The organism is Gammaproteobacteria bacterium (assembly GCA_040183005.1).
In the GTDB taxonomy this organism is placed as follows: Bacteria; Pseudomonadota; Gammaproteobacteria.
Window position 1 is genome coordinate 57,672 of sequence record JAMPIW010000005.1, and the last position, 57,671, is coordinate 115,342.

Here is a 57,671-nt window from a genome sequence, read left to right on the forward strand (position 1 = left end):
CGCCAGGGAAACCCAGATCAGGGCGGGATTCATCTGGTCTCAACCCCAGCACACCTTCATAAAACCGCCGCGCACGTTCAAGGTTAGAGACTATCCAAGTGATGTGCAAAATACCCTGAAATTTCGTCACAAAAAATCTTTCCACAAAAAAATCGGATAGTACACCGGCCTGACCTTGTTTTCTACATATCAAAATCCGTGTCGAAATCTGCGATTAAAGTCACAGAATCACGCGCCGATAACATATACGCAAGAGTTGCATGGACTTACCGACTATGAAGGAGACCAACCCATGAATCAATTTATCGCCATCATTCTAGCTTCTGCCTTAACCCTATTTTCATGGGGAAATCTTGCTCGTGCTGCAGATAATAGCATTGAACTCAAGATGGTTGCTGAAAAGGAAGTAGAGACCGTCAACTCATCTGGAAAGAAGGAACTTAAACGTGTCGAGCCAGCGCTTGTCACGCCAGGTGAGGAAATAATTTACACCCTGTCTTACTCAAATACAGGCAAGGAAATCGCAAAAAATATTTTCATCACCAATCCCGTTCCACAACACATGGCATATAAGCCGAATAGCGCGGCGGGCGAAAGCACCGCCATTGTGTACTCCCTGGACGGTGGAAAAACCTTCGACAAACCTGAAAACCTGAAGGTGCGCACATCCGACGGTAAAGAAAGAGTTGCCATGGCGGCAAACTACAGCCACATACGCTGGATTATTCAAAAACCGCTGCCACCCGGAACAAAGGGTGACGTGAGTTTTCGCGCGCTATTGCAATAATAATTCGCTCAAGAGGATCCCCCCTCATGTACTTAATAAAAACCAACAAACATCTGCCTGGCCGCTCCCGGCATCCTGCCTCCCGCGACACTAGTACATCCCGGTACGTCGGACTGCTTTTATTCATCCTTTCGCTATTCGGCGTATCGCACTCGGCATTGGCAGCGGGTACTGTAGCGGGCACCAGTGTCAGCAATTCCGCCACAATTAATTACCAGGTCGGCGCGATCAGTCAGCCTGCGATAACAAGCAACGCCGTTGCCTTCGTAGTTGACAAGAAGGTAAACATGACCGTTGTGACAACCGACGCCGCAGCAGTTTCAGTGACGCCCGGATCGAGCAACAATATTGTCACCTTTACCGTGACCAACACCAGCAATGATACGATGGATTTTTCCTTAACCAGCCAGGCGCTGGTGGGTGGCACGGCGAAGTTTACCGGCACGGACAACATTAACGCATCGGCCGTTTCCGTGTTCGTTGAAAGCGGGGCCACGCCGGGATACCAATCCGCCCAAGATACTGCAACCTTTATCGACGAACTGGCTGCCGATAGCAGTAAAACCGTTTACATCGTTGGCACTTTTCCCACCGGACTGAGCAATGGCGACATTGCGACCTATGGGATGATTGCCGAAGCACGGGCCGCTGGTGGTGCAAGCAGCTTGGGCGCGGCACTTACCCAGGACACCGGGGCCGATAATCCGAGCACAGTACAAATCGTGTTTGGGGACGGCACAGGCACGGATGACGCCAGCCGCGATGCCAAACATTCGGATCGCAGCGATTTCAAGGTGGTCACCGCAACACTGGCTGTCACAAAATCGTCCTCGGTAATCAGTGATCCATTCAATAACACCACCAATCCCAAGGCGATACCCGGCGCGGTCATTGAATACACCATCACCATCACCAATGCAGCGAGTGCGGCAACAGCATCGAGCATCTCCGTTGCTGACAGCCTGAATTCAGAAATCACCGGTGGCAGACTGGCATTCAACACGACCACGTACGGCGCTACGCAGGGAATCCAGGTCACCGCGCCAAACATCAACGCAGGCGTCGCGACAGCGCTGACCAATGGCTCGGATGCGGATCAGGGCGATTTCAATGTTACGGCAGGCAATACGGTCACCGTCACTGGAATTTCACTCACAGGAGGTCAATCGGCCACCGTTAAGTTCAGGGTAACGGTTCAGTAAGAGCCGGGCGGGCATCGGTATAAGATTGGCGGCACACGGCGTGCCGCCAAACCGAGCCCCATCTGCATTTCCGCCACCACATTCTAATGCTGGCTCACGGCCATGAAATTTTCCAGCGCATTAGACATTGCAAGATATTGCGCACAGGTCTTTCTGCGCCTGATCGTTGGCGTATTTCAGGTGCTCTTTACACTGACATTCAGCTTCCTTCTGTTGCCCTCCGTAGCATGGACAGCGACACCCGCTGGCACCGTGATCAATAACAGAGCACAAGTAATCTATACGCTCGGGGGTATAGGCAGCGTCAGCACATCCTCCAATGTTGATCAATTCACTATCTCCGCATTAAACACGGGCGTTAACGCGACTCTTGGCATCGCCACACCATCAGGCGCATTTTCAGCTGGGAATTCGACCATTCTCAACATCACAATTACCAACCCGTCCAGCAATCCACTGACAGGTGGACATCTGACATTTGCCACACCCGCGGGGTCCACCCTGCAATTATTATCCGGTGCAGGTGTTGTTTCATCAGGAAATGGATATTCCATCCCTGACATTATCGCCAACGGTTCGCTGGTACTATCCATCCGCTTGACTGTTCCCCTGACGCAACCTCCCGGAAACCTTGCGGTTCCGATCAGCTATCAGGCAACAGGTCTATCACCTGTGAGCAGCAATACATCATTAGCCATCAAGGCAAGAACCCGCTCAAAAATTGAATTTCTGCAATATGATGCCACCGGAAATGCGCCGCCCACCCCTGTTGGAATCACGCAATTTGCAAACAGTAGCGGCGCCATCGAAGACATTCCCGCGCCCACGCTGCCAGGCGGTGGAAATATCCACGTTACAGATCAGGCCGTGTCGCTTATGCCAGCTAGTGGCTACCACAAGGGGCAGACAATTTTTATCAGGGTGAGCGACCCTGACCGCAACGCCGATTCAAACACGGTGGAAACCATTGATGTGAATGTGACGGACATACAAATGGGGGACTCAGAAACCCTGAGGCTCAAAGAAACCGGGCCGGATACTGGAATATTTACGGGTTATGTCGCGTCCACAACCGCACAGACCATCATGAATAATGGATCGCTGAGCGTCACAACAAATGACAAAATAACTATCCGCTATGCCGACAACATTGACAACACCGATGCCGCGACGGTCTCTGTGCTGGTTGATCCCTATGGCGTGGTTTTTAACAGCAGCACCGGGCAACCGGTCAACGGCGTCGAAGTGCGCTTTATCAACAGTGATACCGGCCTGCCCGCCGTTGTATTTGGCGATGATGGCGTGAGTAGCTATCCTGCCACAGTGATTACCGGTGGGCAGGTTGCAGACAGCAGCGGCGCCGTCTATCAATTTCCGGCGGGAAGCTACCGGTTTCCACTTTCAACACCTGGGAATTACCGCCTGGAAGTAAAACTTCCCAATAGCTCCGGCTATACCTGGCCATCCAGCGCAGCAACCTCAGCCATCCAGTCATTGCCTGGTGCGCCATTTGCAATTGACATCGGTTCACGCAGCGAAGTCTTTTCTCTACAAGCCGGTCCGCCGTTACGCCTCGACCTGCCCATTGATCCTCTTCAAACACCGCTGTTTGTTCGCAAAGCGGCGAATAAAAGTCTGGTGGCAAACGGAGATTTTCTACAATACGGCATCGACATTGAAAACACCACCAGCCTTGTTTCGGTTCCCTCCGTAGAACTCGTCGATCTATTGCCGCATGGATTCCGCTATCAGAGCGGTTCCACCAAAATAAATAACATCGCTGCTGCCGATCCTCTCATTCTTCCGGATGGACGGACACTCAAATTCATGCTCGGCGATCTGGCCCCGGGTACACGGGCAAATCTCAGTTATGTGGTTGAGGTGGCGGTTGCACCGCTTGGAAAATCCACGAACCAGGCCACCGCCCAGAGCAATGGCGTCAGCCGTTCAAATCTCGCCGAGGCGGCAGTGGACGTGCGTGAAGATCTGATGCGCAGCCGCAGCATACTCATGGGGCGCGTCATCGTTACCGAGCCGGGCGTCACTGTCACGGATGATGTAAAAAATAACAACGGCCTCGCTGGTGTGCGCATCTATCTGGAAGATGGCAGCTTTGCCGTCTCCGACAAACGCGGCATGTTCCATTTTGAAGGCATCAGGCCGGGCACGCATGTCGTGCAGCTGGATCTCGACACCGTTCCAGAAAAATACGAAGTCATTCCGTTTGAGGAGAACACCCGCTCTGCCGGGCGTGCCTGGTCAAAGTTTATTGATGTGCAAGGAGGAACGATGTGGCGTGTCGACTTTCATGTCGCCCTTAAACCGCGCCAAGAAGGCAATGTCACCCTCAAGATGGACAGCACGCCGCATGAAGGCGAGCACATCCAGAGTTATAAATTAGAGGTAACTACTCACCCCCGATTAAGTTGACCTCACCCGCGAGAGCCATTTGAATCGCAATAAGAGGATTATGTCCCTTGTTGGCCATAGTTTGCAGATAGCTTGATATTCGGCAATAAGCCTGAGCATAAATCTCTGAGCGGAAACAGCCTGAGACCTTTTGCTTCACCTTGGACATTCTCAAATCACGCTCGGCCCGATTATTGGTGAAGGAGACATGCGGGTTTTTGGCGAACAGCAGGACGGATGCCTCATGTTTTTGCAATCGCTCCAGCAGATTGTGCGCATCTGACTTGGCGAGTTTGCCGCGTTTGCCGCTGGGCTTTTGGGGAATAGGTGGAAGCTCTTTTTCGCCACGGGTGAGAATCGTGCGGTAGCGCTTTTGCAACCGCGCCAGCGCTTCATCGGTCAATCTCTTTTCCGTGCTTCTGGAGACGGTGGCGCAGCTCTCCTGTAAAAGGCGTTTCATGTGGCGCGCCCAGGCGTAGTCATTGGCGTCAACAATGAACGTCAATTCGCGCAGCAGATGCGAGCCGCACAGGCCGTGAGAGCAGTGATCATAGGACAAGTAGGATGACCAACAGTCATGGATAATGGCGCCACCGTAGCGCGGAATAATATCAATCGACGAAATCGCTGCCGTGCCCCGTTTTCGATGTAAAAACTTGAGGGTGATCTCCCCTGCGGAGTACACGTGTATCCAGTGGTTTTGCTTATCCACCCGCAAGGAGGTCTCATCCACATGCATAGAGGGTGCTTTCAGCAGCTGTGCGGTGGCGTGCTGCTCCCACCGCTCCAAGGCACGATGAAGCCGCAGCACAAAAGCCAGAAGAGTGGCTTCAGAGATCACAACACCGATCATGGAGGTCAGCAGCGTTTGCGCGCGATTGATCGCGACCATCTGAGACACCAGTAAATTGATGACAAAGGCCTTTAAGCCATCGCCGTATTGCAACGGGCCGTGCATATCCGCCGGGAACTTCCCTTTGACCGTCGCATCGCAGACCGGGCACTGCTTGACCTCGGCATCCACATGCTCAACGACTTTCTCAAAAACAATATCGATCTTCGTCCGTCTTTCATGGTGACTACAGGGCGTATTATCCAGATCTTCGCCACATACATCGCAGAGGCGGACTCTAGAAAGAGTCACACTCTCTTTGACGCGCGTGTTTTTCAGCAGGGCGCCGTTTTCGTTTTTCCCCTTACCCTGGCTCCCCGGATGACTCAACGAGGAGTCGTCCTTTTCCGTTTGGGAGGAGGGCTTGCTGGAGTTGCGGCTGTCTTTCTTGGTTATTCTTTCCAGAAAAATGGAGAGCATCAGCTCCATCATCATGAACATGCTATTCATAAGCACCTGAGTTTCGCGAGGCACTTTACCGTCGCAACTGAGCTGCTCAAAATCCGCTTTCAACCGGCTGACTTCGTTTCTGACCGAGGTTTTGTCTAGGCTTGCCATTAATAAGGGGGGCTATACGTTTGGAATAGCCAAAGGATAACATGGCATTTTTCGACCCCCTGATAACGGTCAGATCAGGCTGAAATGGTTTTTTCGACTTGAAATGGCAAGGCGGCTCATTGAAGAGATCAAAGCCCCTGCCAGCGGCAATAGAGAATAGATTTTACACCGAGATAAGGAAGTGGTTTTTTCGATAGAAAAAACCTGTCAAGAGATTTTTAAGTTATTTTTCGTGTGAAGGGAGTGAGTAGTTACAATTAGAGTTTAAAAACAATGCGGTACCGCTGCGCAATGCACGTTTGATGATTATGCTGCCGGAGGGTGCGACTTATGTGGATGGAAGCAGCTCACTGGATAACCGCTCCTTGCCTGACCCGGAAATAATCAATGGCGCGCTGACCTATGCCCTGGATAACATTCCAGTGGACTGGCAGGCAACGATAGCCTTCAAGGCCGTGCTTGGCACCAGCACTGGCAACGCCGACACGCTGACCAGCAAGGCTATGCTTATTTTCGATACGCCAACCAAAAACAATCAGCGCACACCCATAGCGGAAAACACTATTCTAAAAAAAGTATCGGAAACATCGCGCAGTGCCAATGAGTTCACTTTGCAACCGACATTTTCTCCACTTGATGTCTCGTTGCACGAAACAGACAAGGGCCTGTTAAACGCGCTGGTAGAACAAATAAAATCACTGGAAAACATCCGTGTCACCGTAACCGGGCATACCGACAATTCACAGGTTCTCCAACGCAGCCGCGACAGATTTTCAGACAACCACGCCTTGTCGATAGGCCGCGCCACCAGCGTGGCACGTTATTTGATGAAAATTCTGCATCTTACTCCCGAACAGATCACCACCATCGGCAAGGGGAAGGATGAGCCGGTAGCGAGCAATAAAACGGGTCGGGGGCGCGCCTTGAACCGGCGCGTGGAGATTCGCGTCACAGCCGACAAGGTGATACGCAATACCGTATTTCAACCATCAGAAATCGCCGGGGAGGCACAAGCCATCAAGACAGAAGGATTGCTTCCTGGAGAAACATGGCAGCAACCCCAAACCAGTCCACCCAGCGAGAGTACTGTAAAACCCAGCTATGACGCTTCCTGGCTTGAAACTGCGCCGCCAGGAGTGGAATGGCTGGCGCCGGATGTTGGTGATTTGCCGTCCATCCCCAGCCTCAACATCACCCTAAAACATGCGCCCGACGACAAAGTAACCTTGCTGAAAGACGGCATCGCAGTAAGCAACCTTAACTTCGACCGGACGATAAAAAGCACTGCCGGAACAACAGCGATCAGTTACTGGCGCGGCATCCCCTTGACAGAGGGAGACAACCGCTTCGAGTTTGTCGCAGTCAACGCCCTCGGCGAAGAAATCGCACGTATAACGCGGAGCATCCATTACTCCAGCCCGCCGGTGCGTGCCGAGTTAATCAAAGACAAATCTTCCTTGCTCGCCGATGGCCTGACCACACCGGTCATTGCAGTGCGCCTTCTGGACCGTGACGGCCACCCGGCGCGCGAGGGCATCAGCGGTGAATTCATGATCAACCCGCCTTACCGTGCGGCAGTTAAATCTGGATATAAAACATCCGTCATGCCTGGCGCACCGGAAGAGCGAAATTATTACAAAGTCGGTAAAGATGGCGTTGCATTGATCAATCTCGACCCCACAACCGAAGTGGGCGAAGTCAGGTTACGCCTGCCATTTTATCAAGGTGCTGGTGAAATAAATGCACGGCTGATTCCAAAAAAGCGCGACTGGATCCTGGTGGGCTTCGCGGAGGGAACAGCGGGATTTAACGTATTAAGTGGCAATACCCAGCCGCTGCGCGGCAATGCCGCCGAGGAACATCTCTATCAGGACGGCCGTGTCGCCCTGTATGCCAAAGGGCGAATTGATAGCAAATGGCTAATGACCATGGCATATGACAGTAGCAAACAGGCGCAAGGTTCCCAACCCAACCTGTTCGGAACCATTAACCCCGGCACATACTATACGCTGTATGGCGACAACAGCACGCAGCGCTTCGATGCCGCGAGTAAGAAAAAGATTTACCTCAAAATCGAGCGCGATGAATTTTATGCCTTGTTCGGCGATTTCAACACCAACCTGACCTCGATTGAACTATCACGTTATAGCCGCAGCATCACCGGGTTAAAATCCGAGTATAACGATGAAAAATATAAGGTGACAATGTTTGCAAGCCAGTCTGGTCAGGTTTTCAAAAAAGATGAGATTCGCGGCGAAGGGACATCCGGACTGTACCGTTTATCAAGCAGAAATATAGTCATTAATTCCGAAAAAATCAGGATAGAAACCCGCGACCGCTTTCGCAGCGAAGTCATACTTTCTTCCAGGGCATTATCCCGCAACAGTCACTACACCATCAATTATGACAACGGCACGCTGTTTTTCAGGGAGCCGGTATTCAGTACCGACGAGAATCTCAATCATGTATTTATCGTCGTCGATTTTGAATCGAATGACGGGAGCACACAGGCCCAGGTATATGGAGGGCGGGCAGAAGCAAAGATCAACCCCGATCTTACGCTGGGAGTAACGCATATCAATGAAGGCAAGGCCAATGCCAATACGGGCACCGATGCGAGTCTGAGCGGCGTTGATATGAAATACCAGTTCACTCCAGAAACAGGCGCCAGACTGGAATATGCCCACTCAACTAAAGCCTCGGCAGAAGACGCCTATCTGGCACAGATAGAACACCGCTCAAAAAATATCGACGGCAAGGCCTATCTGCGTCAAGTCGACTCCGGATTTGGCCTGGGACAGATCAACAACTCGGAGAATGGCACACGCAAGATGGGGGTGGAAGGTATCTACCGCCTCTTTGACAACACCAGCTTGCGCGGCAATATTTATCGCCAAAGCAATCTGGCCACTGGCACGATGCGTGATTTTGTCGAATCGCAAGGTAACGTTACCCTCGGAGACACCAGTCTGCGCGCCGGTTTACGTTCCGTAACGGACACCTTGGGCACGGGCGAAAAGAAAAACTCTGAGCTAATCACCGCAGGCATCACACAAAAAGTGATAAAAGACACCCTCAGTGTTCGCGCGGATCGGGAACAGCCCATCGGCGCTGCCGCCAGCACCGACTTCCCGGCACGCACCCGCCTCGGCGTGGACTACAAGATATCCGCCGATACCTCGCTGTTCGCGGAACAGGAATGGGCTAATGGTGCGTTGCGCGACACGCAAAATACCCGTGTTGGCTTGAAAACCACGCCATGGACAGGGAGTGATGTTTTTACGTCCGTAACCCAATCGCAGATGGACAATACGGCGCGGACACTGGCCAATATGGGATTGCGTCAGCGCTGGAAAATCAATCCCGAGTGGAGCGCCGACGCCGGGCTGGAACGCGGTAAAACCTTGAGCGGACAGGATGTCGCACCGCTCAATACCAACGTGCCCTTTTCCAGCGGCACCGCAGCCAGCGGCGACTTTACCGCCGCCTCGGTTGGCACAAGTTGGCAACCGGAGAAGTGGTTATGGAATATGCGGCTTGAATACCGTGATTCCGCAACCGATAACCGCTGGAACATGCTCTCGTCTTTGCAAACTGAACTTGGCAGCGATCTGGGTCTGCTGGCCGGGTTACAGGTACTCGACACCAGGAGCGTGGCAGGATTGCACACCCTGAGCAGCAATCTGCGCCTTGGAGCCGCCTGGCGCCCTATGCATAGCAAATGGATCATTCTCGACAGACTAGACTTCATCCGGGAAATCAAAACAGGATCACCGCAAGGGCTTGGCAGCATACGCATTATTAATAACATGAATGCCAATTATATAATCGCCCACAAATTTCAGATCTCGATTCAGTATGGCGCAAAACATGTGCGCGAAAAAATTGATGAACGAGATTACAGCGGCTATACCGATTTAACTGGCCTGGAAGGGCGTTACGACTTGAACAAAAGCTGGGATGTCGGCGTCCGCGCCAGCGTTCTACATTCATGGAACGCCAACCAGTATGACTCATCCTACGGCGCATCCATCGGCCACAACCTGATGGAAAACATGTGGCTTTCGGCTGGCTACAATTTTGCAGGGTTTATCGACCAGGATTTCTCGAAGAACCGTTACACCAGCGCCGGACCGTTTGTTCAGATGCGTATGAAATTTGATCAACAATCGATTCGTGACGTGGTGCGGTGGGGAAATAATTAGGGATTTATATTTAAAATGAACCAGACGCATCTATCGTGATCATGTCCTTCTCACAACGTTTCACCTTAACTCGGTCACTGGCGGGGCGAATGATTCAGCTCGTCCTTCTCTGTGTCCTATTACTGTCCGCTTCCGGCACCGTACAGGCCGCGATCACATATGTTAAAACGGTGGGTACTGTCAATGCCAAGGGGGCATCATCCACCACAACCACTTTCACTGTCGGCGCAAGCGGCGCCAGCGCGGGCAATAACATCATTATTGCTATCGTCGTGGGCTTCTCCGCTGGCGAGGATGCGGTTGTTCCGGCCTGTACCGATACGAAGGGAAATACCTACACCACGGATGTTGATTTCTTCAATCAAGCAACAGCGGCGACTCGAACGGCTATTTGCTCATCAAGACTCACAACATCGCTTACTACCGGCGATATTATCACCGTGACGCATGCCAGCCAGCCAGCCAGGGCATTAAGCGTCGACGAATTTTCCGGCTTGGCTGCGACAAACCCGCTTGATAAAACGGCGGGCGGTTTTGGAAGTTCTCTAAACGCACTATCCGCGCTGACCGCAACCACGACGCAGGCCGACGAGCTTGTCTTTGGCGCAGTTGGGGTGAGAGGTCCCGTGACTGAGGCCTACACCAAAGGCGCAAGCTACACCGCCCTTACTCGGGACGGGACAACAGGGTCATCCGCCACTGGCAATCGCACTATCAATCCGGAATATAAAATCGTTTCCTCGACGGGCACCTATGCCGCCGATGGGACATTGGAAACAAGCACTGGTTGGATAGCCGTGGTGGCCACCTATAAGGCGGCGGCTGTCACCACCACCCTCGGTAACGGTACCGACCCGGGTAACAGCAGCCTCGCCCCCGGCGGCGCGGCCACCAACGCAGGAGCCTTCTCGTTCCAGACCAGCAGCGGCACCGACATCATCACCGCCGCTACGGTGACCCTGGCCGCCGGCACCTCAGGCGGATTGAGCCTGGTGGAAATCACCAACAGCGCCGGCACCACTGTCTATGGCTCTGTGACCAACCCTGCCAGCAACACCCCGGCGATCACACTCTCGACCAACACCCTGACCGCCACCACCACGCTCACTGAATACCGCATCCGCGTAACACCCAAGACCCACGCCAATATGCCCGCGCCCGCCGGTTCCAGCTATGCGGTGACGGCGCGCATCAGTGCCTGGAGCAGTTCCTATATTCAGGCCGGCTCCGACACGGCAGGCACCACCGTGACCATCGACAACCTCTCACCAGGCAATGTCACTGCATCCACAGCAACGGCGGGAAATGCGCAGGTAGCTTTGAGCTGGACCAATCCCGCCGATGCCGACCTGAACAGCATCATCGTGCTACGCCGCGCCACCTCGGCGGTGGCTGACGTGCCAGTGGAAGGCGCTACCTACACGGTCGGCAACACCATCGGCACTGCAACCGTGGCCTGTGTGGTCGCCAGTCCTGGCACTTCATGCTCCGACACGGGATTGACCAACGGCACGGCCTACAACTACAAGATCTTTGCCAAGGACAGCAATGGCAACTACTCCGCCACCGGCGTGGTGCCCACCGGTTCGCCGGTAACGCCCTCTCTCTGCCCAGGGAATGTAGTTACCACTACAGCCGACACCGGCACCAATTCATTGCGCGAATGTATAAACACTGCAAATCTCAACCCCGGCACCACTATCAGCTTCAACATACCCGGCCCGGGCAATCAGTCAGCAGGTGCCGATTCGTGGTGGCGGATCACGCCGCTCACCTGGCTACCCGGCATCATCGCCTCCAATACCATTATCGACGGCACGACCCAAACCGCCAATCAGGGCAACACCAACAGCCTCGGCCCTGAGATCGAAATCAACGGCGCCACAGTCGGCGGCGTCGGGCTTGATGGCTTCGGTGTCAGTTCACCGGCGAGTAATGTCACCATCAAAGGATTCATCATTAACCAATGGTCGGGGGCGGGGATTTCGCTCTGGACTGGCACAGGAACGGTTACCGGCAATTACATAGGCACTAATTACGCGGGCACTGCCGCGCTGGCGAATACCGGTTACGGCATCTACGTGAATTCCAATGGCAATACCATTGGCGGCACCACGGCGGCGGCGCGTAATGTCATCGCGGGCAATGGTGGCCCCGGTATCCGCATCGTCGGTAACAGCAATACTGTTCAAGGCAATTACATCGGGGTGAATGCCACTGCTGGCGGTACGCTCGCCAATGCTTCCGACGGTATCCAGATAACAGCCACCGCCACCGGCAACACCATCGGCGGCACAGTGGCCGGTGCGGGTAACGTTATCTCGGGCAATACGGGTGGGGGAATCAGTAATATTTCTTCTGGTTCAAACTCGGTGCAGGGCAATTATATCGGTACCAACACGAGTAGTGCGTCACTCCCCAATGGGGGCGATGGCCTCTATACCTCCGCCGGGACCGTGAATCTCGGCAATGCCTCGGAGGCGCAATCCAATATCATCGGCCCCAATACTGGCGTCGGCATCAATCTGGCGGGTGGCACTGTCAACCTGGCTGGCACCGTCACCGTGAATGATGATGTCACGCTCTCCACCGGCACACTGGCCATGGGCAACGCAACCTTGAATGTCTCGGGCAATTGGACGCGCACCAGCGCTACGGTCACGCCGGGTACGTCGACCGTTAATCTCAACGGCACCACCAACCAGACTATCACCAGCGGCGGGGCCTCGTTCTTTAATCTGACGCTCAATAACACCGGCGCGGCTGGCAGTGACAAAGCGATCATTTCCGGCACCCTAACCACCAGCGGCGCATTGACCGTGACCGATGGCACACTCGACATCGGCACCAACAACCCCGCCGTCAACACGGCGGGAAATGTCACTATTTCAACCGCCGGAAGTATTAATGTCACAGGGCGTACGGGTACTGCTTGGATATTCAATGGAACCTCTACATTCACGGACAGCTCCAGCACCGGACCTCAGCAGCTTGGAAGCATCACCGTCGGTGGCAGCAGTTCGACATTGAATCTGGCCAGCTCCATGAAAGTGTGGTCGATGAGCATCAATGCGGGTAACACCGCCAATCTTGGATCGGGAGGGTACACACTTGAAATCACCATAGGCGGAACGCCTTTGTGGAACGCGGGTACATTCACGGCGGGAATATCCACAGTCAGGTATACGGGGTATTTGGCAGGGGTAACGGTGGCGCCGAATGCGACCTTCAACAGCTTGGAGTTGGCCCCTGGCGGCGCCGCCACATATTCATTAGGCAACGCCACCACGGTTACAGGAAACCTCACGATCGGCGCCAACACCTCCTTTACCACCACCGCCAGCAACTACGCCCTGAACGTAGCGGGCAACTGGAGCAACAGCGGGACATTTACCGCCAATAGCGGCACGGTGACTTTGAATGGGACTAATCAAACCATCACCGGCAACACCACCTTCAACAATTTCACCAAGAGCGTTTCAAGCGCCGCAACCCTTACCTTCGTCGCGGGCAGCACAACCACCATCAACGGTCTGGCGACGATCAATGGCGCTTCCGGGCAATTATTGAGCCTGCGCTCCTCTGTGAATGGAACGCGCTGGAACATCAGATTCGCTGGAACAAAATCCATCTCATTTGTGGATGTAAGGGACTCCGATGCATCAGGCTCGGCCGTGGCCAACAAACCCGTGTCGCCCGCAAGCTCCAGCGATGGCGGCAATAACATCTCCTGGTTTGGGAGCGCCATCAACGGCACAGTTTACATCGATGAAGGTGTGACCAACATCGGTGCCGGCAAGACGGTCAGACTGATCAAAAATGGCGTCGACGCCGGCAGCACCACCACTGATGCCAGCGGCGTGTATTCGATCACGCCGGCAGCGCTCGTCGCCGGTGATGCTTTGCTGGTCTATATCGACGGCGATGCCACTTATAAAGGCACCACGGTCACGGTTTCCAACGGAGCGACGCTCTCAGGCCTCAACATCTATGCCAGTTACGTCATCACCCGCCACGACAACGCAGGTAGCCTCAGTAATGCCAATATGGGCACTGCGAAGGGGGCATATGTTGATACGGACATCTACTACTCGGTAACGGGCGGCGCGCTCACGGTCAGCGGCACGGGTACGGTGCTGTATATCCCCGCCACCCATAGCTATGCGCCGGGCGGCAACATCACCACACCGAACATGACCAGCGTCGGTACTTTCAATGGCGGCAGCGGCAGCATTACCGTCAATGGCATCTTCACGCTTGCTGGAGGAACCTTCACCAGCACCAGCGGCACCTTTACCGTGGGACGCGTCGCGTCGTCTAGCGAGACCATTTTCACCGTGTCCGGCGGCACATTCAATCACAACAACGGCACCGTGCAATTCAGCCCCGCCACCAGCAATGCTTGTGCAACGCAAACTTATACCGTTAGCGTGGTGGCGCCGTTGACCCTCTATAACATCGATGCCAAAGCGATCACCCCAGCCAGCTGCGGGAATATTCAAAATTTGACGACCAGCGGCGGCGCCATTATCGCCGCCAATAATTTCACCCACACTGACGGTGGATTGCAAGGCGCCTGGGAGGTATGGGGTAACCTGACCGTGGCCAGTAAGGCCGGAGGCGGGGCGGGAACGCTGACCATGAATGGCAACGGTGCCCAGACCTATGCCTACACCGCTGGGGGCACTACCGCAAACCTGGTGATCAACACCAGCGGCACCGTCGCCCCCGCCGGTGGAACCACCGCCCTGAAAACCGCATTATTTACCTTAACCAGCGGTACGTTTACCGCCCCCAGCGGTACCTTTACCGTGGGACGCGTCGCGTCGGCCAGCGAGACCATTTTCACCGTGTCCGGCGGCACATTCAATCACAACAACGGCACCGTGCAATTCAGCCCCGCCACCAGCAATGCTTGTGCAACGCAAACTTATACCGTTAGCGTGGTGGCGCCGTTGACCCTCTATAACATCGATGCCAAAGCGATCACCCCAGCCAGCTGCGGGAATATTCAAAATTTGACGACCAGCGGCGGCGCCATTATCGCCGCCAATAATTTCACCCACACTGACGGCGGATTGCAAGGCGCCTGGGAGGCCCAAGGAAATATAAGCGTTGCCGCCACTGCGCGTGGCGGCAACGCCACGATCGGTTTCACCGGCGCAGGCAATCAGACCTTTACCAACAGTGGTGGTAACGAACCGGATGGCAACTACACGGTAAACAAAACCGCCGGTACGGTCACGCTGGCCTCGGCCCTTAACCTCAACGCCGCCAGTCAGGCACTCACCATTACAGCGGGTACGCTGGACATTGCCAGTTATAACCTGACGGTGACCAGCACCTTGACGGTCGGTGCTTCCGGCACGCTGCAACTGCAAGGCGGCGAGACTGTCACCGCCACCACCAAGACCTTCAATGCTGGCAGCACCGTGATATATAACGGCGGCGGCACCTATGCCTCGCTGGCTGCGGGCAACACCTATTCCAATCTCACCTTCAATAACGCTGCGGGTTCGTGGACACACACCACCGCCTTGACCGCCAGCAACCTTACCATCACTGCGGGTACGCTCAACAGCAGCGGGCAAAACGTCAACGTCTCGGGTAACTGGAGCAACAGCGGTACATACACCCCCGGCGCCAACACTGTCACGTTCAACGGCACCGCGCAATCCATCACCGGCAACACCACCTTCAACAATTTCACCAAGTCGGTGGCAGCGGCCCAGACACTCACCTTCGCCGCCGGAAGCACCCAGACCTTTGGCGGCACCATCAGCCTGCAAGGGGCCAGTGGTCAGCTCCTGTCGCTGCGCTCATCCACCCCCGGCACACGCTGGAATTTTATAGCCAACGCCAGTGCCACCAAGGCTATTTCGTACGTCAGCGTCGCGGATTCAGATGCCTCGGGCTCGGCGGCCAGTCAAAAACCAATCGGCCCCAGCAATTCCACCGATATGGGCAACAACATCGCCTGGTTTGCCATCCCCACTGTCGTGAAGAGCATGACCGTCATCAGCGACCCACTGAACAACACTACCAATCCAAAGGCGATTCCAGGGGCCATCGTTGAATACACTATCACTATCGCAAATGGCGCGGGCGCATCGACGGCAACGAATATTGTGGTAACCGACAGCCTAAATGCCAACATTACGGCGGGCAGTCTCGCATTCAACCCCAACACCTACGCCGCTGGACAAGGCGTTCAGGTCACCGCCCCCAACATCAACGGGGGTGCAGCACAGAACCTTACCAATGTAGCGGATGCCGATGCGGGCGATTTCAACGTGACAGGGGCGAATACGGTTACGGTATCCGGCATCACTCTGGCGGCAGGGCAGTCGGCCACAGTTAAATTTCGGGTGACCGTGCAGTAGGTCAGCGATCTACTTTGCTTTGCTCAAGGTGCTGCTTACTGCAGAAGTAATGATCGTTATCGCGCACCGCTTCGATTTTGGGGATATGCAGGCCACATTGCTCGCAGCGCACCATATCGCCAGGTTCAGGTGGAATGCGGGATGACGTTTTGGAAGGACGGTTGAGATAGCGTTTGACTATGCGAAAAATCAGCCAAATCGCCACCGCCAGTAGGATGACGCGGAGAAGGTTCATACGGTTCCGACGTTAGTGGTCGGGGTGAGAGGATTCGAACCTCCGGCCCCTAGCTCCCGAAGCTAGTGCTCTACCAGGCTGAGCTACACCCCGTCGTCAACGTTAATGACTGCGGTTCACAGAAAATTCTGCCAAGGCGTACAACGCATCCCGGTAAGGAGAATCGGGAATCACCGAGAGCGCCTCGGTGGCCTTGCGGGCCTCCGCTTGCGCAGAGCGCGCAGTGTACGCGATAGCGCCGGTAGATTCAATGGCCTGCGTGACCGCAACGATATTTTCCCGCCCGCCGTTTTCGATAGCATGGCGAATGATAGCCGCCTCCTCCGGCGTGCCGGTGCGCATGGCATGGATCAGCGGCAGGGTGGGCTTGCCTTCGGCGAGGTCATCGCCGACATTTTTGCCCATTTCTTGCGATGAAGCACTGTAATCCAGCACGTCATCGATGAGCTGAAAAGCCGTGCCCAGATGCATCCCATAGGCGGCCATGGCGCACTCCTCCTCCTCCGGGCGCCCGCTGATCACTGCGCCAAGCCGTGCGGAAGCCTCGAACAGCTTGGCCGTTTTGCAATGGATCACGTTGAGATAACGCTCTTCAGTAGTATCGGCATCGTGGCAGTTGAGCAATTGCATCACCTCGCCTTCGGCAATGGTATTGGTGACGTGGGCCAGAATCTCCATGACCCGCATGCTGCGCACGTCCACCATCATCTCGAAAGACCGGGAATACAGGAAATCGCCCACCAGCACGCTGGCTTCGTTACCCCAGATGGCATTGGCAGTATCCCTGCCCCTGCGCAGCTCCGAACCGTCCACCACGTCGTCATGCAGCAGCGTGGCGGTGTGGATGAATTCAATGACTGCGGCAAGATCGACATGATGCGCCCCGCCGTAATCAAAGGCGCGCGCGCTCAATAACACCAGTTTCGGGCGCAGGCGCTTGCCACCGCTGTTGATGATGTAATGCCCAAGCTGATTAATAAGTACAACATCAGAGTGCAGCCGTTTGCGGATCAATGCGTCAACGGCGCGCAGGTCATCCTCAATCAGAGCGCTTACGGTTTCGAGGCTCATCATTGCCTTGTTATAACGATAATGGATACTGTTTTTGGCGAGTTCTGGCATGCTGCCATTGTAGAAGTTATAAACGACGCCTTACAAGGGCTAGTTCATACTGAAATCCAAGTTTGTTTCAAGATTATCGTTTGACCTTTTTCCCGTCGGACGTTAGAATTGACGTTTTACCAAAGCCTGAAGGCGAAAAACCGTTTGCGCCGGGGCTTGGTTACGCACAAGAATTTGGGGAGATAAAGAATTTATGTACGCGGTGATTATGAGCGGCGGAAAGCAGTACCGGGTTACCGAAGGCGACGTGCTGAAGGTTGAGACACTGGCGGTTGAAGAAGGCGCCTCGCTCGACTTTGATCAGGTGTTGATGGTCGCCAATGGTGACGATATCAAAATCGGCGCCCCTTATGTTGCTGGCGGCAAAGTAACAGCCACCGTCAAATCGCACGGGCGCGGCGAGAAAATCAAAATCGTCAAGATGCGTCGCCGCAAGCATTACCGAAACATAACCGGGCACCGCCAGAATTACACGGAATTGCAGATCACCGGCATCAGCGCTGGTTAAGCCCCTAAAGTTATCAACACGTTACTGAGGTCATACACAAATGGCACATAAAAAAGCAGGCGGCTCTACTCGCAACGGCCGTGATTCAGAATCAAAACGTCTTGGCGTCAAATGCTTTGGCAGCGAGCGCGTACTGGCCGGCAACATCATTGTCAGGCAACGCGGCACGCACTTTAACCCCGGCGTAAATGTTGGCTGCGGCCGCGATCATACCCTGTTTGCCAAAGCTGCGGGCACCGTGGTATTCGCAACCAAGGGACCTCACAGCCGCAGGGTTGTAAGCGTCATCCCTGATTAAAGAGCGGTTTAGTACTGCGTCCCGCAAAAAGCCCCGTCCTAGCACGGGGTTTTTTGTTGCGCAGATTGATATCCTCGCGATTTGCCACCACTATAAGCAAAATCCCTGAAACACCTGCCACTACGCGCCCATCCACCGCATTCAAGGGCGAAACCCCGGGAAACATCCCTTTCAGCCTAGGCAAACGAACCAGATAACACCCAGAGATACCAGAATATGAAATTTATCGATGAAGCAACTATCCAGGTTTTGGGCGGTGATGGCGGCAGCGGCTGCGTCGGCTTCCGCCGCGAGAAATTTATCCCTTTCGGTGGCCCGGATGGCGGCGACGGTGGTGATGGCGGCAGCGTCTACCTGATCGTAAATTCCGGGCTGAACACCTTGGCGGATTTCCGTTTCACTCGCCAATTTCGCGCCGAATCCGGCCAAAGGGGCATGGGCAGCGACTGTAGAGGCAAAGGTGGCGATGATTTATATGTCCCGGTACCCCTGGGCACGGTAGTGATTGACGCCGACACCGACGAGGTGATGGGCGATCTCACAGTGGACGGGCAAACTTTGCTGGTGGCGAAGGGCGGCTGGCACGGCTTGGGCAACGCCCGCTTCAAGAGCAGCACTAACCGCACTCCGCGGCAATTCACCCCAGGCACACCGGGTGACGAGCGCAACTTGCGCCTGGAGCTGAAACTGCTTGCCGATGTGGGCCTGCTGGGTATGCCCAACGCCGGCAAATCGACCTTGATCCGCGCCATATCGGCGGCGCGCCCCAAGGTGGCGGATTATCCGTTTACCACGCTCCACCCCAATCTTGGCGTTGTCAGCGTTGAGCCACACCGCAGTTTTGTGGTGGCTGACATCCCAGGGCTGATCGAAGGAGCGGCGGAAGGTGCGGGGCTAGGCATTCAGTTTCTCAAACACCTGTCGCGCACGTCCCTGCTGCTGCATCTGGTGGATGTCGCCCCCTTCGGCGACACCTCCGACCCCGTGGAGGATGTGCGCAAACTGGAAGGCGAGCTGCAAAAATTCAGCTCTGAACTCGCCACGCGCGAGCGCTGGCTGGTGCTGAACAAGGTCGACCTTCTGCCCCCGGAAGAGCGTGAAGAGCGCTGCCAGAAAATCATTCAAGGACTAGACTGGACCGGACCGGTGTTCCGTATCTCCGCCATCAAGGGCGAAGGGACAAAAGAACTGGCATACCGACTCATGGAGCATCTGGAGCAGAAGCAGGAGGCCAGTGAGTCACCTTTAACCCCATCAGCCACTGACACCTCCCCCTCTAGCTGACAACCGGAACCCAGAAAGCACTGCGATAGCTCACTGAACATAGGGGGCGATTTGGGCCGTTTTTAGGTTGAATCGCCAAACAAAATGGGCGTATTGTTAGCATATGGGGATAACCGGGTAAATATCAGCTACATTAGCAATCATGCAACTAACCTTATATACCGATTACTCGCTTCGGGTACTGCTTTATCTCGGCATACACAAAGACGAGAAGGCGACCATCAGCGAGATCGCGGATTATTTCAAAATCTCGCGCAACCACCTGGTTAAGGTAGTGCATAACCTCGCCAACTGCGATTACATCCATACCATGCGTGGCAAGGGCGGAGGAATGTACTTGGCGCGCGCCCCTGAAGAGATCAATGTCGGCGACGTCATCCGGCATACTGAACCGAATTTCCACGTTGTCGAGTGCTACAACACCCAAGCCAGCCATTGCCCGGTCGTCAAAACGTGCAGCCTGATTGGCGTGCTAAATAACGCCATGACCAGTTTCTTCTCCGTTCTGGACCAATATACCCTGGCAGATCTTCTTAAAAAGCAAGATGTCATTAGCGCGCCGCTTCAGTTCATCCCCTCTCTCTCCAGGGCGCATCAAACCATCGAAATAAAACGGGCAAAGAGCACCCAGAAAAATTGATTGCTTATGGTAGGGTGCGTCCCGCGACCCCTACGCCACGCAAAACATCATCTTTGGATTTTTTTTCGCAACCCCTCAATCACCGGCACAGTCTGCGGGCGCACCCCTCGCCACAGAAAAAACGCTTCAGCAGCCTGCTCCACCAGCATCCCCAGGCCATCCAGCGCCTTTCGCGCACCGTGTTGCATTGCCCAAAGCATGAAGGGCGTCGGCTCTGCACCGTACATCATGTCATAGCAGCAGCAACCTTCTCTCAGCGCGGTGGCGGGCAGCGGCGGCACCTCCCCCTTCAGGCTGGCTGCCGTGCCGTTAATGATGAGATCAAACCGTTGTGCGTCAATATCTTGATAGCCACATCCGTAAACCGGCCCGAAATCCGTCAATTCTTTGGCTAATGCGATTGCCTTGTCCGCGGTGCGATTGGCGATGACCAGTTGAGCGGGATGCTCTTCCAGCAACGGGGCGAGCACACCACGCACCGCGCCGCCAGCCCCAAGCAGCAATACGCGCCGGTCGGCAATCTCTACACCATGGTTGATACGCAGGTCACGCACCAGGCCAACACCATCGGTATTGTCGCCGTAACTCGTACCGTCCGCTCGAAATAGCAGAGTATTCACGGCCCCCGCCCGTTCCGCGCGCGCACTACGCTCATCGGCCAGCTCCCACGCCTCCCGTTTGAAGGGCACAGTGATATTAAGCCCCTTGCCGCCGCCTTCCACAAAAGCGGATACGGCTTCAGCGAAACGGCCCTGCTCCACCAGCATGGCGGTGTACACTAAATTCTGACCGGTCTGACGCGCGAACAGGGTATGAATCTGCGGTGACTTGCTATGAGCGATGGGGTTACCCATCACGGCGTAGTGATCGGTTTTTACGTGTATCATCCAACAATCCTTGAATGGCACCTTGCGTTGCGTTTGTGTGATAAGCAAGAAAAATGATACCGTAGCATATGTTTGGGTACGAATGTTGCTTAGTTAATACCTTCAAGGAAAAGTTACAATTCAATTTCAGGTGTCGACGCAGTGGATTGCAACATGGCCCTAAGAGCGTGGCGGAAATTGATCAGCCTCTGTTGCCTAGGGCTGCTGTTCATGATTATTAACCATGCCTCTGCGGACCAGGCACGGCATATGGTGCTGGTTGCTGGCGCCAACGCCTACATCCCTCCTCTCACCTCTGCCGAAGTGCGAAAACTGTTTCTGGGCGTGGTCATAATCAAGGATGGGCAGCGCATTGAGCCATTACTCAACCTGACCAATCCTTTGCTGCATGAGGTGTTCCTGCAGAAGGTCATATTCATGTTCATCTGAAAATTACGAGCGCCAGCTATTTGCGCGGATCAGCCATTTAGGCGATCCGCGCCCACAAGAGTATTCTGATCACTGGCAGTTAATCAGCGCTCTGCGCAGCCGGCCCGGCGCAGTCAGTTATATGTGGGCGCAAGACGCTCGTCCCCGGCTGGGCCTGAAGATAGTACAAGAGCTATGGCAAAGCCGACAGGAATAGCGCGCCTTTCCAACGGATTGATCGGCCGTCTGATGATGGTCGTGGTGGCCATTCACGCCATCCTGGTACCTTTGCTGTTTGTCGGCGTGCTGTATATCGTGAAGCAGGGCTATGAATCACTGTTTATCAACCAGGCGCGCTCCGAATCCCACATGCTCGCAGTACTGGCCGGACGGGATCTGCGCCCCACCCGGCTGCAGACGCTTTTCGAAGAGGTGGCGCTGAGCGGCAGCGTGGTTTTTTGGGCGATCGTTGATACATCGGGGCAGACCATCGCCAGCGTTCACAGACCAGATGTGCATGCGACTTTCCAGGAAGATTTTTTCTTTAGCGAACATGGGGATACGGTCTATCACGTCTCTGTCCCTGTCAACGATGACGCTGGCATACTGCGCGGTGTACTCCGGCTGGGTTACGATGAAACGCCAACCCAGGAGCAGATCGACAACACCTACCACCGTGGTTTCTATCTGGCGATTGGATACATTTCGCTTACCCTGTTCCTGGCGATTTCCGGAGGCAGAATCCTCAACCTGATGCGCAAGGAACTGGTGACACAGGCCAACGCGCTCGAACACCAGGCACTGCATGATACCTTGACCGGCCTGCCCAACCGCGCATTGCTGCATGACCGGTTAAAGCAATCCATTCTCGCCAGTCAGCGCGAACACGTACCATTCGCACTGTTCCTTATGGATCTGGACCGTTTCAAGGAAGTAAATGACACCTTGGGGCACCAGGCGGGTGATGTGATATTGCAACAGACCGCCGCACGCCTGCGTGAAGCGGTGCGGGAATCCGACACCGTCGCGCGACTGGGGGGGGATGAGTTCGCAGTGGTGTTGCCCAAGGTTGATGTGGATGGTGCGATTCTGATTGCGGAGAAGATACTCAGAACGCTACAGGAACCTTTCGTGGTGGAGAGCAGGGCTCTACCGATTGGTGCCAGCATCGGCATTGCGCTATTTCCCGGCCATGGCGAAGATGCCGCCAGCCTGTTGAGCCGCGCCGATGTGGCGATGTATGCCGCCAAACATGCGGGCGGCGGCCTGACCGTATATGAACCCGACCTGGACCGGCACAGCATGGATCGGTTCACCCTGACGGCGGAATTGCGCCAGGGCATCGAACGCGATGAGATTGAGGTGTATTACCAGCCCAAGGCCGACCTCCATACCGGAGAGGTTTGCGGTGTTGAAGCCTTGGCACGCTGGCGGCATCCACGGCTGGGGATTATCCTGCCCGAGGAATTCATTCCGCTAGCGGAACGGGCAGGAGTCATCAACACGCTGACATTGCGCGTCATCGAAGCAAGCGCTCACCAGTGTGCGCACTGGTCCAGCGGCGGCACACCAATAAGCGTTGCGGTAAACCTCTCACCTTTGAGCCTGCTAGACGCAAAATTTGCGGAAAAGGTTGCGGAGATCCTGCGCAACTGCGACATGTCCGCCTGCATGCTGATCCTGGAGGTCACCGAAGGCGCGATTATGGCCGATACGCCACAGGTACAGGAACTGTTTGCATGCCTCGACACCATGGGTGTGCGGATTTCCATCGACGATTTTGGCACAGGCTATTCCTCACTTGCCCGGCTGAAGAAACTGCCGGTGTCAGAGGTGAAGATCGACAAATCCTTTGTGATCGACATGCTTACCGATGACAACGACGCCGCCATCGTGCGCGCCACCATTGATTTGGCGCACAACCTCGGCCTTAAAGTAGTGGCGGAAGGCGTCGAGACACAGGGACACCTGGAGATACTGGCCGCCTTTGGCTGCGATATGGCGCAAGGCTATCACATCAGCCGACCGTTACCGACGCTTGAAGTTCGGCACCTTTTGGCCACCAACAAAAAGGTAATCACGATCGCGGGGAATGAGGACAGGCCACTGTTCAGTGGGCTGTAATACCACTTCCATCAGGCATTAATATTCCCCTCTCCGCTTGCGGGGAGAGGGAAGCGAGGGGCTAGGCTAGGGAGAGGGAAGCCTCAATCTTTCAGCCACCCCGCCGCACGCTTGGCGAAATAGGTGAGGATGCCGTCGGCCCCCGCACGCTTGATGGACAGCAGGGACTCCAGCACAACGGCGCGCTCGTTCAGCCAGCCGTTCTGGCTTGCCGCCATGAGCATGGCATATTCACCGCTCACCTGATAGACAAAGGTGGGCACACCGAACTCCTGTTTGACACGATAAACGATATCCAGATAAGGCATGCCTGGCTTGACCATCACCATGTCGGCGCCCTCCTCCAAATCGAGCGCGACTTCGTGCAGCGCTTCATCCGTGTTGCCCGGGTCCATCTGATAAGTATATTTATTACCGCCGCCGAGATTGGCTGCAGACCCCACGGCATCGCGGAACGGGCCGTAAAAACTGGAGGCGTACTTCGCGGAATAGGCAAGAATGCGGGTATGGATATAACCGGCAGCCTCCAGCGCATCGCGGATCGCCCCGATACGCCCGTCCATCATATCCGATGGCGCCACGATATCGGCCCCCGCTTCAGCGTGAGAGAGTGCCTGCTTTACCAGCACCGCCACCGTCTCATCATTCATTACGTAGCCAGCGCCATCAATCAGCCCATCCTGACCGTGAGTGGTAAAGGGATCCAGCGCCACATCGGTGATAACACCCAACTGTGGAAACTCCCGTTTGAGCGCACGCACTGCGCGCTGCGCCAGCCCATCGGGATTATAAGCCTCGCGTGCGTCTTCGGTTTTTTTGTCTTGCGACGTGACGGGAAAAAGCGCCACTGCGGGCACGCCCAGAGCCACCAGGTCCGCCGCCTCTTTCAGTAGTTCGTCGAGACTAACCCGCTCAACACCAGGCATGGAGGCTACCGCCTCCCGCTTACTGTTGCCTTCCAGTACGAATACGGGGTAAATCAAATCATCCGCCGTGAGTACCGTCTCACGCATCAAGCGGCGTGAAAAATCATCCCGCCGCATACGGCGCATACGCCGCCGCGGGAAAGCGCCCTCGCGGGTGCTCGTGTTACTCATTCAAAATCACCTCAACTGCTTGCCTCACCTGGCAAGCCGCCGGGGAGGCGGCCTACCAGGAAGACCATAGTAATACGCCTATTTTTTCTTGGCGGCTTTCTTTGCTACACCCTTTTTCTTGGGGACAGCTTTTGTCGGCGCGGCCTTCTTGGGTGCAGTTTTCTTCGGGGCCGCTTTCTTCATCACACCTTTTTTGGGTGCCACCTTTTTAGCCACAGCTTTCTTAGGTGCGGCCTTTTTTACTATGGCTTTTTTCTTTGGAACCACCTTCTTGGCGGGCGCCTTTTTCACAGGTGCTTTCTTGGCGGGCGCTTTTTTAACCGGCGCTTTCTTGGCTGGCGCCTTCTTTACCGGAGCCTTTTTGGCAGGCGCTTTTTTAGCCGGGGCGGCTTTCTTGGCGGGCGTTTTTTTCACGGCGGCCTTCTTCGTTACGGCCTTCTTGACGCTGGCAACAGCTTTTTTCGTAGCCTTTACTACTTTCTTCTCGGCACCCTTCACCGTCTTCGCAATTACCTTCGCCTCTTTCTTGACACCGGCAATCGCTTTTTTGGTGGCTGTGACTACTTTCTTCTCAGCCTTTATCACGGCCTTCTTGGCAATCGCGACATCCTTCTTTGCAGTGGCAACGGCCTTGGTTGCAGCCTTGGTTGCCGCCTTGGCGACTTTCTTCTCAACGTCTTCGACAGTTTTCACGATGGCTTTTACCTCTTTCTTGATGGTGGCAACAGTTTTTTTCGCGGCGGGCGCCACTTTCTCTTCGGCTTTTTTCTCAACCACTTTGGCGGCTTTCTCAACTGCCTTGGCGACAGGCTCCGCCTTTGGCGCAACAACCGGTTTTTTCACGGCGGCAGGTTTAGCGGCTGGGGCAGGCTTTACCACTGGGGCCGGTGCAGGCTCGCTGATAGCCTTTTGGATTGCCGCGAAAATATCGGAAATCTCACCCACGCCCTGCACGGTGCGCAGCTTGCCCTGGTTGCGGTAATACGCTGCCACGGGCGCGGTCTGCGCCTCATAGACCCGCAGCCGATTGCCAATGGTTTCTTCGTTGTCATCGGCACGATGACGCAAGTTGCCGCCGCATTTGTCGCAACGGTCATCGAGCTTGGAGGGCGAGGTATAGACGTTATATGTCTGGCCGCATGACTCGCAGGTGCGTCTACCCGTCAGACGCTGCAAGAGAATCTCGAAATCGAGATCGATCAGCAGGGCAATCTCCAGAGATTGCTGGAGTTTACCCAGCATTGCGTCCAATGCCTCTGCCTGGGGAATATTGCGCGGGAAACCATCCAGGATAAATCCCTCGCGGGCATCCGGCTTGGATAAGCGTTCCGCGATCATGCCCAGAACAATGTCATCAGACACCAGTTGCCCGGATTCCATCACCGCCTTGGCCTGAAGACCCAGTGGCGTTCCCGCAGCCACCGCGGCGCGCAGCAGATCGCCCGTGGAGATTTGCGGAATGTGGAATTTCTCGACGAGCAGCTTGGCTTGCGTGCCTTTACCCGAGCCAGGCGCACCTAACAGTACAATTCTCATAGCGGCGTTTACACTCCCTTCACTGGGTTTATTGGTTATTGACAACTCGATTTATCATCAGCATTCAGCCCTCACCGTTGTCGGCAAACGCCATTCAACTGGAGGCTAATAAGGGCTCACCCTCACTGCTTTAACACACCCGAAGCTTCATGCTTTGAGCGTACATCGTGTACGTTGCCTAAACTACCCCGAGTCACATGCCTAAGTCAATGAACCTCATGATAATAAAATATCATTACATGATTTTTTTACGCAACGTGTTCCAGAAATGTCGCAACCCATCAACTTACGGGCTGCGCAACGCGCAAAAAAATGGAATGCAAGCGTTGGTATTCCACATGGTCATGTCGTTATAATGCGTTTCCGGCTTCAACAAATCATTTCAACATGAAGGATATTTTCCATGAGCTTCCACAACGTTACTCCCGGACGCGACGTCCCCAACGACATCAATGTCATCATCGAAATCCCCGCGCAAAGTGATCCGGTGAAATACGAGGTCGACAAAGAAAGCGGCGCGCTGTTTGTGGACAGGTTCATGGCCACCGCCATGTTTTATCCCTGCAACTATGGTTACGTCCCCAGCACCTTATCGGAAGATGGCGACCCGGTTGACGTGCTGGTTGTCACACCAGTGCCATTGATCAGCGGCTCGGTGATCCGCTGCCGTCCGATTGGCATGCTCAAAATGACCGATGAATCGGGCGTTGATGCCAAAATCCTCGCCGTCCCTGTTGACAAGCTTTCCTCCCTATACACAAAAGTCCAGTCGCCGGAAGACATGCCTTCCCTGCTGCTGGCGCAAATCTCCCACTTCTTCGAGCATTACAAGGATCTTGAACCCGGCAAATGGGTCAAGGTTGATGGCTGGGTAGGTACTACCGAAGCCAAGGCTGAGATCCTGGCCAGTGTCGCTCGTTACAACAACGCCTCCGCTTAACATTCTCCTCGACGAGGGGCAGGCTTCAAACCTGCCCCTACGGTCGGCATTAGACCATTCCCAATGAGCGCGCATCACCACGCAGATCATCATCACGCTCATCACGCCAGCAATCATCTGCTAGGTGCGCTGGCATTTACCCTGGCATTCGCCGTTGTTGAGGCACTTGCAGGGTGGTGGTCGGGCTCGCTGGCCCTGCTGGGCGATGCGGGACACATGGTATCGGACGCCACCTCACTGGGACTGGCGGCCTTTGCGGCATGGATCGCCAAGCGTCCCCCGTCGGCACGACACTCGTATGGTCTGGGGCGCGCCGAGGTGATCGCCGCACTGGTCAACTCGATATTCATGCTGGCGGTGGTAGCCGCCATCGTGGTCGCCGCCATTCAGCGCCTGCAAGCGCCACACCCTGTCGCTGGCGGTGTGGTGATGGGGGTCGCCGCACTGGGATTGATGGTGAACATCATCGTCGCCTGGATGCTCAGCCACGGCGAGAAGACACTCAACACCCGCGCGGCGCTACTGCATGTGCTGGGTGATCTGCTGGGTTCAGTGGCAGCGTTGATCGCCGGCGTGGTGATCTATTTCACCGGCTGGACGGCCATTGACCCGATCCTGTCGCTGGTGATCTGCGCATTGATCCTATTTTCCGGTTTCAACCTGCTGCGCGAAGCATTGCATGTGTTAATGGAAGGCGTGCCTGCCTCGCTGGATCTGCCCGAAGTCGGGCTGGCTATGGCAGGAGCGCCAGGGGTGGCATCGGTACATGACCTGCACATCTGGACTTTATCCTCCGGCACGGTCATGCTCTCCGCCCACATCGTCATCAAGGATATGGCGCGCTGGCAGGAGGTTCTCGGCGCACTAAAGGAATTGCTGCATGACCGCTACGACATCGAGCACATCACCTTGCAACCCGAGCCTCCGATAACACAAATTATCAGCCCGATGCTGCCGAAACCAACCAAATGACCCCTGCCGCTTCCACAATCTTCCGTGATAAACTGCCCTGTTACTGGTAAAGCCTGGATCACGACATGCTAATCAACTTCACCAAAATGCACGGGCTAGGCAACGACTTTGTTGTGATCGATGCCACGTCCCAGCCCATTGTGCTGACCCCGGAGCAGATCCGCCAGATCGCTGACCGGCATTTTGGTGTAGGCTGCGACCAGGTGCTGTTGGTGGAAACGGCGCGCAACCCAAGCGCTGATTTCCGCTACCGCATCTATAACGCCGATGGCGGAGAAGTCGAACAGTGCGGTAATGGCGCGCGTTGCTTTGCCCGTTTTGTGCTGGACCATCACCTGACTTCAAAGCACGAGATTGCCGTGGAAACAGCGGGCGGCATCATCCACCCGCGCATCGAGGCTGACGGTCAGGTAACCGTCAACATGGGCGTGCCGCGCTTTGTTCCCGCAGACATCCCCTTCGTGGCCGAGGCAACGTCCGATACGTATGCGCTGGAAGTGGCGGGACAACGGTTGACGATAGGTGCGGTCTCGATGGGCAACCCGCATGCGGTTTTGCTGGTCGATAATGTCGACACCGCACCGGTCGCCGAACTGGGGCCGCTGATCGAGAAACATGAACGCTTCCCCAACCGGGTCAATGCGGGATTCATGCAGATCATCGCCAGCAACCACATCCGGCTGCGCGTCTACGAACGCGGCACCGGAGAAACGCTGGCGTGCGGCACGGGCGCCTGCGCAGCGGTGGCGGTGGGCCGGAAGCTGGGCAGGCTGGATCAAAAAGTAACTGTGGATTTGCCGGGCGGAACACTTCTGATACGCTGGGAGGGAGAAGGAACCCCGGTGTGGATGACGGGTCCGGCGACATATGCGTTTGAGGGAAAAATGGAATTATGAACATGCCACATAATAAGCAAGAACTGCCGGGCGCAACGATACCGGATGCGGCTGTCGCTGAACATCTGCGCGCCCACCCTGATTTTTTCGCCAAATATCCCGATACGTTAATGGAATTGGCTCTGCAACATCCCAGCGGATCAGCGGTGTCACTGATCGAACGTCAGGTTGCGGTGTTGCGTGAACACAACCGGAAACTCAAGCATCAACTGCAGGACTTGGTGCAAATTGCCCGCGACAATGATCGCCTCAGTGAGCGCATGCACCGGTTGACGCTGGCCTTGATAGATTGCACGAATCCGGAAGAGATATTCATTGCCCTGCATGACAGTCTGCGCAATGAGTTCCAGGCAGATGCAGTCACACTCCGGCTCATCGCCCGCCCCCTGCAATCCACGGCTGACGAGCGAGATGGATTTTCCGTGGACATTTTGTTTGCGGACAAAGATGATGCTTCATGGAGCGCTTTCAAGGGCATAATGCACAGTGGCAAGCCTGTCTGCGGCACGCTGAATGCGGCACAATTGAACCACCTGTTCGGAGACCAGGCCATGGACATCGCTTCGGCAGCGCTGATACCTCTGACGAACCCCTCCTCCGACAGGGCAACGCCCTCGCTGGGAATTATGGCCATCGGCAGTTACGATGCCGAGCGCTTTCACTCCGGCATGGGCACACACTTCCTGTCTCAAATGGGTGAGCTTATCAGCCGCGCCATCCGTCCCTATCTATCATAGGAACGGGTTTTAAATAGCCCACGGACGTGTCCGATACCAAAACCGAGTGGCTCCACAAGTTCCTCACGCACTTGCGCGATGAGCGGCGCCTCTCGCCGCTCACGGTTGAGAGCTACCAGCGCGACCTTGGCAAAGTCATCACGTTCTGCCATCAACAAAAAATCGACCATTGGCCGACGCTCACCAGCCATCACGTGCGCGCGCTGGTGGCCGCCCAACATCGCCTCGGCCTGGGAGGACGCAGCCTGCAACGTTTGCTGTCTGCGTTGCGTTCGCTCTGCGACTATCTGATCCGCCAAAACATCATCACCCATAACCCAGCGAACGGCGTCCGCGCGCCCAAATCACCGCGCAAACTACCGGCAACCCTGGATGCGGATCAAATGGGGCGTCTATTGACGATGGATAGCGTAAAGAATGTTGCGGGAGAAATTGGAGCACTATTAACCTTGCGCGACTGCGCCGTCATGGAGCTGATGTATTCCTCCGGTTTGCGCCTGAGTGAATTGACCAATCTCGATTGCGCCGAAATAAACCTGGCCGACGCCACCGTGCGCATTACCGGCAAAGGCGCTAAAACCCGCATCGTGCCGGTGGGCCGCTATGCGCGAGAAGCGGTACAAATATGGCTTGAGGCGCGTGCCACGCTGGCCGCGCCCGATGAATCCGCCCTGTTCGTGGGGCAACACGGCAAACGCCTTACACCACGCGCCGTACAATTGCGCATGCGTGAGTGGGCAATCAAGCAGGGCGCCCCCATGCACGTCCACCCGCACATGCTGCGCCACTCCTTCGCCAGCCACTTATTGGAGTCCAGCGGCGATTTACGTGCAGTGCAGGAACTGCTCGGCCATGCCGATCTTTCCACGACCCAGATCTACACCCACCTCGACTTCCAGCATCTGGCCAAGGTCTATGACAGCGCCCACCCACGGGCAAAAAAACGCTCCTGATTACTTCCCATAACCGCTGGTGATGTGACTAATGGTTATCTGCAGCAATTCACGCCATTCTTTTTCAATTTCCGGATTGAACTGTGGATCGGTCTCTGATACCGCCTTTATAAAGCTATCAAGCCAATAAGAATACTGGCCAGGCTCAATGTTCATTTTTGTTGCGCTGTGGGTATCACGGATCCGCGAGATTCCGCTCGCCCCGATGGGGTTACCCTCGGCATACATGATCGCCAGATTGATCCCATTTTTAAGCAGCGCTTTTTGCGCGCTCATATCCGTATTGGCAAACCTTGGCGAGATGGAAGGATGGCTCACCAAAAAAATGTCATAAAATTTTCCAAATAAATCACTCCCGCTGTTGATACAACGTCCCAGGCTGGTCTTGGCCTGTGTAAAATTTCTTGCCATAGCTAAAAACTCCATTCCTGAAAATACCCCGGTTTTTTGATCAGCTTCATGGGGCGATATGCAACGTGCCCACACACAGTGATACCGCTATTAGCGGCACGCCCGATTAAAATATGAGGTTTTTCCATCGTTCCGCTGCCACCATCCGCCCCAATCTTAAATTTATTATTTTTTTAAAAAACAATTAGTCATTAGCTCAAAAAACAACTCTGGAACAATCTCGCCAGGCACCCTAAAAATCGAACGTAAAAACCACTAAAGGTTGATTACGATGCGCCGATAACCTTGACGAGGGTATTAATGCCCGCAGGCGAGTCCATGGATGGGCGAGGTAGCGCAACGCATGGAGCAGTTGCCGAATTTGTACCCGTCTTTGCATCTTTGTGGAGAGAAGTGGCAGGAGCCCATCTCTATATTTTGTTAAATCTCACACGTGAGGAGAGATGATTATGCGTAACGTACTAAAAGCATTAAGTTCCGCCGGTTCCCTGGCACTTGTCCTTTCGGGAACGGCAATGGCGGCGCCCCCAGCTGGCGGTTTCGACAACTGGAGCGTCAACGCCACTGGCGTGGTATCAGCAACCACAGGAATATGTGCCATCGTCGGCACCACCTGCGCCACCGTGGTTGACGGAGCCGGGTTTCTTCAACAAGAAGTAACCATGTCCGACGGCACGCGATACGTCAGAACAATGATTGCCGAAGGATTTGCTACGGCAGGCGGTTCACTCGCCAATCTGACATTTGCATCGGAAGATTTCGTGAAGATGGGAGGCGCTGCCCAGGGCCTGGCCTCAAAGATGAACATCAAGGAAGGTGTTTTGTCCGCAACCGGCACCGCCGCCAACCTCATTGATACCGGTTTTGGCGCAGGCGCAACGATATTGACTGGCTGGGGCACCAACAACGTCCTCAATAGCGCCGAAGCTGTGTTGACCCTGGGCCTGTCCGACAGGGGCGCTGGTGCTGCTGGCGTGGCCGGAGGTGATGAATTCCTCACCAGCTTCAGCGTAACCACCAACACGGTAGCGGCAGGTGGCACAAACGTCACCTCGGCGTTGGCTGTTGATCAGACGATCTTTGTGGGCGGCACAACCAATCTCACTGACAAACAGCGTTTCGTCACTATGGTTGATGTTGCCACCACTGCCCAGACCAATTTCAAGTTTGCCACCAATACAACCGATCCGGCCACTATCACCTATGCCGTAGGAGACAAGATCCAGGTGGTATGGGCAGGTCAGGACGTCACCGGCGCTGGGTCATTCAGCACGCAGAGCCTGATCAAAGATCCTAACGGAACAACCCCAGTAGCCGTGCGGGCGTCCAACCTGACTTCTCCGAATACGTTTGAATGGACCGCGGCACCGGCCACCGTTCTTAATTCGGAATTCGGAGCCACACCGGTATTCTGAGTCTTGTTCCACTCAAGAAGTGTAGGATAGGAAATCAGGAAAAGAGAAGGGCAACCCCCTTCTCTTTTCTTTTTAGACTCATCTAATGATGAATTACTACCTTAAACAAACAGTTTTGGGGTTAGGGAAGATTTTCATTACAGCCGCCCGCGCTGATCCTGGAACGAAAAACCGGCAAGCGGCATGTCGACGTCGCGCGTCAGCGCGATCACCTTGAACAGCTCGCCCATCTCGCTGGGCAGGGTCAGCTTCTTGACCTGCTGCGTCAACGCAAGGTGCTGGCGCGTGTCATCGGGATTGGATGCCGCAGCCATCTCCATCAAACCGCTTCCCAGCAAAAAATAGGCCTGGGTAGTATACCCTGCCACGGCAAGACCAGCCTCCACGGCGGCCTCGGCCACCGCCGTGAAATCGACATGCGCGGTGATATCCTGCAAGCCTGTAAATATCAACGGGTCAGGGTGGGCGCGATGGCGATAGTGGCACATCAGAGTGCCGCCGCTGCGCTCCGGGTGATAATACTCGCGGCGTGGAAAACCGTAGTCGATGATTAGCACCACCCCCCGCTCCAGCATTGCGGCAATACTGCGCACCCAATCCTCGGCGGCGAGGTTGATTTCCGAGGTATAGCCTGGCGATAAATCGCCCAGCTCATCCACGATTGCCGCAATCCGCCCCTCCAAACGCGGCTCACTCAACGGCCCACTGCGCCAGGCGAAGCGATCGTCCTCCCAGGCCACATAGAGCTCTTGCGGCCCTTCCTCCTCGACGCGGAACAGATGCACCGGCATGGCATCAAGCAGCTCATTGGCCAGCACCACGCCCGTAAACCCGCTTTCAGGCAAACGGTCCAGCCAGCGGACACGCTCCACAAGGTGCGGCATACACCTCTCAAGGGTTTCCCTCTGGCGCTGCCGCAAATCCGCGCTCACATCGAGGATAAAATAATGGTCGGGCAGGCAGTCAAGCGCCTCCATCTCAGCCAACACATCCGCAGCCATCACCCCCGACCCCGCGCCGACCTCCAGAATATCGCCGCCGCCCAAGTCGGCCAACACCTGGCAGCACTGCCGCGCCACGCAACGCGAAAACAGCGGCGAGATCTCCGGCGCTGTGACAAAATCCCCCGCCTCACCAAACTTGTGCGCCCCGGCGCTGTAATAGCCCAGACCTGGGGCATAGAGCGCCAAAGCCATATACCGGGCGAAGGTGATCTGCCCATCGTTGGACTTGACCTCATCGCGGATCAGGGCGTGCAGCCGATCACTATGGGCCTGCGTGACCGCATCCGGCGGGGACAAGCCATCAAGGCTCGGTAGAGTCACGGCATATGTCCTGAAAGTTATGAACCCTTGCCATAATAGCTCGGAAACACGCGCAGGTCATTGAAGCAATAGGGTGTCGGATTTCTTTACATCCTTGAATTTTACATACAAAAATAAAATTTTATTAAAAATCAAAAGTATAATGAAAAATGACGTTGAATCTCCATTATCTGTCGACCTAATTCAAAGGTTATTTTGTCGGAATTCTTTACAATCTCTCAAAAAAAGCCCTCCGACGAGCCGCCTTCAATCGAAAAAAAATATTTAACTATATAAAAATAAACAATATTAAATAACATTACACAAGTTTGGCATTAATATTGCTTTATTGATGTAAGGAGCTGCAGAAGTTAGAAAAGTTACAGGGAAGCGCGCCTAAGCCAATTTATCCATTAGTATTTTTAGACATTTGTTTATTATGAGGAATACGTCATGAAACAACTATTGATCGCGGCCACCTTAGGCCTTTCTGTAGGATTTAGCGGGCTGACCGCGGCTGGCCCGGTAATTATTGATGGGAGTGACGCCGAAGAACATGGCGGCGTAAGTGGTGGGGTAAACTTCAGCGGCTGGGAATATTTTCAGCGTGGGTTTGAAAATCTTCTTCCCCAGGTCGGCAATGGAAATACGGTGGCCGTTTGTTTAGGCTGTACTGGAAACACGCAATCGGCCTTTGCTTCCGCTTTCGATCTTGCTGCCAAGCCTGCAGGCTGGACCAGGGAAACCATTGACGGCAATACCAATATCGCAAACTTTTTTGCAGGAGCACTAACGCGCACTTTGGCAAATACCGGGTTATTATATTTCCCTACAGGAGGCAACACTGCCGGTGGTATGACTGGGGACGAACTAGCCGTCCTTAACGCCAATGCCGCTGCAATTAATACTTTTGTAGGTGGAGCAGGTACTCCGGCTACCGGTGGCGGCTTGTTCGCTCACGGCGAGGGCAATACCGCTGGCGCATGGGGTTGGTTGACGACTTTAATCCCAGGCATTATACCCACTGAAAGTGGGGGGAGTGGCAATCTTGAACTCACCGCTGCTGGCTTAAGTGCTTTTCCAGGTTTAACCAATGCAGATATCGCGGGTGCTCAGCCCTGGCATAATCATTTTGCAGGCACGTTCGGCGGTTTACAGGTTTTAGTCCAAACCACCAGTGGCCCCGCAGGCCGTGCTGTGGTGTTAGGTGGCGGTGCAGGAACGCAGATTGGCTGTGGCTTACCTGGCCAACCTCCTTGCGCCCCCCAGCAAGTGCCTGAGCCCGCCTCCTTGGCCCTGCTGGGCTTAGGCTTGGCCGGGATGGTTGCAGCGCGCCGTCGCAAGACAGCCTAAGCATTTCGCTTTAATCACAATAAGCTCGACAAGTAGCACTTAATTGCCCACCCCTTGCGGGTGGGCTTTTTTTGTTCTACAGCCACACTTTTCATCTCCCTCGTTCCTGCCATTTTGTCAAACTGGATGCAGTGTGCGCTATGCGCACGAAACGTTTGCATATTTCGCCTCACAAAACCTCTGGACGGATTATTCTCCAGTCTCTACCCTTGTATCATGCAGACTTCCCCAACATTGAGGTACTCGCCCATGAAACTACTCGTCATCCGCCACGCCCCGGCCGAAGACCGGGAAATATTCGCCACTTCCGGCGAGCCCGATGAGGCGCGGCCATTGACGGACATCGGCCGCAAAAAGATGCGCAAGGCGGCACGTGGGCTTCATGCTGTAATCCCTCAAATTGATCTTCTGGCCACCAGTCCGCTGGTACGCGCTGCGGAAACGGCGCGAATCATCGCCGATGCCTACGGTAGGCTGACGGCCGTTGAGGTGCAGGAGCTCGCTCCGGGACACGCCCCGGAATCGGTATTATCCTGGCTCAGGACTCAAAAAGGGCATGACACCGTCGCCGTGGTGGGTCATGAGCCGGATTTAGGCCATCTGGTGAGCTGGCTGCTGACGGGCAAAAAACAACCTTTTATCGAATTCAAGAAAGGAGCGGCTTGCTTGATCGAGTTTCCGAACGGCATCGTGCAGGGCAAGGCGATACTGATCTGGGCACTTGCGCCGTCCCAGCTCCGCACTCTCGGAGAATAGCGGTGGATGCCACCGGACTGCTGACACTTTCCGCCGCGCGCGCGGCGCGCATGATCGCGCTGGCGCAGTTGGATGCCGCTGTTGCTGCATATGGGCGGTTTGATAATCCAGACGATCCGGAGGCGTTGCATGATTTCCGTGTGGCGTTGCGCCGGTTACGCAGCTGCATGCAGACCTACCAAGATGTACTGTCGGACACCCTCTCAAAAAAGAGCCGGAAGCAACTGCGGCGGTTCGCACGGGCCACTAATGAGGCACGTGACGCCGAAGTGCGGATCGAGTGGCTGCGGTCTCAAGAACACCACCTGCCGGCACGCCAGAGGATCGGCTGGTTGTGGCTGCTGGAGAGACTGGAGGCGCGCAAGGCCAAGGCTTATGATGAAATACGCGCGCGGGTGATCAAGGATTTTTTGCGCCTTGAACCGAAACTCCGCAAACAACTTCAACGCTATACCGTTGCGTATGACTTGCATGGCCAGATGCGCGAACCCCCATTTACCGAAATCATCGGTAAACAAATTAAACAACACAGTAAAGAGCTGGAACAGGATCTGTGGCGCGCGGCCTCTTCCACCGATATGCAAACCCTCCACAACACCCGGATCCAGGTAAAACGCCTGCGCTACCTGCTGGAGCCTATGCAGGAAGAGATTAAGGACGGCAAGCAGATCATCAAAGAGCTTAAGGGGCTTCAAGATCTGCTCGGCGACCTTCACGACGCACACCTGCATGCACAGGAAATCACACTAGCGGTGGAAACGGCCGCAGCCGGGCGGGCACGCCGCTTGTTGGAAATTGAGCTTGGCGACGAGACTGACCCGGCCCGTCTGCGGGCAGAACAGCGGCGCAATGAACATGCCGGACTAGTCACGCTCGCCCGGCTTGCAAAGGCACGCACGGAGACATTATTCACCGAGATTACGGCCCATTACCTTGATGACGGCGCACAGGCGCTTGTGCGGCGCATCACTCGCCTGGGGCAGAGCCTGCTTGAAAAGGCGCGCGGCGTTAAATAGGCATGGTAAAATCAAGTACCATGTCCACCCCTCCACAAGAAATAAAAGCCATCGCTGACGTGCCGAATAACGCCCCCCCGCAAATCGTCGCAGCCATTGATCTCGGCTCCACCAGCTTTCACTTGGTCGTAGCGCGCATCATGAACGGCCAGATCCATGTCGTTGACCGTTTACGCGAAATGGTAGTGCTAGCCTCGGGACTCGATCAGAAAAACCGACTAGGGGAACCCGCCCAGAAACGCGCCCTGGAATGCCTGGCACGCTTCGGTCAGCGCCTGCGCGACATGCCGTCTGGCAGCGTGCGCGCCGTGGGTACCAACACCCTACGCGCCGCCTGCAATGCCGGCGACTTTCTGGAGCGTGCGCAAAGCGCGCTGGGACACCCTATCGAGATCGTCGCCGGCCGTGAGGAGGCGCGGCTTATCTACCTGGGGGTGTCGCACAGTCTGCCGCTACAGAAGGGGCGGCGTCTGGTGACGGATATCGGTGGCGGCAGCACCGAGTTGATCATTGGCGAGGGTTTTGAGCCGCTGCAAATGGAAAGCCTGCACATGGGCTGCGTGAACATGAGTCGCGCCCATTTCCCCGATGGCGCGATCCGCGCCCGTGACATGCGACGCGCGGAAATCGCCGCGCAGCTTGAGCTTCAGCCGATTCAGGCACAATACCGCCGGACCGGCTGGCAGAGCGCCGTCGGCGCGTCGGGCACCATCCGCGCGGTCGATAGGATAGTGCGCGACAAGGGATGGAGCGACAAAGGCATCACACGGCCAGCGTTGCGCAAACTCCGCGACGCGCTGATCGATGCAGGTCATGTGCAACGCCTACGCTTGGACGGCCTGAGCAGCGAGCGCATAGCGGTGTTGCCCGGCGGCGTGGCGATCCTGCTTGCAACAATGGAGACGCTGGATATCAAGTGCGTACAAGTTGCCGACGGCGCGCTGCGCGAAGGGCTGTTATATGATCTGATGGGCAGAATACAGCATGAAGATGTGCGTGAAACCAGCATCCAGGCGATGATGGCGCGTTACCATGCGGACACCGCCCAGGCCGCCCGCGTCGAACGTACCGCGCTCGCCTGCCTCTCCCAGGTGGCGCGGGACTGGGGCATCGCCAGCGAGGAACATGCCCACTTACTGAGTTGGGCCGCCCGCTTGCATGAGATTGGTTTGGCGGTCGCCCACAATCAGTACCACAAACATGGCGCGTACCTGGTGGAAAATTCCGATCTGCCGGGATTCTCGCGCCAGGAGCAGGCACGGCTGGCGGGATTGATCCGTGGTCACCGGCGCAAGTTTCCCATGGCGATATTCATGCAGTTGCCCGCCTCTCAAATAGATCAGGAGTGGCGCTTATGCACCCTGCTACGTCTTGCGGTGCTGCTGCACCGCAGCCGCGCCGACGCCGCATTGCCGGATTTCAGGCTGACGGCGGGGCGACGCTCCTTACGTATCCAATTCCCCTCGGCATGGCTGGCCCAACACCCCCTCACCGAGACCGAGCTGGCCGGGGAAGCCGCCTATCTGGCTGCGGCCAACATCAAACTGGAATTTTCTTAAACCTATAAACGGAAACCATCGTGTCACCATCCACCCCAACGCTGCGGCGCGAACCCTCGCTAGGCTCCACGGAGGACGATATTCTCGACGCCCCACCATTGCACGAGCAACACCTGCACATGTTGCGCTATCTTGCGCCGTACAGCGAATTGCTGGTGGTGATCGGCGGCAAAGAGAGCGGAAAAACCGCCCTGCTGGAGCAACTCCTGGACTCGGCCTCCGAATCATGGCGCGTATGCCGCATCGACGCCACACCCATGCTGGACGAGGATGACATCCTCGCCACACTCAGTTCAGAATTCGGCCTGCGTGTTAGCAAGACACAAAACCGCGAGACGCGTCTGCGACTGTTGGGCGAGCGTCTGCGTGAGATGAGACTGGACGCACATCGCCCGATACTGGCGATAGACAACGCCGATCAACTGCGTGAAACCGTGCTCATATTGCTGGCGCGCATTCTTGAGACGGGCGACGACGGCCAGGGATTATTGACTATCATCCTGTTTTGCCAGCCGCAGATCGAACCCATGCTCGCCACCCCCGCACTTGCGCCCTTGCGGCAACGCATGGCGCACGCCTTCTACCTTACTGCTTCGTCCAGCAGTCAGAAATCCTCGGCCAATCCATCAAAAAGGGGAAAGAAGGCGCTATGGCTAACGTGCATCGCGATTACTCTGGCAGCAGCTGTATTGCTATTGCAGAACCAGATCAACACCTCGTTCGACACTCGCCCCCCGGAGGGAAGACTGCGCGCTGCCCTTCAGGGTAACAGCCCCTCCTCGCCCGCATCGACGGCAACCCTCGCGCAAAGCAAGGCCATACCGCTAGAGATCCCGCCATTACACCCCACCCTCTCCACGCAACAAAGAGAGGCGGCACTGGCGCAACTTGCGAACGTGGACGTTCAGGCCAAGGAGGCTGGGCTCAGCGTAAATAATGCGCTGCCCGCGCCCACGCCTGAACCCGTGCCTGCACCTCCCAGCGAAAAAGCGCCCACCAATATTGCTCCTTCCGCGCAATCAGATCACAACGCAGTTGCAGTGCCCGCAAAAAAAGAAATCACCGAAACGACAACCGCACTTAAAAATGACGACTGGCTGCGCGCGCAGAACCCCAGCTACTACACCCTTCAACTTATGTCGATGAAAACCGAAGCACCATTGAAGGAATTTACCGCAAACCATCCTCTCACCACGGAAACCACCTACTTCCGCGCAAACCGCCTCGGCGAGACACGGCACGTCTTGCTCTCCGGCATTTATCCTACCCGCGCCCAAGCCGAACAGGCGGCAAAAGACCTCACGAAACTAACCGGTATCTCCCCCTGGATACGCAGCATCGGCAGCATCCAGGACGACCTAAAAAAACCCAGGCCGTAGCAAGTTCATCCTATTGGCCGGGCACGCAAGCGGCTATCTGACACACAGCCGCTTGCCGCACACCCAAAAACCCACCAAAAGCACATGGGATTTGTACCAGCACACCCGCATTGAACCAAGCGCCGTGCGCTAGTATACTCAGATTCATTTCCCCTGCGATTTTGCAGGGGACGGCTAACTCGCGATCCAGAATTGAATGCCTAATAAAGTGAACCATAGAGACAACGCAAACCCCGGCCTGTACCGTCCATCTTTTGAAAAAGACAACTGCGGCTTCGGCCTAATTGCACAGATGGATGGCGTGCCCAGTCACTGGCTGGTGCAGACCGCCATCAGCTCGCTGGCCTGCCTGACCCACCGTGGCGCGGTTGCCGCCGACGGCAAGAGCGGCGATGGCTGCGGCCTGTTATTCAAAAAGCCCGCCGCTTTCCTGGAGGCACAGGCCAAAGAACAGGGTTTCAAACTGACGCCGCGCTATGCGGTAGGCGTAGTGTTTCTGAACCGTGACCCCGCCCTCGCCAGCCAGGCACGCCACAAGCTTGAATCTGAGTTGGGCGCCGAAGGACTGAAAGTGGCGGGCTGGCGCCCTGTGCCCGTCAATCCCGTGGCCTGTGGAGAGGAGGCGCTGAAGAGCCTGCCGGTCATCGAACAGGTGTTCGTCAATGCTGCGGATGCCATGGATGACGCCACGTTTGATCGTCACCTTTTCATCGCGCGCCGCCGCACCGAAAAGGCTATCGAGTCGCAGGACAAAACTTTTTACGTCACCAGCCTCGCCGCAAATGTGATTTCCTATAAGGGCCTGGTGATGCCGGCCAACATGCCGGTCTTTTACCTGGATCTGAATGACGAGCGCTTTGCCTCCGCGCTGTGCGTGTACCATCAGCGTTTTTCCACCAACACCTGGCCAGAGTGGCGGCTGGCCCAGCCGTTCCGCTTTCTTGCCCACAACGGCGAGATCAACACCGTGCAGGGCAATCGTAACTGGGCGCTGGCGCGCGGCAACAAGTTTGCAACGCCGCTGATCCCAAACATGGAGAGCATCCAGCCGCTGGTGTCGACGAGCGGTTCCGATTCGATGAGCCTCGACAACATGCTGGAAGTGCTGCTTGCCGGCAACATGGATCTGTTCCGCGCCATGCGTCTGCTGGTGCCGCCGGCCTGGCAAAACATCGAGAGCATGGACCCCGATCTGCGCGCTTTTTACGAATACAACTCCATGCACATGGAACCTTGGGATGGCCCGGCGGGCATCGTGATGACCGACGGCCGCTACGCGGCCTGCGCCATGGACCGCAACGGCCTGCGCCCGGCGCGCTATGTGATCACGCGCGACCGGCATATCACCCTGGCCTCGGAGATTGGCGTGTATGACTACTTGCCAACTGATGTAGTCAGCAAAGGACGCCTGAAGCCTGGACAAATGATCGCCGTGGATACCAGCACCGGAGAGCTGCTGCTGCCCGAGGACATCGACCAGCGCCTGAAAGAGCGGCACCCCTACCGGCAATGGCTAAAAGACCATGTCCAGCATCTCGATTCAACGCTGCATGGCAATGATCCCGGCATTGAGTCCATGGATACGGCCACCTTGCAGGTTTACCAGAAGTTGTTCCAGGTGACCTTCGAGGAGCGTGACCAGGTACTGAGCGTGCTCGCCGAGGCAGGCCAGGAGGCCGTAGGGTCTATGGGTGATGACACGCCGATGGCGGTACTGTCACAACAGGCGCGCTCGCTTTATGACTACTTCCGCCAGCAGTTCGCCCAGGTCACCAATCCACCCATCGACCCGCTGCGTGAGCAAATCGTGATGTCTCTGGAAACCTGCCTGGGCCGCGAAAAGAACATGTTCGAAGAGACCGCCGCGCACGCAGCACGTCTACAAATGGATTCGCCGGTGCTATCCACTGGCAAGTTCCAGCAGTTACTTGTGCTGAATGACCCGGACTATGCCCATGAGCGCATCGACCTGAATTACCCCCAAAGCCTGGATCTACGCAGCGCCATTGAGGCAATCTGCGAGCGTGCGGTGGCCGCCGTACGCGCGGGCAAGGTAGTGCTGGTACTGTCGGACCGCGACATCACCAAAGACACGCTGCCCATCCACGCCCTGCTGGCGACCGGCGCGATACACCATCGCCTGATCCGCGAAGGGCTACGCTGTGACAGCAACATCGTGGTGGAAACCGCCACCGCACGCGACCCGCACCAGATAGCGGTGTTGATAGGCTATGGCGCGACAGCGGTTTATCCCTATTTGGCCTATGAGTGCCTCCACGACCTCATCCGCACTGGAGAGATTGTCGGCAAAGACTCCGCTAAACTGGCCGAGAATTACCGCAAGGGCATTAATAAGGGCCTGTACAAAATCATCTCCAAGATGGGCATTTCCACCATCACCAGCTACCGTGGTGCGCAATTATTCGAAGCGGTGGGGCTGCATGACGAGGTAGTAAATCTGTGCCTCACGGGTACCGTGAGCCGCCTGCAAGGCGCTGGCTTCGACGACCTGGAGGCCGACCAGCGCCAGCTTGTGCATGATGCCTGGCTGCCGCGCAAATCCATACAGCAAGGCGGACTGCTCAAATATATCCATGGCGGGGAACAGCACGCCTACAATCCGGATGTGATACAGACCCTTCAGTCGGCGGTAAAGACCGGCAGCTACGAGACCTATCTGGAATACGCGCGCCTGGTTAATGAGCGCCCGGCGCTGACCCTGCGTGATTTGCTGATATTGAACCCCGATGCCGCGCCTATTCCGGTCGACGAAGTGGAATCGATAGAAGACATCCTGCCACGCTTCGACAGCGCCGGCATGTCGCTCGGCGCCCTGTCGCCGGAGGCACACGAGGCGCTGGCCATTGCCATGAACCGCCTCGGCGGACGCTCCAATTCCGGCGAAGGCGGCGAAGACCCGAAGCGTTACGGCACGGAGAAGATGTCCAAGATCAAGCAGGTTGCTTCGGGCCGCTTTGGCGTAACCCCTTCCTACCTGGTGAACGCCGAGGTCCTGCAAATCAAGGTCGCCCAGGGCGCCAAGCCCGGTGAGGGCGGACAATTGCCTGGCGACAAAGTCAATGACCTCATCGCCAGGCTGCGTTTTGCGCGCCCCGGTGTAGCGCTGATCTCGCCGCCACCGCACCACGACATCTACTCCATCGAGGATCTGGCGCAATTGATCTTCGATCTCAAGCAGGTCAATCCTCAGGCGCTGGTGTCGGTTAAGCTGGTGGCAGAGGCGGGAGTAGGCACCATCGCGGCTGGTGTCGCCAAGGCCTATGCCGACCTGATCACCATTTCCGGCTATGACGGAGGCACCGGCGCAAGCCCGCTGACCTCAATCAAATACGCCGGATCCCCGTGGGAACTGGGGCTTACCGAAGCCCATCAGGTACTGCGCGCCAACAATCTGCGTGCCAAGGTACGCTTGCAAACCGATGGTGGCCTGAAAACCGGCCTCGACGTGATCAAGGCCGCGATTCTCGGTGCCGAAAGCTTCGGCTTCGGCACCGGCCCTATGGTGGCGCTGGGCTGTAAATACCTGCGCATCTGCCACCTCAACAATTGCGCCACCGGTGTAGCCACACAGAACGACGTGCTGCGCCAGATTCATTTTATTGGCCTACCGGAAATGGTGATGAACTATTTCCGCTTCCTCGCCCGCGAGACACGCGAATGGATGGCGAAGCTCGGCGTGCGGAACATGGCGGACCTCATCGGACGCACCGACCTGCTCCGCATCATCGAAGGCGAAACCAATAAACAGCGCAAGCTTGATCTAACGCCCATCCTGTCCAACGGCGGTGTGGCGGCGTCCAGCCCACAATACTGCCAGTCAGAAAAAAATGCGCCTTTCGACAAAGGCGAGCTGGCGGAACAGATGGTAGAGGATGCGCTGGAGGCCATCGTGCACAAGCGCGGCGGCACGTTCAGTTACGCGATCCGCAATATCCACCGTTCCATCGGCGCGCGCCTGTCCGGCGAGATTGCGCGGCGCTATGGCGACAAGGGCATGGACGGCGCACCCATCACCATCAAGTTGACAGGGTCAGCAGGCCAGAGTTTTGGCGTGTGGAATGCGGGCGGCCTGAACCTGATACTGGAAGGCGACGCCAACGACTATGTGGGCAAAGGCATGGCGGGCGGCAAAATCGTCATCTATCCAACGCATGGCACCACATTCAAGAGCAACCAGACCACTATTATCGGCAATACCTGCCTGTATGGCGCCACTGGCGGCAAACTGTTCGCGGCGGGCCTGGCAGGCGAGCGTTTCGCGGTGCGTAACTCCGGAGCCCTTGCCGTGGTGGAAGGCGTGGGCGACCACGGCTGTGAATACATGACCGGTGGCGTATTGGTAGTGCTCGGCCCCACCGGCCTCAACTTCGGTGCGGGCATGACGGGCGGGTTCAGCTATATCCTCGACAGTGACAACAGTTTTGTCGACCGCTACAACCACGAGCTGGTCGACATTCACCGCATCGGCACCGAAGCGATGGACGGACACCGCAATTACCTGCGCCGCCTGATCGAAGAATTTGTCGCGGAGACAGGCAGCGCGTGGGGACAAACCTTACTGGATGACTTCAGCGCCTATATTGACCGCTTCTGGCTGGTCAAACCCAAAGCCGCTGAACTGGAAACGCTCCTTGAAACCTTGCGTAACGCAGCGTGACAAGGTACTGAAAAAAACAGACGTAGGGTGCGTCCCACGCACCACCCTGCCTGCATCGCAACGATGGTGCGCGCGGCGCACCCTACGAAATTTTGATTGCATGATTGGTTTTTGAAATGACAAAGAATTTCGAGTTTTTAGAAATCCCGCGCCAAGACCCGGCAAAAAAGCCTGCGGCGGTGCGCATCCATGAGTTTGGCGAGATCTATGGCCAGTACGACGCCAAGGCCGCCGCCGCCCAAGCCGGACGCTGTCTGGGCTGCGGCAACCCCTATTGCGAATGGAAATGCCCGGTTCACAACTACATTCCAAACTGGCTGAAACTGATCGAAGAAGGTAACTTTTTCGAAGCAGCAGAGCTCTCACACCGCACCAATTCACTGCCCGAGGTATGCGGACGGGTCTGCCCGCAAGACCGTCTGTGCGAAGGTGCCTGCACCCTGAATGACGGCTTCGGCGCAGTGACCATCGGCTCTATCGAGAAATTCATCACCGAAGAAGCACTCAAACGCGGCTGGAAACCTGACATGTCAGGCGTGGCCGCCACCGGCAAGCGCGTGGCGATCATCGGCGCGGGCCCGGCGGGCCTGGGCTGCGCCGACATACTGGTGCGCAACGGCGTACAACCGATAGTATTCGACCGCTATCCCGAAATCGGCGGCCTGCTCACCTTCGGCATTCCCGAGTTCAAACTGGAAAAAGAAGTAGTAAGGACACGACGCGCGCTGATGGAAGAAATGGGCGTGGAATTCCGCCTCAATATTGATATCGGCAAGGATATTACCTTCGAGAAATTACTCGAAGAGTACGATGCCATATTCCTCGGCATGGGCACTTACAACTCCATGAAGGGCGGCTTTCCCGGCGAAAACCTTTCGGGCGTCCATGAGGCCCTGCCGTTTTTGATATCCAACGTCAATCGCAATTTAGGCCTAGAAAAGGACGAGTCCAAATTCGTCAGCATGGCAGGGCAGCGCGTGGTTGTACTGGGTGGCGGCGATACCGCGATGGACTGCAACCGCACCAGCATCCGCCAGAGCGCCGCGAGCGTCACCTGCGCCTACCGCCGTGACGAAGCCAACATGCCCGGCTCAAAACGCGAAGTCGCCAACGCCAAGGAAGAAGGCGTACAGTTCCTGTGGAACCGCCAGCCCATAGAGATCATCGGCGAGATCGTCGGCACAGAACGGGTGACCGGCGTCAAGGTGATTACCACCGAACTCGGCGCACCTGATGCGCGTGGGCGCCGCAGTCCGCAGCCGGTGCCCGGCTCGGAAGAGATCATTCCTGCGGACTGCGTCATCATCGCCTTCGGCTTCCAGCCCAGCCCTGCGCCATGGTTCAGCGATTTCAACATCGCCGTGGACGAACGCGGCCGCGTCAAAGCGCCCGCACGCGGCAAGTTCAAACATCAGACCACCAATCCTAAGGTCTTCGCCGGCGGCGACATGGTGCGCGGTTCAGACTTGGTGGTGACCGCGGTGCATGAAGGCCGTGAGGCGGCGCAGGGGATTTTGGATTATCTGGGTGTTTAAATCTAACAACGCTGCCCAAAGAAGCGGTCAAGTACCTCTTCCAGGATTAAATATTTCTATGCGCCTTGGCGCCTTTGCGTGAGTAGCCTTTACATGTCTGAATTGAAAAACGACCGTTTCCTCCGCGCCCTGTTGCGCGAACCTGTAGATGTCACCCCGATATGGATGATGCGCCAAGCGGGGCGTTATCTGCCTGAATACCGCGCCACCCGCGCGCGCGCCGGTTCTTTTATGGATCTGTGCACCAACCCGGAGCTGGCCTGCGAGGTCACATTGCAGCCACTGGAGCGCTTCCCGCTCGATGCCGCGATCCTGTTTTCCGATATCCTCACCATCCCCGATGCAATGGGTCTGGGGTTGTACTTCTCCGAAGGCGAAGGGCCACGCTTTGAGCGTCCGGTGCGTACCGCTGCCGATGTCGCTGCACTGGGTGTGCCCGACCCGGAAAGCAATCTGCGTTATGTCATGGACGCAGTACGGCTGATACGCCGCGAACTGCATGGCCGGGTGCCGCTGATCGGTTTCTCGGGCAGCCCATGGACACTGGCCACCTACATGGTGGAAGGCAGCTCCAGCAAGGAATATTCAAAAATTAAAGGCATGATGTTCGATCAGCCCACGCTGCTACACAAGCTGCTGGATACCACGGCGCAGTCGGTCACCACTTACCTGAACGCGCAGATCGCTGCCGGAGCACAGGCGGTGATGGTGTTCGATACCTGGGGCGGCGTACTGACCCCGCGTGATTACCGCGAGTTTTCGCTGCGCTACATGGAGCAAATCGTCCACGGCCTGCAACGCGAAAGCGAAGGCCGCCGCGTGCCGGTGATCCTGTTTACCAAGGGCGGCGGGGCCTGGCTGGAAGCGATGGCCGATACAGGTTGTGATGCATTGGGCGTGGATTGGACAACAGACCTCAGCGATGCGCGCTCACGAGTAGGGGATCGTGTCGCCCTGCAGGGCAACATGGACCCCTGCGTGCTGTATGCCTCCCCCGAACGGATCCGCGCCGAGGTGGAAACCATCCTCGCCAGCTACGGACATGGCTCCGGCCATGTGTTCAATCTAGGCCACGGCATCCACCAGCATGTGGACCCCGAAAACGCACGGGTATTCGTCGAGGCCGTACACGAACTAAGCCCTCAATATCACAGGTAATTTTTTTCACCCCAAGAGGGCGCGGAAAACCGAGACCTTCTTCCTCGGCGCCCCCTGAGTCCTCTGGGGCCAATTCTCAATGGAAACGACCATGAATTTTGAACCACTCCGTGAGATGGAATCCTTTAGCAACGAGATGTTTACCCGCATCGTTGCCGTGCAGCAAAAAGAACATGCCTGCTGGAATCCCGCCCTGCCCTTCGCCGAACGCATCAAAGGCCTGCCGTTATACTCATTGATCTTCAGCAATCCGGATCGAAATGCAGCGACTACCGGCCCGACAATTGCCTACTACTACCCACTGCGTAGCGAAATGCGAAAAATCGCCCATTATGCGCGTCAGGTAGCCGCTCAACCCATTGCTTGCGACCTGAACTGCGGTAATGGCTTCATCGGCAGCCTGCTGGCGCGCGAGGGCGTCAGCGTGATTGGCGTGCGCGATCCCGCCACCAAGCCTCACCAGATTCCCGACTTCCATGACACCAACGGTTACGAGGTGCGTAACCAGCCCATCAGCGACATCGACTTTCCCTTCGATGTCGCCTTCTGCTCCTGGATGCCGTCAGAAATCAACCTGACCCCCGAGATTCTGCAACATTCGCCAAAACTGATTGTCTACGTCTACACGGATCACATCGACGAATCCACAGGCAAGCGGCAGACCGGCACCGCCGAGGCGTTCACCCAACTGCCGCCGCGCTACAAGCTTATCGACGAATGGTCCGTGACACGGCAGAACGACATGATGCACGAAATATGGCCCGAGCTGTCGGCAAGCATCGAAGAAATCCGCCACGTCAGGATCTACGCCGACGAACCCTTCCATGGCATCAGTCTGCGTGGATACACAGAAGCCGCCAAGGGATATGATTGGGAACGCGACATGGAGATGACTTTGCTGGCGCTGGCCGCGAAAGAACACCTGCGCTCCAGAGGGATTGCCGTCTAATTCTTTTTACAATTCAACCATGGATTTCAGGAGGTCCGGTGACAATGGAGAAAAAAACCCTCTCCGCCGGGGTGATTGTTATCCGCCGCGAAGAAAACAAAAAGTGGTATCTATTGCTGCGCGCCTACCGCAACTGGGACTTCCCCAAAGGAATGGTCGAGGCGGGTGAAGAGCCACTGCAGGGCGCCATCCGCGAGGTGGAAGAAGAAACCTCACTAAATAACTTGACATTTACCTGGGGGAACAGCTATCAAGAGACACCGCCTTACGGTCGCGGCAAGGTGGCGCGATACTACGTCGCTGAAACCCGGCAGGCCAATATCACCTTGCCGGTAAATCCCGAGCTGGGACGCCCGGAGCACGAAGAATATCGCTGGGTAACTTACCAGGAGGCGCGTGGCATGGTGGCTCCACGTGTACTGTCTATTCTTGACTGGGCGTGGACCCTGACCTCGTAAAAGCACCGTAAGAGCGGATAGATGCGTGTCTGGACACTGCCAGATTGATCCTGGCCAACAGCCGTGAATTGTTTCTCAATCCTTCAGCAGAAAGGTAGAAAATAGTATGAGCAACAAGGTATACCGCACCTTGCTGTTTTGGCTGGTCTGGGCTTCTTTCGCACTCATCGTCACGCTGGGACTGTATGTCGATACCGGCATCTGGGAATTCATAAAAAACGACACCACCAAGCTCACCTGGGTCATCCTTGTGCTGTTTGTGCTGAGCATGCTCGTCAGCTTCATACTCACCATGACACTGACGCGTGAATCCGTTGAAGTGATACACATGGAAAGGGTCGCCCGGGAAAAAGGCTTGATGGGTATCGCCACCCCACTGCAACGCCACGCCTCCCACCGATTCTTCGCCTCGCTTAAAGAGGTGGTGATGGTCAACGGTCCCATCAATCTGGAAGCGCTGCTCCAGACCGAAATCTCTTTCTATCAACGTGCCAGCCATGGCCTATCGGTCATGGGCAACCTGCTCATCACCCAGGGATTGATCGGGACAGTCATGGGCCTGAGCATCACACTGGCCGGTCTAAGCAGCTCGCTGGAGGCATTAGGCCACGACGAAGCACTGCTGCTGGAAGGGTTACGCAAGGCAATGGGCGGCATGGGTACGGCCTTCTACGCCACGCTGATGGGCGCAGTGTTTGGCGGATTGCTGCTGCGCGTGTTCGCCCTGATTACCGAAAATGGGGTTGAGGACCTCTATGATCGCATCATGAAAATCTGCCTGGTCTATTGCGCGGCCGATTGCAAACAAACGGAAGAAAAAGATGTGCGCATCCTCAACGGCGAGGTTGCCGCGCTGGGCGCGAATGTCAAACTGTTGCAGGATGCGTTTGCGGGCTCTAAACAAGCGATGATGGAATTCCGTGAAGAGGCCAAGCGCCTGAGCGATTTTGGTGATGGGCTGGAAAAAGGCGATGATCTTGCCGCCCTCAGAGAAGCCATCAAGATGCAAAAGCATTACCGTATTCTGTTGCGGCAGGAAATCAAGCTGGTGGATCAGGTCAACCGCGCCTGGTGGCCACCGCTGAAGAGGCTTTTCCTGTCCAGTCGCAAGCGACGATCACCGCCGTCTGGGTCGCCCCATGAATAGACGCCGCCGTTTCATGGATGAGAGCGTCTATATCACCTATTCAGATATGGCGTTGTTGATGCTGGTCATCTTTATCTTCCTGTTCACCATCATGGTGATCACCGCCCGCATGTCGGGCGGCAGCAAGCCCGAAAAACTGAAAGGACAGATGCAGGATCTCCAGCAGCGATTATCCGCAGCAGAGGCAGACAAAAAAAGCCTGGCAAAAAACCTTGAACAGATCGTTGTAAACAGCGAGGAAAACTATCTCGAAAAAATCCTCGAAACCTCCACCTTTGGCCGCAAGGACTTCGATCTTTTTATCGAAGGGCTGCAAAATATACCCGGCGATGACATTCACTTGGTGGTCGATGCCTCGGGCTCCATGCACGGCCTGGCATCCTTCCTAGTACCGGTACTGCGGCTGGTTGTCACAAAATCGGGCAAACGGCTATCCGCCATCACCTGGTTCTCCGACAACAAGGCAGAGACCTACACAGGCTCAATGGGCGAGATGTTCGACCGGCTGATGCGCGGCGCGCCTTTCATCGGCAGCATGGAAACCATAGGCTACGCCTTCCGCGTAGCCGCCAGAAACGCGCCACCGCCAGGCGCCTATTTGCTGGTTGGCGATGAACCATCTAATGACCAGATCTACTACGATAAAATTCCCAGCCCGGTATTCACCCTGCCGCTGGGCCGCTCGAACGACTCAACCAATTTCGCCTACGGCACGCTCGCGCAAAAAACCGGCGGCAAGATGCTGCACCTTGATTTCAAGTAGGATTTTTACAGGTTCTTCCAGTAGCGGTAGAACGCCTTCCCAATGCAATGATTACAGCCAGATCCGCATCTCAGCCCCTTACTCCTAGTCGGCCAACCAGCCATCTGTGCTACACTTTAAAATAATGATGATGTTTCAGGGACTCTTATGTCACGACCTTATGCCTATGGCCTATGTGACCTTATTTTGATCCTATGCCTGGTCGGCGGCATGCATGAAAGTGTACTAGCTACACCCACCCAAGGTACTCCGAACCAGGCAGACTCCGCGCCGCATCGTGGCAGTGGCACGAAGGCGCCTCCTATGACAGCGCGATTTGCATATGTCGCCAATCTCTATAACCACACTATCTCCATCTACAGGGTAAATGCTGTAACTGGTACTTTAGAGATGGCGGAAGTGGTTCCGGGCGAAAACGCTCCTCGCGCTATAACCACAGCCCCCTCAGGGAGCTTTGCGTATGCGGTTAATATGCACTCCAATACCTTGTCGAGTTATACCATTGACGGCGCGACTGGCATATTGACTGCGGCTGGCTCCATCTCTACAGGAACCAGCCCTGAAGCAGTAGCCGTGGACCCGAAGGAACGCTATGTGTATGTGGCAAACGGCCAGTCCAATGATATCTCAGCCTACCGCATCGACGGGGAGACCGGTCAACCAAAACCTATCGGCCACTACGCCACCGAGGCGTATCCTACTGCCATGGCCGTGGAACCCTGCGGCAAATACATTTATGTCGCGAATTATCTTGCCGACAGCGTATCTGCCTACGCCATAGATGCCGGCACCGGCGCGCTCAAAACTATAGGCACCGTGGCGACAGGTAAAAATCCTGGCGCGGTGGCAGTAAATCCCTTCAGCCAAATTGTGTACGTGGCCAACGGGATTTCCAGCACCATCTCAGCTTACCGCATCGATCCCAATGGCGGTGCTCTGACCGCTATTGGCACCTTCGCCGATCCAACTTACCCCTACTCGATAGCCGTAGGGCCATCAGGGAGGTTTCTCTATAGCGCCAATTTTGGTTCCAATGATGTTTCGGCCTATGCCATCGACGAGGATACCGGTGCACTACATATGTTAGGAACAGTCCCTGCAGGGGTAGGGCCATTCTCAATAGCCGTGGATCCCTCCGGCCGGTTCGCCTATGTAGCGAATGTCCGGTCGAGCAGCATATCCGCTTATGCTATCAACTCCGAGAACGGCATGCTGGTATCACCAGAGACAACACAGGGCCGACCCGGTGCGGCATCAATCAATCTAACCGCAGCCCCAAGGGCAACGACTGCGCCTTCGATAGATAACACAAGCTGTCTGCTGCATGCACAGTGATGCACGCCGTATGGCCAGCAATTACGTTCGCCCTTGCCCGGCAGCTACAAAAATAACACGCACTTGTTATTGGTTGGCGGGCGCGCTTTCCTGCAACTTTTTTTTCTGCTCCTGCAGCAATCGCTGAAATTCCTCGGGAGTTATTTTCGGCTTGGAGAAACGCGGCATCTCGATTTTCAGCGCGTTATGACTGATTTCTTTTCCTCCATTACGATCAATCTGCACAATGTTGTATGCCCCCAGCGGCATGTCCTTGGGAATAATTGCCTGCATTTTCTTTTCACCAATAATGGTTAGCTCAATAGACGGCAGCAGCTTCACCGCGGTAATGATATCCGCACCCCCAAGCAGGGCGATGTTATTGGTTAGGGTAACTTTCCCGACACGCTGGGTTAGTGGATAAATGGCCCGTATTTTCGGTTGTGTCAGGCTGGAAATATCGACTGCCATCAACCTTGACTGTTGTCCGGCCGCATACAACACATCGTCCTCCAATGTGATGCCCGATAGCTCCTCGCCGGTCTCAAACAACGCGATCTGCCTGACATTCTTGACGCCGACATCCAGCACATGAATCCCCACACCTTTTTCGTAAAGGAACACGGTATCGCCGCGCGCACGAACCAAGGCAAACTCATGATCAGTTTTATAACGTAAGATTGGCTTGAGGACCGTGTCGAGCACTTCCAGCCCACGATCCACCGTTGCGATAAAGATACGGTTGCTATCGACCCACACATCGTTCAGCTTTGCAGGGTAAGCCGCAAGGTGTTGCGGTTGCCCGGGATTTTTAACGTCCATAGCAATGAGCCCGGCACGGCTGCTCGCAACATAGGCACGCCCGTTATATACCTGCACACCCTGCGCGCCACCCACGATTTTCATGCCGCCAATGCGGTGCGTCTGATACGGATTGCGGATATCGGCCACCACCAACCCCTCGTCCTCGCCACCCTCAACGGCAAGATAAGCAACCGGCCCATCCAGCCAGACCGCCTTGGCAGTGCCGTTGATATCCAAGCCCGTGGCCCAGGTGGGATTCAGGTGATTGGTAATATCAAACACCTGCAATCCGGTCGCACTATTGGCCGTATAGGCGAACTTTCCCTGCGCGGCGACCTGCATCACCTGATTTTGGGGCTGGCTTGGGGCGTGATAATGACCCACCAGCGCGGGAGATGCGGGATTGCTGATATCCAGCACAACAAACCCGCCCCACCAATCGCCGATATAGGCATAATTACCCTTGATGCCGATGCCCCACGCCGCGCCGCTGCTGTCATAACTGCCGATGATGGCGGGATGGTGCGCATCGCTGATGTCGATCACTTGCACCCCCGCGAACCAGTCCGTGACATAAGCCAAAGCACCTTTCAGCTCAATGACGCGCGCATTGCCTGGCGTGGAGGTATGCCCCAGCACTTTCAGCTCGGCGGGATTTTTAATATCAAGCACATAAAAACCCTGGTCAAAAAAGGCCACGTACGCAGTATCACCTCGCACCACCACATCCTCCGCCGCGCCGCCCGGGCTAAATGTCCCTATCTGTCGCGGTCGGCGCGGATCGCTCACATCGAACACTAGCATGCCGGAAGCATCATCCGCGACATAGAGCACATCACCGGCAACCTCAAGGCTCCACGCCTTGCCGGGCGTGTCGACATCGGCAATGATCGCAGGCGCGCCAGGATTACTGACATCAATGATCTGAAAACCACCTCGATGGCTGGCAAGGTAGAGCAGATCGCCCACCAACTTCGGCGTATAGGCCAGACCGTTGGTAGGTAGATTGGCAACCTGCATGGGCTGGCGCGGATCCTTGATATTCAACACCAGCAGACCACGGTCATCATCCGCCACAAAAGCATAATCACCTCTCACCACCACACCCTTGGCAGAGCCCGGCGTATGAAAGGTAGACAACAGTTTGGGGCGGTGCGGATCACTGATATCATAGAGATGCAGGCCAGAGAACCAGTCCGACACATAGGCAATGCTATCGCGGATGAACAGCCTGCGCTCACCGCCAAAATTGACGCCCTGCCCCACATCCATATTTTCATTTGAAAACTGCGGCGGCACGCCAGAGAAATCCAGCACCTGAAGCGCAGACGGTGTGGCCGCGATCACCTCGCCGCCATTCAGCTCGGCACTGGCGACATTATATGTAGTGCGGTAAGAAGCAATGATAACGGGCATGGCAGGCTTGGCAATATCGAGCAGCATCAACTCGGCGCGGTCATTCCACACCAGCGCCTGCCGTCCCTGGATTTTCAGGCCAGTAACATTACCCAGCCGGCTGTGACTGCCCAACCACGTGACGCGCGCCGGATCGGAGACATCGAACACCCCCAGCCCGCCAACACCGCGCGCCACCAACGCCAGTCCATCCTGCACCGCCACATTCATCGCACCGCCCGTAACGGCATAACGCCCCGCCGGTTTGAGCTGGGATTTGTCACTGGCATCTAACGCCGTAAGACCCCGGGCACCATTCGCCACATAAACACGATCCCCCGCGACAAATAGCTTGCCCGCTTCCCCCTCCAGCGCATAACGGGAAAGCACGACGGCATTTTCCGGCGAACGGATATCAAGCACCGCAACACTGGCTTTATCCAGCAGCAGATACGCGTATCCGCCATCCACAAACACGTCTGTAATAGGCCGATCAGAACGATAGTGGCCTACCGCCTTGGGATGCGACGCGTCACTAACATCCACCATTTCCAGAGCCGTGGCGCCATCCGTAATCAAGGCCAGCCCACTGTCCACCACAATGCGGACAGCCGGATTTGCAGAAAAATGTCCAACCAATTTTGGAGCGCCTGGCATCCCAGCATCTATAATCCGTAACCCCTGCTCACCCGCTGCCAGATAGACCAATCCATCCCGCAGCGCCATATCACGCACTTTGTATTTCAATGGCAGCTCCTGCGTGACAAAAGGACCACCAGGCTCCAGCACAAACCGGCTACCGGGCGACACCGCGCCATTAGCGGTAACCATCACCTCTGCGGCACGGCCATAGGGCACCGTATCAGGGGCGACCACTACAGTTGCTGATTCAAGCGGCGCTGTAACAAAAATCAGCAGCCAAAACAAGACACGATGTAGCATGGTCATGAGACTCCTTGATTAAACACCATCCGGTGATGGCCGAAAAGATTATTGCAAGACTGGGTGATTCGACATATTAATCACGCCATGGATGTCGTCGACATACGACGCCCATCTTTCAGCGTTAGAATACAACACTCAACCGTTTGATATTAAAAAGAAAGAACAAAAAATATGAAATTGCGCCTTCTTGATAACTTCGGAAGATACTTTCATTTAGAATCTTTTTATCTTAATAAAAATGAGAAATAACAATCACAAATCCTCGGCAAGGGCGCTTGTCTCCACAAGCCGACAAATAATCCACCCAACCCGGCATGACTTATTTTCATGTCCATGGCGGCGCAGGCTGCACCACATTAAAGCACGCAGAAAAAAATAATATGCTATTGATTAATATATATATTCATAAACGACACCGAATTCCATTATTCATCCGCGCATCCACAAAAGAGCAGCGCCCTGCCACTGAATACGGAAACCTAATGCGGAAAAAATAATAATCATTTATATATCAATAATATATAATAATTATTCGCGAAATGGCGTGTTTTTTGCAATTATAACTTTGCATCATGACGTAACATTTAATCATTGATTCTACAGATTTTTTTGTAATTTCGGTGTAACATACAGTCACTGTCATACAATCCATCCTCTTTCCACCCAAAGAGAAAGGTATGGCCAACACGGTTTCAGGACTCAACCAATTAATAGGGGCCACCGCATTGAGCGACGTAGCGTTGGCATTGCCAACCACAGGCTTTAACCGATATCATCATCAATAGATAGCAAACGGAGGTCTTGAATCAATGAAAAATATCGCTCTCACGATGGCGCTTCTCGGGTCCATTGCAGCAACCCCAGCAAGTGCCGCAATACAAACGGTCAACGGCAGCTTCTTCGATATAAGTTACGATGACTCTCTGACTGGCCTGTTTGGCACCCCAACGATCGTTGGCAACACAGTCCAGTGGTTTCCGTCCGGCTTGCCCGGCTTCTCGGCATACAGCGCGGGCGACGGCATCCAGAAGGCCAGCTCGACCTTTGCGCTGACAATTGCCGCCAAACCGGATTCGGATTACAAGCTCACCAATTTCGAATTGCAGGAAAGCGGTGATTATTCTTACTTTGGCAGCGGGACAGTTGGCGTGGGCCTAGGGGGGCAGTTGCGCGTAACTCCGCTGGATCCGTCCAGCAGTACTGTGATATCCCCCATCGCCAACACTGGCACTTTCACGGCGAACGCCCCTCTCGACTTCAGCACAAAGGACTGGAACGCGACCGCCGCTGTGGACACGACGGGCCTCACCAAAGCCAATGTTACGATTGAGAACCTCTTGTTTGCTTACACGCCGCCCGGATCCTTCCCCACTCAGGCGTTCATCGAGAAAAAGGAGGCATTCCTGCATGTTACCGTGGTTCCCGAAGCCCAAACCTACATGATGCTTCTTGCTGGCCTAGGTCTGATAGGGACCATTGCATACCGTAGACGCCAATCGCAGTTCGATTGACCCGTTAAACGTTCTCACCTCTAATTAAAAGGGCTTGTTTTCGAACAGGCCCTTAATTTGTGGGGACAGGCTTAGATCATTCACACGGCGCGCTCAAAAGCCTCAAACTGGTGAAGCTCAAGTGACAATGTAACAAACAGGCAAGTTGCAACGCCATCTAATAATCACATAAATTCAACTCGAAGAGCAGCGCAAAATAGGACGGCGCGCACACGGATTTCACTGCTAAAAGTTCAGACAGCAAGGTTGCTATGTTCAGTTTTTACTACTAGCACCCTGAGGTCATTAACTATGAAAAAATCCACCCTCGCCCTGGCACTTTTCGGTGCCGTTATAGCAACTCCAGCAAGCGCCGCAATTCAAACGCTGAGCGGCAACTACTTCGACCTCAGCTACAATGACGCCCAGGCCAGCCTGTTTGGCACTCCGACGATCGTAGGCAACGTAGTCCAATGGTTCCCATCCGGATCACCAGGCTTCTCAACCACCAGCGCGGGCGATGGCGTCAAATCAGTCCAATCGAGCTTTGAACTAACACTTACCGCCAAATCAGGCTATCAGATCAACGGATTCACCCTGAATGAAGGCGGCGACTACTATTACTTCGGCGACGGTTTGGTTGGGGTAAATGCAGGCGGGATATTGCGCGTGACTCCGCAGGCGCCATATAGCGGCGCTGTGACATCCTCGATCACTGAAACAGCCGTTTTCACATCGAATCCCCTGTTCAACTTTAACACCAAGAACT

The 57,671-nt window shown here is 55.6% G+C and carries 41 protein-coding genes, 1 tRNA gene and 1 pseudogene (2 of these 43 cut by a window edge); 32 read left to right on the forward strand and 11 right to left on the reverse strand.

Features of this window, described 5'->3' with window-relative positions; genetic code table 11:
- Window positions 1–130, reverse strand: partial view of a VOC family protein gene (locus tag M3A44_05520; GenBank protein ID MEQ6341114.1) — the 5' portion only. It extends 263 nt beyond the left edge of the window; the window shows 130 of its 393 coding nt (coding positions 1–130); it begins with the start codon at window positions 128–130; its stop codon lies beyond the left edge, outside the window.
- A gap of 162 nt (window positions 131–292) precedes the next feature.
- Here M3A44_05520 and M3A44_05525 point away from each other — a divergent pair, with 162 nt between their 5' ends.
- The 3 genes from M3A44_05525 to M3A44_05535 all read left to right on the forward strand — a co-directional run bounded on the left by M3A44_05525 (window position 293) and on the right by M3A44_05535 (window position 4,419).
- Entirely contained in the window at window positions 293–787 is a 495-nt protein-coding gene (locus M3A44_05525; protein MEQ6341115.1) for a hypothetical protein, read from the forward strand.
- A gap of 26 nt (window positions 788–813) precedes the next feature.
- Window positions 814–1,989 (forward strand): hypothetical protein, encoded by a 1,176-nt coding sequence (locus tag M3A44_05530; protein MEQ6341116.1) that lies wholly within the window; start codon window positions 814–816, stop codon window positions 1,987–1,989.
- Between the two features lie 102 nt (window positions 1,990–2,091).
- Window positions 2,092–4,419 (forward strand): cellulose-binding domain-containing protein, encoded by a 2,328-nt coding sequence (locus M3A44_05535; GenBank protein ID MEQ6341117.1) that lies wholly within the window; start codon window positions 2,092–2,094, stop codon window positions 4,417–4,419.
- On the opposite strand, the gene M3A44_05540 is transcribed toward M3A44_05535, so the two are convergent.
- Window positions 4,397–5,848 carry an IS66 family transposase gene (locus tag M3A44_05540; protein ID MEQ6341118.1) on the reverse strand — a complete coding sequence of 484 codons (1,452 nt, stop codon included), beginning with the start codon at window positions 5,846–5,848 and terminating at the stop codon, window positions 4,397–4,399. The genes M3A44_05535 and M3A44_05540 overlap by 23 nt on opposite strands.
- A gap of 302 nt (window positions 5,849–6,150) precedes the next feature.
- On the opposite strand from M3A44_05540, the gene M3A44_05545 reads away from it, so the two are divergent.
- Entirely contained in the window at window positions 6,151–10,053 is a 3,903-nt protein-coding gene (locus tag M3A44_05545; protein MEQ6341119.1) for an OmpA family protein, read from the forward strand.
- Between the two features lie 89 nt (window positions 10,054–10,142).
- Window positions 10,143–16,436: a hypothetical protein gene (locus M3A44_05550; protein MEQ6341120.1), complete on the forward strand. Its 6,294-nt coding sequence runs from the start codon at window positions 10,143–10,145 to the stop codon at window positions 16,434–16,436.
- 1 nt (window position 16,437) lies between these two features.
- Here M3A44_05550 and M3A44_05555 read toward each other — a convergent pair whose 3' ends face one another.
- The 3 genes from M3A44_05555 to ispB all read right to left on the reverse strand — a co-directional run bounded on the left by M3A44_05555 (window position 16,438) and on the right by ispB (window position 17,742).
- Entirely contained in the window at window positions 16,438–16,671 is a 234-nt protein-coding gene (locus M3A44_05555) for a hypothetical protein (protein MEQ6341121.1), read from the reverse strand.
- A gap of 16 nt (window positions 16,672–16,687) precedes the next feature.
- A tRNA-Pro gene (locus tag M3A44_05560) sits at window positions 16,688–16,764 on the reverse strand.
- A 9-nt stretch (window positions 16,765–16,773) separates the two neighbouring features.
- Window positions 16,774–17,742 (reverse strand): octaprenyl diphosphate synthase, encoded by a 969-nt coding sequence (gene ispB / locus M3A44_05565; GenBank protein MEQ6341122.1) that lies wholly within the window; start codon window positions 17,740–17,742, stop codon window positions 16,774–16,776.
- A 244-nt stretch (window positions 17,743–17,986) separates the two neighbouring features.
- Between ispB and rplU the strand changes: the two genes are divergently transcribed.
- From rplU to M3A44_05585, 4 genes are all read left to right on the forward strand, one after another.
- Complete coding sequence (rplU, locus tag M3A44_05570; GenBank protein MEQ6341123.1) at window positions 17,987–18,301, forward strand: 50S ribosomal protein L21; 315 nt, start codon at window positions 17,987–17,989, stop codon at window positions 18,299–18,301.
- Between the two features lie 40 nt (window positions 18,302–18,341).
- Complete coding sequence (rpmA, locus tag M3A44_05575) at window positions 18,342–18,599, forward strand: 50S ribosomal protein L27 (protein ID MEQ6341124.1); 258 nt, start codon at window positions 18,342–18,344, stop codon at window positions 18,597–18,599.
- Window positions 18,600–18,815: 216 nt separating this feature from the next.
- Window positions 18,816–19,883: a GTPase ObgE gene (obgE, locus tag M3A44_05580; protein MEQ6341125.1), complete on the forward strand. Its 1,068-nt coding sequence runs from the start codon at window positions 18,816–18,818 to the stop codon at window positions 19,881–19,883.
- Window positions 19,884–20,025: 142 nt separating this feature from the next.
- Window positions 20,026–20,523 carry an Rrf2 family transcriptional regulator gene (locus tag M3A44_05585; GenBank protein ID MEQ6341126.1) on the forward strand — a complete coding sequence of 166 codons (498 nt, stop codon included), beginning with the start codon at window positions 20,026–20,028 and terminating at the stop codon, window positions 20,521–20,523.
- A gap of 47 nt (window positions 20,524–20,570) precedes the next feature.
- Here the strand turns inward: M3A44_05585 and aroE are convergent, their stop codons facing one another.
- Window positions 20,571–21,410, reverse strand: coding sequence for a shikimate dehydrogenase (gene aroE, locus M3A44_05590; protein ID MEQ6341127.1), 840 nt, complete (start codon window positions 21,408–21,410; stop codon window positions 20,571–20,573).
- A gap of 210 nt (window positions 21,411–21,620) precedes the next feature.
- Here aroE and M3A44_05595 point away from each other — a divergent pair, with 210 nt between their 5' ends.
- Window positions 21,621–21,839 (forward strand): hypothetical protein, encoded by a 219-nt coding sequence (locus tag M3A44_05595; GenBank protein ID MEQ6341128.1) that lies wholly within the window; start codon window positions 21,621–21,623, stop codon window positions 21,837–21,839.
- A 174-nt stretch (window positions 21,840–22,013) separates the two neighbouring features.
- On the forward strand, window positions 22,014–23,942 hold the full coding sequence (locus M3A44_05600; GenBank protein ID MEQ6341129.1) for a bifunctional diguanylate cyclase/phosphodiesterase: 1,929 nt from the start codon (window positions 22,014–22,016) through the stop codon (window positions 23,940–23,942).
- Between the two features lie 83 nt (window positions 23,943–24,025).
- On the opposite strand, the gene hemB is transcribed toward M3A44_05600, so the two are convergent.
- Both hemB and M3A44_05610 read right to left on the reverse strand, forming a co-directional pair.
- A complete protein-coding gene (gene hemB, locus M3A44_05605; GenBank protein ID MEQ6341130.1) occupies window positions 24,026–25,039 on the reverse strand; it encodes a porphobilinogen synthase in 1,014 nt (337 codons plus the stop codon).
- Window positions 25,040–25,951: 912 nt separating this feature from the next.
- A pseudogene (locus M3A44_05610) lies at window positions 25,952–26,575 on the reverse strand (adenylate kinase).
- A gap of 403 nt (window positions 26,576–26,978) precedes the next feature.
- Here M3A44_05610 and ppa point away from each other — a divergent pair.
- The 5 genes from ppa to xerC all read left to right on the forward strand — a co-directional run bounded on the left by ppa (window position 26,979) and on the right by xerC (window position 31,073).
- Entirely contained in the window at window positions 26,979–27,515 is a 537-nt protein-coding gene (ppa, locus tag M3A44_05615; protein ID MEQ6341131.1) for an inorganic diphosphatase, read from the forward strand.
- A 63-nt stretch (window positions 27,516–27,578) separates the two neighbouring features.
- A complete protein-coding gene (locus tag M3A44_05620; protein ID MEQ6341132.1) occupies window positions 27,579–28,487 on the forward strand; it encodes a cation diffusion facilitator family transporter in 909 nt (302 codons plus the stop codon).
- A gap of 65 nt (window positions 28,488–28,552) precedes the next feature.
- Window positions 28,553–29,383: a diaminopimelate epimerase gene (gene dapF, locus M3A44_05625; GenBank protein ID MEQ6341133.1), complete on the forward strand. Its 831-nt coding sequence runs from the start codon at window positions 28,553–28,555 to the stop codon at window positions 29,381–29,383.
- A gap of 2 nt (window positions 29,384–29,385) precedes the next feature.
- On the forward strand, window positions 29,386–30,120 hold the full coding sequence (locus tag M3A44_05630) for a DUF484 family protein (protein ID MEQ6341134.1): 735 nt from the start codon (window positions 29,386–29,388) through the stop codon (window positions 30,118–30,120).
- A 26-nt stretch (window positions 30,121–30,146) separates the two neighbouring features.
- Window positions 30,147–31,073, forward strand: a complete 927-nt coding sequence (gene xerC / locus M3A44_05635; protein ID MEQ6341135.1) for a tyrosine recombinase XerC — start codon at window positions 30,147–30,149, stop codon at window positions 31,071–31,073.
- Here xerC and M3A44_05640 read toward each other — a convergent pair whose 3' ends face one another.
- Complete coding sequence (locus tag M3A44_05640) at window positions 31,074–31,484, reverse strand: globin (protein ID MEQ6341136.1); 411 nt, start codon at window positions 31,482–31,484, stop codon at window positions 31,074–31,076.
- Between the two features lie 449 nt (window positions 31,485–31,933).
- On the opposite strand from M3A44_05640, the gene M3A44_05645 reads away from it, so the two are divergent.
- A complete protein-coding gene (locus M3A44_05645) occupies window positions 31,934–32,899 on the forward strand; it encodes a hypothetical protein (GenBank protein ID MEQ6341137.1) in 966 nt (321 codons plus the stop codon).
- 137 nt (window positions 32,900–33,036) lie between these two features.
- On the opposite strand, the gene M3A44_05650 is transcribed toward M3A44_05645, so the two are convergent.
- On the reverse strand, window positions 33,037–34,224 hold the full coding sequence (locus M3A44_05650; GenBank protein ID MEQ6341138.1) for an SAM-dependent methyltransferase: 1,188 nt from the start codon (window positions 34,222–34,224) through the stop codon (window positions 33,037–33,039).
- A gap of 432 nt (window positions 34,225–34,656) precedes the next feature.
- Here M3A44_05650 and M3A44_05655 point away from each other — a divergent pair, with 432 nt between their 5' ends.
- From M3A44_05655 to M3A44_05715, 13 genes are all read left to right on the forward strand, one after another.
- Window positions 34,657–35,556 carry a PEP-CTERM sorting domain-containing protein gene (locus tag M3A44_05655; protein MEQ6341139.1) on the forward strand — a complete coding sequence of 300 codons (900 nt, stop codon included), beginning with the start codon at window positions 34,657–34,659 and terminating at the stop codon, window positions 35,554–35,556.
- Between the two features lie 249 nt (window positions 35,557–35,805).
- The gene (sixA, locus tag M3A44_05660) at window positions 35,806–36,312 is read left to right on the forward strand and encodes a phosphohistidine phosphatase SixA (GenBank protein ID MEQ6341140.1); all 507 of its coding nucleotides are present in this window, start codon (window positions 35,806–35,808) and stop codon (window positions 36,310–36,312) included.
- A gap of 2 nt (window positions 36,313–36,314) precedes the next feature.
- A complete protein-coding gene (locus M3A44_05665; GenBank protein ID MEQ6341141.1) occupies window positions 36,315–37,328 on the forward strand; it encodes a CHAD domain-containing protein in 1,014 nt (337 codons plus the stop codon).
- Window positions 37,329–37,330: 2 nt separating this feature from the next.
- On the forward strand, window positions 37,331–38,887 hold the full coding sequence (ppx, locus tag M3A44_05670; protein MEQ6341142.1) for an exopolyphosphatase: 1,557 nt from the start codon (window positions 37,331–37,333) through the stop codon (window positions 38,885–38,887).
- Window positions 38,888–38,907: 20 nt separating this feature from the next.
- Complete coding sequence (locus M3A44_05675; GenBank protein ID MEQ6341143.1) at window positions 38,908–40,266, forward strand: AAA family ATPase; 1,359 nt, start codon at window positions 38,908–38,910, stop codon at window positions 40,264–40,266.
- A gap of 208 nt (window positions 40,267–40,474) precedes the next feature.
- The gene (gltB, locus tag M3A44_05680) at window positions 40,475–44,944 is read left to right on the forward strand and encodes a glutamate synthase large subunit (GenBank protein ID MEQ6341144.1); all 4,470 of its coding nucleotides are present in this window, start codon (window positions 40,475–40,477) and stop codon (window positions 44,942–44,944) included.
- 116 nt (window positions 44,945–45,060) lie between these two features.
- Window positions 45,061–46,479, forward strand: a complete 1,419-nt coding sequence (locus tag M3A44_05685; protein ID MEQ6341145.1) for an FAD-dependent oxidoreductase — start codon at window positions 45,061–45,063, stop codon at window positions 46,477–46,479.
- 93 nt (window positions 46,480–46,572) lie between these two features.
- Entirely contained in the window at window positions 46,573–47,637 is a 1,065-nt protein-coding gene (gene hemE / locus M3A44_05690) for a uroporphyrinogen decarboxylase (GenBank protein ID MEQ6341146.1), read from the forward strand.
- A gap of 91 nt (window positions 47,638–47,728) precedes the next feature.
- Entirely contained in the window at window positions 47,729–48,586 is an 858-nt protein-coding gene (locus M3A44_05695) for a hypothetical protein (protein ID MEQ6341147.1), read from the forward strand.
- Window positions 48,587–48,630: 44 nt separating this feature from the next.
- The gene (locus M3A44_05700; protein MEQ6341148.1) at window positions 48,631–49,044 is read left to right on the forward strand and encodes an NUDIX domain-containing protein; all 414 of its coding nucleotides are present in this window, start codon (window positions 48,631–48,633) and stop codon (window positions 49,042–49,044) included.
- A 106-nt stretch (window positions 49,045–49,150) separates the two neighbouring features.
- The gene (locus M3A44_05705; protein ID MEQ6341149.1) at window positions 49,151–50,191 is read left to right on the forward strand and encodes a MotA/TolQ/ExbB proton channel family protein; all 1,041 of its coding nucleotides are present in this window, start codon (window positions 49,151–49,153) and stop codon (window positions 50,189–50,191) included.
- A complete protein-coding gene (locus tag M3A44_05710) occupies window positions 50,184–50,954 on the forward strand; it encodes a hypothetical protein (GenBank protein MEQ6341150.1) in 771 nt (256 codons plus the stop codon). Before M3A44_05705 ends, M3A44_05710 begins: the two co-directional genes overlap by 8 nt.
- Window positions 50,955–51,425: 471 nt before the next feature.
- Entirely contained in the window at window positions 51,426–52,289 is an 864-nt protein-coding gene (locus M3A44_05715; GenBank protein MEQ6341151.1) for a lactonase family protein, read from the forward strand.
- Between the two features lie 66 nt (window positions 52,290–52,355).
- Here M3A44_05715 and M3A44_05720 read toward each other — a convergent pair whose 3' ends face one another.
- Window positions 52,356–55,415: a hypothetical protein gene (locus tag M3A44_05720; GenBank protein MEQ6341152.1), complete on the reverse strand. Its 3,060-nt coding sequence runs from the start codon at window positions 55,413–55,415 to the stop codon at window positions 52,356–52,358.
- 806 nt (window positions 55,416–56,221) lie between these two features.
- Between M3A44_05720 and M3A44_05725 the strand changes: the two genes are divergently transcribed.
- Both M3A44_05725 and M3A44_05730 read left to right on the forward strand, forming a co-directional pair.
- Window positions 56,222–56,923, forward strand: a complete 702-nt coding sequence (locus M3A44_05725; protein MEQ6341153.1) for a PEP-CTERM sorting domain-containing protein — start codon at window positions 56,222–56,224, stop codon at window positions 56,921–56,923.
- A 291-nt stretch (window positions 56,924–57,214) separates the two neighbouring features.
- On the forward strand, window positions 57,215–57,671 hold the 5' portion of the coding sequence (locus tag M3A44_05730) for a PEP-CTERM sorting domain-containing protein (GenBank protein ID MEQ6341154.1). Its footprint extends 251 nt past the window's final position; only the first 457 of its 708 coding nucleotides appear in the window; the start codon lies at window positions 57,215–57,217; its stop codon lies beyond the right edge, outside the window.

Coding starts and splice junctions, on each gene's coding strand:
- M3A44_05620 (MEQ6341132.1), top strand. CDS start 27,579: ATGAGCGCGCATCACCACGCAGATCATCATCACGCTCATCACGCCAGC.
- ispB (MEQ6341122.1), bottom strand. CDS start 17,742: ATGAGCCTCGAAACCGTAAGCGCTCTGATTGAGGATGACCTGCGCGCC.
- aroE (MEQ6341127.1), bottom strand. CDS start 21,410: ATGATACACGTAAAAACCGATCACTACGCCGTGATGGGTAACCCCATC.
- hemB (MEQ6341130.1), bottom strand. CDS start 25,039: ATGAGTAACACGAGCACCCGCGAGGGCGCTTTCCCGCGGCGGCGTATG.
- M3A44_05630 (MEQ6341134.1), top strand. CDS start 29,386: ATGCCACATAATAAGCAAGAACTGCCGGGCGCAACGATACCGGATGCG.
- M3A44_05715 (MEQ6341151.1), top strand. CDS start 51,426: ATGCACTCCAATACCTTGTCGAGTTATACCATTGACGGCGCGACTGGC.
- M3A44_05600 (MEQ6341129.1), top strand. CDS start 22,014: ATGGCAAAGCCGACAGGAATAGCGCGCCTTTCCAACGGATTGATCGGC.
- M3A44_05535 (MEQ6341117.1), top strand. CDS start 2,092: ATGAAATTTTCCAGCGCATTAGACATTGCAAGATATTGCGCACAGGTC.
- M3A44_05705 (MEQ6341149.1), top strand. CDS start 49,151: ATGAGCAACAAGGTATACCGCACCTTGCTGTTTTGGCTGGTCTGGGCT.
- M3A44_05655 (MEQ6341139.1), top strand. CDS start 34,657: ATGAAACAACTATTGATCGCGGCCACCTTAGGCCTTTCTGTAGGATTT.
- sixA (MEQ6341140.1), top strand. CDS start 35,806: ATGAAACTACTCGTCATCCGCCACGCCCCGGCCGAAGACCGGGAAATA.
- M3A44_05640 (MEQ6341136.1), bottom strand. CDS start 31,484: ATGGCAAGAAATTTTACACAGGCCAAGACCAGCCTGGGACGTTGTATC.
- M3A44_05695 (MEQ6341147.1), top strand. CDS start 47,729: ATGAATTTTGAACCACTCCGTGAGATGGAATCCTTTAGCAACGAGATG.
- M3A44_05720 (MEQ6341152.1), bottom strand. CDS start 55,415: ATGACCATGCTACATCGTGTCTTGTTTTGGCTGCTGATTTTTGTTACA.
- M3A44_05530 (MEQ6341116.1), top strand. CDS start 814: ATGTACTTAATAAAAACCAACAAACATCTGCCTGGCCGCTCCCGGCAT.
- M3A44_05645 (MEQ6341137.1), top strand. CDS start 31,934: ATGCGTAACGTACTAAAAGCATTAAGTTCCGCCGGTTCCCTGGCACTT.
- M3A44_05595 (MEQ6341128.1), top strand. CDS start 21,621: ATGATTATTAACCATGCCTCTGCGGACCAGGCACGGCATATGGTGCTG.
- M3A44_05555 (MEQ6341121.1), bottom strand. CDS start 16,671: ATGAACCTTCTCCGCGTCATCCTACTGGCGGTGGCGATTTGGCTGATT.
- rplU (MEQ6341123.1), top strand. CDS start 17,987: ATGTACGCGGTGATTATGAGCGGCGGAAAGCAGTACCGGGTTACCGAA.
- dapF (MEQ6341133.1), top strand. CDS start 28,553: ATGCTAATCAACTTCACCAAAATGCACGGGCTAGGCAACGACTTTGTT.
- hemE (MEQ6341146.1), top strand. CDS start 46,573: ATGTCTGAATTGAAAAACGACCGTTTCCTCCGCGCCCTGTTGCGCGAA.
- obgE (MEQ6341125.1), top strand. CDS start 18,816: ATGAAATTTATCGATGAAGCAACTATCCAGGTTTTGGGCGGTGATGGC.
- M3A44_05710 (MEQ6341150.1), top strand. CDS start 50,184: ATGAATAGACGCCGCCGTTTCATGGATGAGAGCGTCTATATCACCTAT.
- ppa (MEQ6341131.1), top strand. CDS start 26,979: ATGAGCTTCCACAACGTTACTCCCGGACGCGACGTCCCCAACGACATC.
- ppx (MEQ6341142.1), top strand. CDS start 37,331: ATGGTAAAATCAAGTACCATGTCCACCCCTCCACAAGAAATAAAAGCC.
- M3A44_05700 (MEQ6341148.1), top strand. CDS start 48,631: ATGGAGAAAAAAACCCTCTCCGCCGGGGTGATTGTTATCCGCCGCGAA.
- M3A44_05540 (MEQ6341118.1), bottom strand. CDS start 5,848: ATGGCAAGCCTAGACAAAACCTCGGTCAGAAACGAAGTCAGCCGGTTG.
- M3A44_05550 (MEQ6341120.1), top strand. CDS start 10,143: ATGATTCAGCTCGTCCTTCTCTGTGTCCTATTACTGTCCGCTTCCGGC.
- rpmA (MEQ6341124.1), top strand. CDS start 18,342: ATGGCACATAAAAAAGCAGGCGGCTCTACTCGCAACGGCCGTGATTCA.
- M3A44_05725 (MEQ6341153.1), top strand. CDS start 56,222: ATGAAAAATATCGCTCTCACGATGGCGCTTCTCGGGTCCATTGCAGCA.
- M3A44_05685 (MEQ6341145.1), top strand. CDS start 45,061: ATGACAAAGAATTTCGAGTTTTTAGAAATCCCGCGCCAAGACCCGGCA.
- M3A44_05525 (MEQ6341115.1), top strand. CDS start 293: ATGAATCAATTTATCGCCATCATTCTAGCTTCTGCCTTAACCCTATTT.
- M3A44_05585 (MEQ6341126.1), top strand. CDS start 20,026: ATGCAACTAACCTTATATACCGATTACTCGCTTCGGGTACTGCTTTAT.
- M3A44_05545 (MEQ6341119.1), top strand. CDS start 6,151: ATGATTATGCTGCCGGAGGGTGCGACTTATGTGGATGGAAGCAGCTCA.